The organism is Candidatus Colwellia aromaticivorans (assembly GCF_003333305.1).
GTDB lineage: Bacteria > Pseudomonadota > Gammaproteobacteria > Enterobacterales > Alteromonadaceae > Colwellia > Colwellia aromaticivorans.
Genome location: NZ_QOLD01000035.1, coordinates 1 through 55,839, shown reverse-complemented (window position 1 = coordinate 55,839; position 55,839 = coordinate 1). Strand labels below are relative to the sequence as shown.

41 protein-coding genes are annotated in these 55,839 nt (G+C 39.6%); 29 read left to right on the top strand and 12 right to left on the bottom strand.

What is annotated here, in order from left to right:
* Window positions 1-269: 269 nt before the first annotated feature.
* From DWA31_RS05705 to mmuM, 11 genes are all read left to right on the top strand, one after another.
* Window positions 270-1,259, top strand: a complete 990-nt coding sequence (locus DWA31_RS05705) for a Fic family protein (RefSeq protein WP_114325685.1) — start codon at window positions 270-272, stop codon at window positions 1,257-1,259.
* Window positions 1,260-1,966: 707 nt separating this feature from the next.
* Window positions 1,967-2,221 (top strand): FAD-binding protein, encoded by a 255-nt coding sequence (locus DWA31_RS05700; RefSeq protein ID WP_114325684.1) that lies wholly within the window; start codon window positions 1,967-1,969, stop codon window positions 2,219-2,221.
* Window positions 2,222-2,332: 111 nt separating this feature from the next.
* Entirely contained in the window at window positions 2,333-2,650 is a 318-nt protein-coding gene (locus DWA31_RS05695; RefSeq protein WP_114325683.1) for a hypothetical protein, read from the top strand.
* Between the two features lie 704 nt (window positions 2,651-3,354).
* Complete coding sequence (locus DWA31_RS05690) at window positions 3,355-5,751, top strand: TonB-dependent receptor (RefSeq protein ID WP_114325682.1); 2,397 nt, start codon at window positions 3,355-3,357, stop codon at window positions 5,749-5,751.
* A gap of 365 nt (window positions 5,752-6,116) precedes the next feature.
* A complete protein-coding gene (locus DWA31_RS17145; protein WP_168427291.1) occupies window positions 6,117-6,293 on the top strand; it encodes a hypothetical protein in 177 nt (58 codons plus the stop codon).
* Window positions 6,294-6,778: 485 nt separating this feature from the next.
* The gene (locus tag DWA31_RS05680) at window positions 6,779-7,438 is read left to right on the top strand and encodes a response regulator (RefSeq protein WP_114325681.1); all 660 of its coding nucleotides are present in this window, start codon (window positions 6,779-6,781) and stop codon (window positions 7,436-7,438) included.
* A 20-nt stretch (window positions 7,439-7,458) separates the two neighbouring features.
* Window positions 7,459-8,811, top strand: a complete 1,353-nt coding sequence (locus tag DWA31_RS05675; RefSeq protein ID WP_168427290.1) for an ATP-binding protein — start codon at window positions 7,459-7,461, stop codon at window positions 8,809-8,811.
* Window positions 8,812-8,905: 94 nt separating this feature from the next.
* Window positions 8,906-9,643 (top strand): SDR family oxidoreductase, encoded by a 738-nt coding sequence (locus DWA31_RS05670; protein ID WP_114325679.1) that lies wholly within the window; start codon window positions 8,906-8,908, stop codon window positions 9,641-9,643.
* A gap of 32 nt (window positions 9,644-9,675) precedes the next feature.
* Window positions 9,676-10,878, top strand: a complete 1,203-nt coding sequence (locus tag DWA31_RS05665) for a mandelate racemase/muconate lactonizing enzyme family protein (protein ID WP_114325678.1) — start codon at window positions 9,676-9,678, stop codon at window positions 10,876-10,878.
* 28 nt (window positions 10,879-10,906) lie between these two features.
* Window positions 10,907-11,755, top strand: a complete 849-nt coding sequence (locus DWA31_RS05660) for a fumarylacetoacetate hydrolase family protein (protein ID WP_114325677.1) — start codon at window positions 10,907-10,909, stop codon at window positions 11,753-11,755.
* A 558-nt stretch (window positions 11,756-12,313) separates the two neighbouring features.
* Complete coding sequence (gene mmuM / locus DWA31_RS05655; RefSeq protein ID WP_114325676.1) at window positions 12,314-13,264, top strand: homocysteine S-methyltransferase; 951 nt, start codon at window positions 12,314-12,316, stop codon at window positions 13,262-13,264.
* A gap of 291 nt (window positions 13,265-13,555) precedes the next feature.
* Here mmuM and DWA31_RS05650 read toward each other — a convergent pair whose 3' ends face one another.
* Window positions 13,556-13,936 carry a hypothetical protein gene (locus DWA31_RS05650; RefSeq protein WP_114325675.1) on the bottom strand — a complete coding sequence of 127 codons (381 nt, stop codon included), beginning with the start codon at window positions 13,934-13,936 and terminating at the stop codon, window positions 13,556-13,558.
* A 146-nt stretch (window positions 13,937-14,082) separates the two neighbouring features.
* Here DWA31_RS05650 and DWA31_RS05645 point away from each other — a divergent pair, with 146 nt between their 5' ends.
* Window positions 14,083-14,760, top strand: coding sequence for a DUF6998 domain-containing protein (locus tag DWA31_RS05645; protein ID WP_114325674.1), 678 nt, complete (start codon window positions 14,083-14,085; stop codon window positions 14,758-14,760).
* 213 nt (window positions 14,761-14,973) lie between these two features.
* On the opposite strand, the gene DWA31_RS05640 is transcribed toward DWA31_RS05645, so the two are convergent.
* Window positions 14,974-17,382 (bottom strand): thioredoxin domain-containing protein, encoded by a 2,409-nt coding sequence (locus tag DWA31_RS05640; RefSeq protein WP_168427289.1) that lies wholly within the window; start codon window positions 17,380-17,382, stop codon window positions 14,974-14,976.
* 359 nt (window positions 17,383-17,741) lie between these two features.
* Between DWA31_RS05640 and DWA31_RS05635 the strand changes: the two genes are divergently transcribed.
* The 9 genes from DWA31_RS05635 to DWA31_RS05595 all read left to right on the top strand — a co-directional run bounded on the left by DWA31_RS05635 (window position 17,742) and on the right by DWA31_RS05595 (window position 27,053).
* Window positions 17,742-18,392 (top strand): c-type cytochrome, encoded by a 651-nt coding sequence (locus DWA31_RS05635; protein ID WP_114325672.1) that lies wholly within the window; start codon window positions 17,742-17,744, stop codon window positions 18,390-18,392.
* A 10-nt stretch (window positions 18,393-18,402) separates the two neighbouring features.
* On the top strand, window positions 18,403-21,111 hold the full coding sequence (locus DWA31_RS05630; RefSeq protein WP_114325671.1) for a molybdopterin-dependent oxidoreductase: 2,709 nt from the start codon (window positions 18,403-18,405) through the stop codon (window positions 21,109-21,111).
* Between the two features lie 95 nt (window positions 21,112-21,206).
* Window positions 21,207-21,809 carry a 4Fe-4S dicluster domain-containing protein gene (locus DWA31_RS05625; RefSeq protein ID WP_114325670.1) on the top strand — a complete coding sequence of 201 codons (603 nt, stop codon included), beginning with the start codon at window positions 21,207-21,209 and terminating at the stop codon, window positions 21,807-21,809.
* Between the two features lie 2 nt (window positions 21,810-21,811).
* Window positions 21,812-22,864, top strand: coding sequence for a 4Fe-4S binding protein (locus DWA31_RS05620; protein ID WP_114325669.1), 1,053 nt, complete (start codon window positions 21,812-21,814; stop codon window positions 22,862-22,864).
* 12 nt (window positions 22,865-22,876) lie between these two features.
* On the top strand, window positions 22,877-23,479 hold the full coding sequence (locus tag DWA31_RS05615) for a hypothetical protein (protein ID WP_114325668.1): 603 nt from the start codon (window positions 22,877-22,879) through the stop codon (window positions 23,477-23,479).
* 2 nt (window positions 23,480-23,481) lie between these two features.
* Entirely contained in the window at window positions 23,482-25,020 is a 1,539-nt protein-coding gene (locus DWA31_RS05610) for a 4Fe-4S binding protein (protein ID WP_210725556.1), read from the top strand.
* 4 nt (window positions 25,021-25,024) lie between these two features.
* Complete coding sequence (locus DWA31_RS05605; protein ID WP_114325666.1) at window positions 25,025-25,747, top strand: 4Fe-4S dicluster domain-containing protein; 723 nt, start codon at window positions 25,025-25,027, stop codon at window positions 25,745-25,747.
* Between the two features lie 33 nt (window positions 25,748-25,780).
* Window positions 25,781-26,386 carry a bacteriohemerythrin gene (locus tag DWA31_RS05600; RefSeq protein ID WP_114325665.1) on the top strand — a complete coding sequence of 202 codons (606 nt, stop codon included), beginning with the start codon at window positions 25,781-25,783 and terminating at the stop codon, window positions 26,384-26,386.
* The gene (locus tag DWA31_RS05595) at window positions 26,379-27,053 is read left to right on the top strand and encodes a NapC/NirT family cytochrome c (protein ID WP_114325664.1); all 675 of its coding nucleotides are present in this window, start codon (window positions 26,379-26,381) and stop codon (window positions 27,051-27,053) included. Before DWA31_RS05600 ends, DWA31_RS05595 begins: the two co-directional genes overlap by 8 nt.
* 1,255 nt (window positions 27,054-28,308) lie before the next feature.
* Here the strand turns inward: DWA31_RS05595 and DWA31_RS05590 are convergent.
* The 10 genes from DWA31_RS05590 to DWA31_RS05545 form a co-directional block, all read right to left on the bottom strand.
* Entirely contained in the window at window positions 28,309-29,877 is a 1,569-nt protein-coding gene (locus DWA31_RS05590) for an aldehyde dehydrogenase (NADP(+)) (protein ID WP_168427288.1), read from the bottom strand.
* A gap of 34 nt (window positions 29,878-29,911) precedes the next feature.
* Window positions 29,912-31,135: a fumarylacetoacetate hydrolase family protein gene (locus DWA31_RS05585; protein WP_114325662.1), complete on the bottom strand. Its 1,224-nt coding sequence runs from the start codon at window positions 31,133-31,135 to the stop codon at window positions 29,912-29,914.
* 211 nt (window positions 31,136-31,346) lie between these two features.
* Window positions 31,347-32,081, bottom strand: a complete 735-nt coding sequence (locus DWA31_RS05580; RefSeq protein WP_114325661.1) for an SDR family oxidoreductase — start codon at window positions 32,079-32,081, stop codon at window positions 31,347-31,349.
* Window positions 32,078-33,055, bottom strand: a complete 978-nt coding sequence (locus tag DWA31_RS05575) for an SMP-30/gluconolactonase/LRE family protein (RefSeq protein WP_114325660.1) — start codon at window positions 33,053-33,055, stop codon at window positions 32,078-32,080. Before DWA31_RS05575 ends, DWA31_RS05580 begins: the two co-directional genes overlap by 4 nt.
* 47 nt (window positions 33,056-33,102) lie before the next feature.
* Window positions 33,103-34,899, bottom strand: a complete 1,797-nt coding sequence (locus tag DWA31_RS05570) for an IlvD/Edd family dehydratase (RefSeq protein ID WP_114325659.1) — start codon at window positions 34,897-34,899, stop codon at window positions 33,103-33,105.
* Between the two features lie 201 nt (window positions 34,900-35,100).
* The gene (locus tag DWA31_RS05565; RefSeq protein WP_114325658.1) at window positions 35,101-35,757 is read right to left on the bottom strand and encodes an RraA family protein; all 657 of its coding nucleotides are present in this window, start codon (window positions 35,755-35,757) and stop codon (window positions 35,101-35,103) included.
* Between the two features lie 88 nt (window positions 35,758-35,845).
* The gene (uxaC, locus tag DWA31_RS05560; RefSeq protein WP_114325657.1) at window positions 35,846-37,279 is read right to left on the bottom strand and encodes a glucuronate isomerase; all 1,434 of its coding nucleotides are present in this window, start codon (window positions 37,277-37,279) and stop codon (window positions 35,846-35,848) included.
* 7 nt (window positions 37,280-37,286) lie between these two features.
* The gene (locus tag DWA31_RS05555; protein ID WP_114325656.1) at window positions 37,287-38,384 is read right to left on the bottom strand and encodes a mannonate dehydratase; all 1,098 of its coding nucleotides are present in this window, start codon (window positions 38,382-38,384) and stop codon (window positions 37,287-37,289) included.
* 59 nt (window positions 38,385-38,443) lie between these two features.
* Window positions 38,444-39,769, bottom strand: coding sequence for an Nramp family divalent metal transporter (locus tag DWA31_RS05550; protein WP_114325655.1), 1,326 nt, complete (start codon window positions 39,767-39,769; stop codon window positions 38,444-38,446).
* Window positions 39,770-39,789: 20 nt separating this feature from the next.
* Complete coding sequence (locus DWA31_RS05545) at window positions 39,790-40,551, bottom strand: SDR family NAD(P)-dependent oxidoreductase (RefSeq protein ID WP_114325654.1); 762 nt, start codon at window positions 40,549-40,551, stop codon at window positions 39,790-39,792.
* 242 nt (window positions 40,552-40,793) lie between these two features.
* Between DWA31_RS05545 and DWA31_RS05540 the strand changes: the two genes are divergently transcribed.
* From DWA31_RS05540 to DWA31_RS05505, 8 genes are all read left to right on the top strand, one after another.
* On the top strand, window positions 40,794-41,612 hold the full coding sequence (locus DWA31_RS05540) for an SDR family NAD(P)-dependent oxidoreductase (RefSeq protein ID WP_114325653.1): 819 nt from the start codon (window positions 40,794-40,796) through the stop codon (window positions 41,610-41,612).
* A 99-nt stretch (window positions 41,613-41,711) separates the two neighbouring features.
* Window positions 41,712-42,827 carry an efflux RND transporter periplasmic adaptor subunit gene (locus DWA31_RS05535; RefSeq protein WP_114325652.1) on the top strand — a complete coding sequence of 372 codons (1,116 nt, stop codon included), beginning with the start codon at window positions 41,712-41,714 and terminating at the stop codon, window positions 42,825-42,827.
* A 28-nt stretch (window positions 42,828-42,855) separates the two neighbouring features.
* Complete coding sequence (locus DWA31_RS05530; protein WP_114325651.1) at window positions 42,856-45,939, top strand: efflux RND transporter permease subunit; 3,084 nt, start codon at window positions 42,856-42,858, stop codon at window positions 45,937-45,939.
* A gap of 56 nt (window positions 45,940-45,995) precedes the next feature.
* Window positions 45,996-46,847: an SDR family NAD(P)-dependent oxidoreductase gene (locus DWA31_RS05525; protein ID WP_114325650.1), complete on the top strand. Its 852-nt coding sequence runs from the start codon at window positions 45,996-45,998 to the stop codon at window positions 46,845-46,847.
* A 35-nt stretch (window positions 46,848-46,882) separates the two neighbouring features.
* Entirely contained in the window at window positions 46,883-47,821 is a 939-nt protein-coding gene (locus DWA31_RS05520) for a sugar kinase (RefSeq protein ID WP_114325649.1), read from the top strand.
* Window positions 47,822-48,028: 207 nt separating this feature from the next.
* Window positions 48,029-50,440: a glycoside hydrolase family 2 protein gene (locus DWA31_RS05515; protein WP_114325648.1), complete on the top strand. Its 2,412-nt coding sequence runs from the start codon at window positions 48,029-48,031 to the stop codon at window positions 50,438-50,440.
* 217 nt (window positions 50,441-50,657) lie between these two features.
* Entirely contained in the window at window positions 50,658-52,946 is a 2,289-nt protein-coding gene (locus DWA31_RS05510; protein ID WP_136037978.1) for a glycoside hydrolase family 3 C-terminal domain-containing protein, read from the top strand.
* 9 nt (window positions 52,947-52,955) lie between these two features.
* A complete protein-coding gene (locus DWA31_RS05505; protein WP_114325646.1) occupies window positions 52,956-55,235 on the top strand; it encodes a glycoside hydrolase family 3 C-terminal domain-containing protein in 2,280 nt (759 codons plus the stop codon).
* Window positions 55,236-55,839: the final 604 nt, after the last annotated feature.

Here is a 55,839-nt window from a genome sequence, read left to right as displayed (position 1 = left end):
AAACAGGCGTTCTCGCTTCTTATTACTGATCAAAGTGATGAGAAATAGTAAATTGCATGAGCCGTATACGAGGTCCGTACGTACGGTTCTGTGAGAGGGATGAGGCATGAGCCTCACCCTACTCGATCGTTTGGTTGCTAGTTAATTTCATGAACGATTAAAAGACAGTCATTTTTGTGAACCTGATGTCGTATAAAACAAAACTTGTCCAATAAAATTCTTTATGCGACAATGCCGTATAAATTGATAGTTGTCCGATAAAAGTTCTTATGCGACAAAATAATATTGAAAAAGAACTAGTGTTAAATTACATAAGTTCTGCCAAAAAATCTGTGACTATCAGTGATATTAAAACTGCAATAGACTTCCAAGTTGATAATCGTACAGTACAACGGTGGCTGAATAGTGCTGCTAAAAAGGGGTTAGTTTTAATAACGGGCGAACGAAAGGCTCGTAAATACGTAAATATACCCCAAAAGAGTAAACCGACCTTTAAATTCTTAGAGGACTTACCTAGCTCAAAACAGCAAGAGCTACTGAGCATGTTGCGTACTATGTGGACGCACAATTCAACAGCACTTGAGGGTAATACGCTAAATTTAGGTGAAACTCAGTTTATATTAAACGAAGGCTTAACCGTATCGGGTAAGCCTTTAAAAGATCATAAAGAAGTAATGGGACATGCGACAGCTATCGACTTGCTTTACGATATGATCAGTAGTGAGCTGACTGTAAATAAAATCAAGCAACTACATAAAGCCGTTCAGACTGATGTTATATTCGATATAGATAAACCTTATGGAAACTTCAAAGTCGTACCTAATGGAACCTACTTATTGCTTGAAAATAACTCAAGAGTATACCACGCGTACTCACGACCCTTTGATGTGCCAAAACTTATAGTTGCTTTAGTCGAGTACATTGAGTCATGTCATCCTCACGGCATTGATGAAGCGATCACTATGTATGCTACAGCTCATTTAATCTTTGGTCAGATACACCCTTTTTGGGATGGAAATGGGCGTATTGCACGTTTAATAGCGAACCTTATTTTACTGAGAGCAGGTTTTGCTCCTCTTGTGATACCTGCCACACGTAGGCTAGATTATATCGCCATCCTTTCTAGATACAGTGCTAAACATGAAGCACCTACTGTTGGAGTACCGTTATATCACGTTGGAAACGAGCTCAAAGCTTTTACTAGTTTTTGCAAAGAATGCTACCAAGATACGATAAACCTTATCGAGGGTATTAAGTAAGATAAGCTAAAGTTAACAAATAAAAATACTTTAATGATAAGCAAAGCTATTGAATATTTTGGTTGCTAATTCAGATGTAAGTTATTGATCTCAAATGATTGGTACTGCTTGCTTTTTTAAATGAGCAAGTTGTGGTTTGTGTGCTAAGTGTTTGTATTTGCGTGGTTTACCTTTTATTTGCAAACCCTCTTGAGGGGCTGGTGACTTAGGTTGTGGGGGGGGGCAAGTCCCCCCAAGCCACTAAACTTATATAAATAGATATTTAAAGGCCGATTCGTAATGAATCGGCCTTTTTGCGTTTTACATCTGCAACAATCGTTTATTGATTTTTAGTTTTAAGACGCAAAAGAAAATAATATAAAATCAATAACGCTGCATGCAAGCCTTTTAATTTTCGCTGCGGGGGAAGAAACATATTTGAATTGGTATAAATTAACAGCAAGTGTAAACAGAACAATGAAAATTAAGGTTTAGTTCATAAAACCAAGATAAAGTGCTTTGTATTTGTGCTACATATGAGTGATACATTGGTCAGGAATGTTTTTTCCATAGTATATCACTTGTTTTGGTAAACTAAATGGAAGCTCTACCATACTAACCAAACCCTACCTCAGCTTTGTCTCAGATATCAGCCAATCGTTACCTAAAGAGCGTATTATAACAAACTACGCAAAGCGGCTTATGGCGTAGATGCCAGTTTTTATCGTTTGATTCCCAAGGTTGTTTTATTAATTGATAATGAAGACGAACTCATTTCAATAATGATGTTGGCGCGAGTTGCTAATTTTGCCATTACCTTTAGGGCTGCAGGAACAAGTCTCTCTGGACAAGCACAATCTGGTTCTATCTTGGTTATGCTAACCAATAGCTGGCGTCATCATGAAATTCTGTATTTAGGACTTAAAATTAAATTAGGGCCTGCGGTTATCGGCGCCGATGCTAATAAATACTTGTTCCCTTAGGGACGTAAAATTGGTCCTGAACCCGCTTCTATAGATGCCTGTAAAATTGCGGGCATAGCAGCAAATAATGCCAGTGATATGTGTTGTGGCATGCCTTTTAAAAGTAAGGGCATGTTTATACAGGCGGATGAAAAACAACATGATTTGCTTACTGAGCTTAAGTCTTTAAGTAACCATGGTCAGTATCCGATTATATTTGATACTAGCCCTTGTAAATCTAGGCTATGTGAAGAAAATGAAAACATTTCGACCCTTAAAATGTATGAGCCAGTCGCTTTTATCAGCGATATTTTGAGTGACTATTTGTCATTTGAGCGACTTGATGAAACGGAAATGTTGCATGTTACCTGTAGTAGTCGCCGTATGGGTTTAAATGAAAAAATGATAGCCTTAGCTAAACGCTGCGTTAACGAGGTCATAGTACCTTAGCATATCTATTGCTGTGGTTTTGCCGGTGATAAAGGTTTTACCACTCCTGAACTTAATGCTAATGCGCTTTCGACATTAGCCTCGAAAGTCCCTAACAACAGTCAAAATGGTTATAGCAATAGCCGAACCTGTGAAATTGATTTGGCGCAGCATGCCGGTATTGATTATCGCTCTATTCTTTATTTGGTTGATAAGGCAAGTGTTGCCTTAGATATAGCGCGATACCAGCCATTGCTGCATCAACATGTCTTGAATTGCATTCGCTCACCTCGCTCTGAAACCTGCACCTTGAAGTGAGATGGCTATATAAGGGTTAAAAAAGTACCAATGTCGGCTAAATACAACTTAGCTTCAAGATTGTCTTCAACCTATGCTGAACGTGCTTGAAATGTATAACCAGCATAATTGAATATTTACTGGCAATAATAAATGAAGAATCTGTGCTCATTGCTCATTGCTTATGATTATTGGTGGACGTTAACGTAAATCTGTAACGATAAAGTAACCTAGCTACCATTCAGGTTTGTTTAATAAATAGCCTGTAGTGTTTGTGATTAGAACAGTTCTATTAAATAAAATGCCTCTTTCAAGAGATCGGAATACTTTACTAAATTATGATTTGAGCAATAAAACTCAAATTAACATTGTGCTAAATAGCAACAAAGCTAAATAGCATTATAATAGAATTCATAGGGGAAGTAGACATGAAACTTAACTCAATAACCAAGGCAGTTCTTTTAGCCTCACTAACTAGCATAACTTCACATGTTTTTGCTCAGCAAGACACGGCAAGCGAAGCAACAGTAAAAGATGAACTTAAAATCGAAAAAATTACTGTTACTGCACGTAAGTTTAAAGAAAGCTCGCAAGAAGTGCCTGTATCAATGAGCGTAATTACTTCAGAAGCGCTAGATAGTATTGCCGCTTTTGACTTTCAAGATTTATCAAAACTTGCACCGGGTTTAGAAATAACCGGTGATGATGCGATAAGTGGTACCATAAAAATGCGTGGTGTTGGCCGTGATGCGTTTGCCGGTAATATGGATGACTCGGTGGTTGTCTTTATCGATGGCGTTGCCCAAACCTCTGTTGGCGCGGCTTTTGGTTCTTTGTCTGATATCGCCAGGGTTGAAGTATTGCGAGGCCCACAAGGTACGCTTTATGGTAAAAATGCCCCCGCAGGTGCGATAAATATTACCACCAAAAGTATCGATATGTACGAGATAGGCGGTGGTTTCTCTAGCAGTCATTTTTATACAGATGAAACTTCCACTTATGGTACTTCAAATAAAGCACATGTGAATATTCCTTTAATTGAAGGTGAATTAGGCATGCGTATTTCTGCTTTTTATGACGATGATGATGGTTATATTCATAATGATTTTTTAGATAAACCCGCCAATGATAGTAAACGTGAAGGTGCGCGAGTAAAAATACAATACATTCCAAATGATAATTTAGATATTACCTTTATTGGAAATTACAGTGATAGTTATAATGGTCGTGTTTTTTCGTACATTCCAGGTTTTGGTCCTGATTATATCAATAAAAAAGACGGTGCAGCTCAAGGAACTATAGCTTCAGCTGATACTTTTGAATCAACTTTAGGTTCTGATATTCCACTGGGTAGCCCTGATGATTTCAGAATTTTTTCAGATATAGCAGATTTTAGTAAAACGCGTTTAAAAGATGCCCAATTGAACTTTAACTATGACACTGAAAGCCATTCATTAACCTCGATTACTTATTATCAAGAAGTTAAAACTCAATTTGTTAGTGATCAAAATGGTACGCCAATTACCGATGGCTTGTTGGAAATTGAATCAAATCAAAACTTATTTTCGCAAGAATTACGTTTAAGTAATATAGACAACGATACCTTTGATTACTTACTGGGCTTTTATTATTCAAAATTAGAAGGTGAAGGGCCAAAAGATGGTAGTGCTTCAAGCACCTTTTCACAATATGGAGCAACTCAATTTTTACCCGGTTTAGGTTTCACATCGGTAGATCGTACCTCTCTTATAAGTGCTGAAGCTGAAACAGAATCATTTGGTTATTTCGCCCATTTAAATTACCACTTAAATGATGAATGGACTGTTAGTGGTGGTTTACGCTATAACGATGAAACTAAAACTAATAAAGCTGATTTTTCTGTTTTGATGAATGCCGCTCTTTTCCCTGGATTTGAAATGGAATTTGATCCTGTCTCTCTTCCTGGTATTCCAAAGAGCAGTGAAACCTATACCAATGTATCAGGTAGCTTTAAGCTTCAATATAAGCAAAACGAAGATGTGATGTATTACTTGGCACTAGATACCGCATATCGCTCAGGTGGCTTTAATATGAGCACGGTTGCCCCTATGGAGTCTATTCGCACCTTTGAACCGGAAGATAGTCGCGCCATTGAAATAGGTATGAAAGGTCAATTTTTCGACCAACGTTTACAATGGAATATTGATGTTTATTACCAAGTATTTGAAGACTATCAATTTGGTGATTTACCTCGCCAAGATAATTACTTCCCTGGTACTTTTACTGATATAGGCTCTACCGACCCTGTAAACGCTATAACACTTGCACAAACTCATGTGCTAAATGCGGAAGAAGCCGTTAGCCAAGGTATTGAAACCGACTTTATTTACTTAATCTCTAGTAACTTTGTTCTTAGTGGTGCGTTAACTTATATTGATACTGAATATAAAGAGTTTATGGGTTTTTGTGATACGGGCGAAGGTCCTACTACACAAATGTTTTGTGATTTCAGTGGTCGAGGCATAGGTTCTAACTTTGGTGTAGAGCCGGCCTCTTGGTCTACAAATTTACATCCGCTTTATCATACCGATGTTAATGCTTGGGGGGTAAAACTGTCTAACTCTTTGCAAATAAACTATGACGATGTGAAAAAGTTTCGTGCTGATTATCACTTAGGTTTTGAGCCGCTTGATGGTGATTGGAGCGTGAAGTTTTTTGTTAAAAACTTATTTGATCGTGAATCAGGTAATGTTCGCAAAATGTTAGTCGGTGGCAGTACAGATACTTATTCTTATGATTCTGTTCGACCTCGTCAAATTGGTTTAACCTTTGGTTATAACTTCTAAACTAACTTGTTAACTACTTAAGGCCATTACTTATTATTAAGTAATGGCCTTTTTGTTTGCCCAGCGAAGCTGGCAAACCCGATAGGCTGAAAGAAGCCTTATCACCCTGACTAAGGGGAAGATGATCTGAATGGCAAGGGCGTCACTGGCTAACGGTGGGGTCTGAAGGAAGCCATAGGAAGTTAGAGGTACACAACTAACCGTAACCTGTTTCGGCGGTATTGGTGGGTAAGCGTCCAAAATAGCGCGAAGCCCTATACTTAGTCAGACTAATACTGTGTTTGAGGGTGGAATTTCTAACAGGGAGCTAGTGCAGTAACTGGGGAAGCCTGGCATTGTATCCAATCAAAATGACTTGATCAAAAATGGTTGGACGTATTATTCAAGAGGTGACTCAAGAGTATTGCGAGTGTGAGGTGGCAGATGAACCCGTAGTAGTGAGTAAGGCTAGGCCGATGAAAGCCAGTAATGGTGTGGAGGGGAAAACCAAGCCGACTATCAGCATTGTGTTTGATGGGGTTAATTTTAGTCAAAAGCTTTAATTGATTGCGAAGGGGGGAAGCATGCTTTAAGACTGTAATGAGTAATTTATTTATCTCATGGATACACAAGCTGTCTGATCAACAGGAGACGTAGATTTGGTGCGCTAGGAATAGTGTTAACTGATGAAAATGCTCGTATACGGGAAGTATTTGTAGATAACTTTGGTAGATTGCCTTTGAGCTAGAACGCCAAAACCTACATTGAATGTTACCACCATGTTAGATTTGAGTTATCCCCATATAGCGCACAATATTAGTTGTCATGATAATATTGGGTCACAAATACTAGTGATATGAAGTATGCAGGAGCCGTATACGAGGTCCGTACGTACGGTTCTGTGAGAGGGATGAGGCAGCAATGCCTCACCCTACTCGATATATTCAGGATTTAAATGTTTAAAATCGTCAGACAGTTGTGGAATTTTTGACTTTAGTTATACTTAAACATCAATGGCTTAGCTTATTTATATTTTAAGAGGTTTATCATGAGAGTTTTATTAGTTGAAGATGACTACCAATTAGGCGAATCTCTTAAGTCTGCCTTGAGTATTGAAAACTACGCCGTAGATTTAGAAACTGATGGCGCCAAAGTTATTCCCATGCTTAAAGCTGGTGAATATGACATGATGGTGTTAGATCTGGGTTTACCTAATATTTCTGGCGATGAAATTTTAAAAAAATTAAGATCTGCCGATGATCCTATACCAGTATTGGTCTTGACGGCGCGAAATACCACCGAAGATAAAATAGAGAGTCTTGATCTAGGTGCCGATGATTATTTAACTAAACCCTTTGATATAGATGAACTTTTTGCAAGGTTACGTTCATTATTAAGACGTAGCTCTGGACGTGCTAGGCCGGTGTTAATTTCTGGTGATGTAGAGTTAGAGCCAAAAGATAAAGTTGTCACTCACGCAGGTAAAACGGTGATTCTTACCGCAAAAGAGCTTTCAATACTTGAAGCACTCATGTCTAGAGCTGGACGTTTTGTTTCCAAATCACGTTTAGAAGAGGGCATGTATGCTTGGGGAGATGAAATTGAAAGCAATACTGTTGAAGTTTACATTTCTCGTTTACGAAAGTATTTTGGTCGTGATTTTATTGAAACACTAAGAAGTGTTGGTTATCGAGTTAAAAAAGGATGAGATATTCCTTAAAAACCAGAATGATATTTTTTGGTTTAATGCTGCATGGCGCTATATGGTTACTGGCCGCTTCGGCGTCTTCTTATACTGCTGCCAACGTTATATTTGAAACCTTAGATAACGACTTAAAAGAGCAAGCTCAGTTTATCCGTTTCTCATCTCGTCTATTTCAAAACTTTTATAGTCAATTTTCCGTAAATGAGGGTTATGACCCGTTAACAGATAGTTTAGCTATTACTGAGAGTATTGGTTGGGATAATGTTCATGTTGTTGTGTGGGATACAAAAGGACAATTAATTTATCGTTCTTCAAGTGCGCCTGGTTTTGATTTTCCCAATGTTAATGGTTTTGTTGATGATACCTACATGAAGAAAGGAAAAGAAAACCGCTGGCGCATATATAATGAAAATATTGATAGTATATTTTGGGTCTCGGTTGGCATGAATACCAAACATGCCCGTCAAAATGCAATAGATTTTGGCTTAAAAGCGTTATACCCAATGATTTTGATTATTCCTTTTACTATTTTTGGTGTTTACTTTGGTAGTAAAAAAGGGTTGAGCGCCATTAATAAAATTACCGCTGAGGTAGCAAACCGGCAACCAAATTCATTAGTGCCAATTTCTGAACAAAATATCCCTGAAGAAATATTCCCCTTGGTTAATTCTCTTAATGGTCTACTGATCCGTCTTAAAAATGCCATAGATAATGAGCATCGTTTTACTGCCAATGCGGCACATGAGTTACAAACGCCGTTAGCTGCTATTAAAACTGAATTACAACTGTGCCAACGCAGTTCAGATAACCCTGAAGTTATTGATGTTTTAGACAGAATGGCTTCCAGAGTAGACCGGGCTGTTTATACCGTACAACAAGTACTAACGTTAGCCAGAATTGAATCGCAAGACTCACAACTTAAAATGGGCACTGTTGATTTAAGAAGCGTTGTTATTGAAGATTTGGCTGATTTAGCTCATTTAGCCGTTGATAGAGGTTTGGCCATCGATTTTCCAGAAAGTGAACCGTGGCAAATAAAGGGTAATAAAGAAGTGCTCAGTATTTTGATCCGAAATCTACTCACCAATGCTTTTCGTTATGCTACCTCAGGAAGTCAAATAGAAGTATCAGCAAATATCTCTGACCAGCATATTGAGTTTTATGTCGCTAACGACAGTAAATTTATTACCGAACAAGAAAGAGAAAAAATGATTGATAGCTTTTATCGGTTACCGGGAAACGAAATGCCCGGCGCAGGTCTTGGTTTATCTATTGTGCAGCGTATAGTTACCGTTCATCAGGCCAAACTTGATATCGATTCATGGAAAAATGACCATGGCGTTAAGGTTACCGTAACGTTTTCTAGAGTGAGCTAATACCAATCCGTATAAGTTTACTTCTCCTTTCAGATCCATTTCAGTTCCATCTCATATCATTCCCTTACATTAGATAAATAGTAAGGGAAGCCTCATGTCAAAAATTGCCGTAATTACCGGTGGCGAATCAGGTATTGGACTGGCAACAGCCAAACTATTAACTGAACAGCATTATAACGTTATTGTCTTGGGCTTAAAAGAAAGCGCTGAGCTAAAAACTGCTGAGATAGCTTTTCTTAGTTGTGATGTCAGCAACGCAAAAATGATTGAACAGGCCATTAAGCAAGTAGTTGAAACTTATGGTGCTATTGATTGTTTAATTAACAATGCTGGCGTACTTTCTTATGGCACCGCCGTTGATTTGAGTGAAAGTGAATGGGATCACGTGATGGCGGTTAACGTCAAAGGTCCATTCTTATGCGCTAAATATACCATCCCTCATATGAATGATAATGCGCTAATAGTCAATGTTGCCAGTGTGCAATCATTTGTAGCCCAGCCTTATGTAGCCGCTTATGCAACCAGTAAAGCGGCAATATTAGGGTTAACCCGCTCTATTGCTATTGATTTCTCTCCTAAAGTTCGTTGCGTTGCTGTCTGTCCGGGTACTATTGATACGCCAATGCTACGTGGTGCTATGGAGCAAGCAACTGATCCCGAGGCGATGATGGATGAATTAAATGCCAGTCACCTCACTGGTCGTATTGGTCAACCTGAAGAAGTGGCAGAGCTTATCGCCTTTCTTTGCAGCAACAAATGTAGCTTTATTAATGGTCAAGCAATCCGCGTAGATGGTGGTCTTGGCGTTAATATTGGTGGCAGTAAAAACTAATTCATCCTGAGTATAAATTGACGAGTTTGACAATGAAAATTACTAAAATAGAAACAATACGGTTAACCGAATTTGGCAACTTATGTTGGGTGCAAATTTATACAGATGAAGGTTATATTGGTTTGGGTGAAACCTTTATGGGGCCAGCGGCGGTTGAAGCCTATATTCATGAAACTGTAGCGCCTTACTTATTAGGTAAAGATCCGCTGCAAATAGATAAACATTGGCGCGAGTTATATGGTTATTTGGGTTTTCGAAGCAGTGGCGTTGAAATGCGCGGTAATTCCGCCATCGATATCGCTTTATATGATTTGTGGGGCAAAAAAACTGAGCAACCTATATATCAACTACTTGGTGGAAAAACTCGAGAGACTATTCGTACTTATAATACCTGTGCAGGTTATTCCTATATCCGATCATCAGAAGGACAAACTTCAGATAATTGGGGTTTAACAACCGATGAGCCTGAAGGACCGTATGAAGATTTAGATGCCTTTTTGCATCGCGCTGATGAACTGGCGATTAGTTTGTTAGACCAAGGCATAACGGCAATGAAAATCTGGCCGTTTGATTCTGCAGCAGAAGCAAATGATGGTCAATACATTACCAATGAACAACTTGAACAAGCACTTGAGCCATTTAAAAAAATCCGTGCTGCAGTGGGTAATAAAATGGACATCATGGTGGAGTGCCATTCCCTTTGGAATTTACCTACCGCCATTAAAATATCTAAAGCGTTAGAGCCTTATGCGCCAATGTGGATTGAAGATCCGGTGAAAATGGACAGTTTATCGGTTATTAAAGAATTCAGAAACCGTACTACTATTCCAGTAACGGCTAGTGAAACTATTGCTACTCGCTGGGGCTTTAAGGATTTACTAGAAAATAATGCCACTGATTTTGTCATGCTTGATATTGGTTGGGTCGGCGGTATTTCAGAAGCAAAAAAAATAGCGACTATGGCTGAAGCTTATCAACTACCTGTTGCCCCTCATGACTGTACCGGCCCTGTGGTACTTGCTGCTTCATGTCATTTATCCCTTAATGCGCCTAATGCAGTCATACAAGAGTCTGTTCGAGCGCTATACACAGGATGGTACACCCAAGTAATGGATAATTTACCTGAAGTGAAAGATGGCTATATCACCCCGCCTAAAGGACACGGTTTAGGGATGACTTTTAAGAAAGAAATTTTTGATAGAGATGACTTAGTAATAAAAACTAGTCAGCTGTAAAATATCTAACCTAAGTAGAGGAAAATAAATGAAATTATTACGCGTTGGACCAGTAGGCGAAGAAAAACCAGCAGCAATTGATCAAAACGGCGATATCCGTGATTTATCGCACCTGATTGATGATATATCGGGTGAGCAATTATCAGAAGAAGCATTGAGTAAATTAGCTCTGCATGATTTAACAACCTTGCCTTTGATTGATGAAAACACTCGTATTGGCGCTTGTGTAAACAATGTTGGTAAGTTTGTTTGTATCGGCCTAAATTACGCAGATCACGCAGAAGAGTCAGGTATGCCAATTCCAGAGCAACCAGTGGTTTTTAATAAATGGACCAGTGCCATTTGTGGGCCAAATGACGATATTGTAAAGCCTGCAGAAAGTACCAAACTTGACTGGGAAGTAGAGCTAGGCATTGTTATAGGTAAAGAAACAAAAAATATTAGTGAAGCACAGGCCAGCGAACATATCGCCGGATTCTGCCTTATTAATGATGTTTCTGAACGCGCTTTTCAGCTTGATATTAGCGGTGGTCAATGGGACAAAGGCAAGGGTTGTGATACGTTCGGTCCAATAGGTCCTTGGCTCGCAACTAAAGATGAAATTGACGATGTTCATAACCTTGCCATGACCTTATCTGTTAATGGAAAAACTTTCCAAAATGGTAATACTAAAACCATGATCTTCAAGCCTGACTTTATTGTTAGTTATTTAAGTCAGTTTATGAGTTTACAAGCTGGTGATGTTATCTCTACTGGTACTCCTCCGGGTGTTGGTTTAGGTCAAAATCCGCCTGTGTATTTAAACGTTGGCGATAAAATTAAGTTATCAATTGAAGGGCTAGGAGAGCAAACACAAACAGTAATTGCAGAGGATTAGTTAAGTTTTGTGCATATTTAAAAGTAAGAAGCTAATCACTTAGTTTACTTACTTTTGAGTTCAAGCACTGAAAATATTCATTAACTCACACTGTTTAGATATAGCCAAGTATTTGTAGTAAAGCCATAACACGATCTATACCCATACCACCTCAAGATGCGAGTTTCAGGACTACAGAGAAACTATTGATCAAGGCGCATCTTTTATTAATGGTTGTTCCCTTAATAATAGATGCAACAATGAGCATTATTTTCTCTGTAGCCCCCGCAGGGCGAGTTTAAAAGGCGTATATGCCGCGTTATTGATTTTGACAATAGAATAACTATTCTCTTCAATAAATGCCTTGCCTATAAGCCTTTTAATTCTCGCTGAATCCTGCATCTTGAAGTGGCATGGGTATAAGTATTTATGCCGCCGATATAAATTTGATTACAGCTTAAGTTTTAAGTCTTGAAAGTGCGCAATATAGTTGACGTTATATAACGAAAAGCTTAATGTCAGCATAACACTACACAGTAGTCATCTCTGTTTTAAGCACGATACAAAGATTATATCATTATGAATAGCCCCTCCTTTAACAACCTGAGAATTTTTAACTTCCTCAACGAAGGTAAAACACTTTTGTTAGATGGAGGTATGTCTAATCAATTAGAAGATCAGGGATTTGATCTTAATAATGAGCTGTGGTCGGCTTATTTGTTATTATCTCAACCAAGAGCTATTGTTGATGCTCATTTACATTATTTGAACGCTGGCGCACAATGCTTGATCACAGCAAGTTATCAAGCAACGGTTTCAGGTCTTATTCAATCAGGATTAAACGAGCAACAAGCGGGTGAGTTAATCATCAGCTCGGTTTTATTAGCGCAACAAGCAATTGATGAATTTTTGTTGAAAACCCCAAATACTGAACGCCCTTTTGTGGCTGCGAGTATTGGTCCTTATGGTGCTAGTTTGGCCGACGGTTCAGAGTATCACGGTAATTATGGTGTTAATGATGAAGTATTGAGGAATCATCACCAAGCGCAAATAACATTGTTGGCTCAAACCAATGCCGATTTATTTGCATGTGAAACCATTCCAAGTTTGCAAGAAGCTCGTATATTGAAAGAGCTACTTGAAAAACAAATAAAACCAGCCTGGCTTAGCTTCTCTTGTAAAAATGGACAACAATTAAACGATGGCACACCAATTGAAGAGTGTGTCAAAGAGTTTAATTACAATGTTAACCCAATTGCGTTAGGTGTAAACTGTACAAACCCTAAATATATTGTTGAGTTAATTAAAAGAATTAAATCTGCATGTCCTGAAAAATTTATTGTTGTTTACCCTAACTCTGGTGAAGATTATGATCCAAATAGTAAAGCATGGTATGGAACAACTTCTCCTAGCGAATGTGGTCATGCATCAGTATCTTGGATAAATGCCGGAGCGAATATTATTGGGGGGTGCTGTCGCATGGGACCACAACATATCTCTTCAATAAAACAGGCGATGAACAGAAAATAGAAGAACTGTCTAACCGCCTCCTACCGTTTAAGCTTAACCGAAATAAGACAATGGTCGCTGATATAATAACCATAAATTCTCATTTTTCTTATTTGATCCTGCAAGAGCAACATAGCGTAGTAAACGTGATTATCCTTATCAAGTTGACCACATTGTAGAATTTGATTTATCTACTAGTGATTAGCCTTATGTAAATTACAGTTATCAAGCGGTTAAACAGGGCATTATCGATATAAAATTCTAATAAATATTTTCTGTTTAATAAGTATTCTTAATACACTGTTAGCTTGTTCACTCGCCAACATGAAATTCAGCAGCGGTAATATCTTGATCTTTCCAACCACGAAGAAAACCCGACCATATATTGCCTCTTAAATTAGAGCTGTCAGTGAATCTACTTGCTCTCCATGATTTATTGCATGAAGAGCCATCTTGATAATGAATGATTACTTTAGCTTCGCATCCATTAACCAAACTTAATCTAAATTCATCTTCGTTAGGGATAAATGACAAGACTGGCTTGGGCTTCTCACTTGGCTCTTTCTTCGGAGAGTTTGGTATACCTTCATATGCATTCAAGATCCGTTCTATAACTTGCGCTGGAGAGTCAAAACCTTTCGCATGTGCTTCTAACCGTTTGTACAGCTCAGGAGATATTCTTAAGACAGCCATATTATTCACCTTATGATTAATTTGGTATATGGTAACCATAGATCAAATAGATTCATAAAGCAAATTTTTAGCGATTAGTCACTTACATCTTAGTACTATTACATTAAACTTGGCGAGCAACTTATATGTAGTAATAAGGAAATTATATGGCACTAACACAAATGCAAATCATCCAGTCATTGGGTGAAGCTATGTCATGGCTAGAGCGCGAACTAGACTGGGGTGTACCTGCTACTGAATTACGTCATTTAAGCGGTCGTATTGGCGAGCTATACGCCGCAATGATCACCAATGGTCAAATGGTTACTGAGGTTAATCAGCGCGGCTATGACGTTGTAAGCGATCTAGGTGAGCGTATCTCAGTTAAAACTACAGCGCGAATGGGTAGTGTAGGTCATATTCGATTTAACAATAATACGCTAGAGCTTGTCGATAAGATCATTATCTTGCGGATCAATACCGAAGAAATGCAGGTAGAAATATTATTCAATGGTTGTGTTGAAAAAGCTAAAGAACTTATGATTAATAGCGATGGCAGTAAAAGTAATATTGCAATGTCAAAACTCATTAAAACAGCTAAAACCGATAGTGATATACCAGCAATAAAAACAGCTAAATATGGTGGTTATATTATTGAAGAGCTTGAGAGTGGTACGATCCAAATTAAGAAAAATGATAAATTAGTATCGCCAGTTAAACCAATACTACGGGGTATTGCTGAGGATAGAAATATCAGTATATTGAATGGTAACGGTAAACCTTTTAATACTAGGCAATTGGGTAGCATTGTTATTCGGGCTATTAATGAGCTTGATGGTAAATGACAAGTAGGTGCGCTTTATAGTCCTTTTAGTCTGAATAACACCATAATTAGGATGTTCAGATCATGTGCCTATTTCATACGAATATTGTGCGCTAATTATTTGATTTTATAATGTAAGCTCTTATATATGATGGTGTTACATTTTAAAAGTGGTACGCGGTCAGGTTTTGGTGACTTAATTAGCATAAACATAAGAAAATTACAAAAGTGTGCTTTAAGAGGCCTTTAGACTTCTTATGCTATTAAAATTGACCTTGATTAAAATTTCTTCAGGCAGTAGACACATTTTTTTATTACATACTTGCAGGTTAAGTTTCAATATTTCAAATGTTGCGGGCTTTTTATTTAAGTACTGTCCCTTGATCGCTATTTTTCCGGTATAAAGCGACAATTTGTTTTGACTAAAATCCAGTGATAGCATGCTTCCTTCTGGATAGTTAACTTTTAAATTTGCATTTCCATTTTCTGCCACTAGCTTGGTTGCAATTAACTGTTCTTGTAATGGCTTATAACTATTAACATGCCACCCCTCTTTGATATTAATCCTTATTTCAAATTTCCCTGTATTTTTAGACGTTTGATTATCAATGGTACGACCTTCAATTCGAACATTACCAAGTCCTGCATAATTAATGGGTTTTGCACTAACGTGACCAAATTCTACTACGGCATTTAACATCGCACTCATATCTTGCGGGCGTTCATTTAGTGTATTGGCAAAGTAATTAATCAGCTGTTTTATGCGTTTGTTGAGTATTGGGTTTCCTGCTCTTTGCTGCAACATGACCATTGCCTCCAGTGCTGAAGAATTGCCAGCGGGCATAATAGTATCGTCAACATACTGGCTTCTATAAGGCACAACAATATCTGAACGAGCAAGGTTATTAAAAAATGCACCGCTATTGGGGTCAAAATAATGCCTATTCATCACATCGTACAGTTGTTGTGCACGACTTAACCAGTGTGTTTTTTGGCTAACATCATAAAGGATCAGTGTGGCTTTTATCAGTTGCGCATAATCGACTAATAAAGCGGGGCTAGCCGTGCTTTTTTGATTAATAATACGCGCTAATTTACCGTCATTTTTATTTACCTTACGCCAGATCGAGGTGGCACATTTTTCGGCTGACGCGATGATGTCGGGCATATTAAATGCCCGCCCAGCGACAACGAGGGCTGAAATGGTCATCGCGTTCCATTGTGTTATCTGAGATCTATCCACAAAGGGCAGCGAGCGTAACTTGCGCTTTGAGAGTAATTTTTCTCGTATTTTATTTATATTTTTAGTTAATTCCGTATGATTTATCGCTAACTCAGTATGAGACGATTTGAGATAAATAGGCCCAGCGTCTTGGTCGAATGCCCGTGGTGCTATCGCATAAACTTTATTGAATAAATTTTGCTGCTGTCTATCGAGAATGTGATTGATTTCATTAGGCGACCACAGATAATAGTCATCATTGCCATTGATACTATCAGCATCAATTGCCGAATAAAAACAGCCGTTATTTGCTTGCATTTCTTTAAAAAGAAAGGCGATGGTTTCCGTGCTAATGCGCTGATAGTCAGGATTGCCAAAGTCGAGCCAGCCTTGGGTATAGAGTGAAATTAATTGGGCTTGATCGTAGAGCATTTTTTCAAAATGAGGTTTACGCCATGCCTTATCTGCTGTATATCGATGGAAACCACCCGCCAATTGGTCGTAAATCCCCCCCTGTAACATGCCGTTTAAACTGCGACTAATAAAATTTGTTAACTTATTATTTTTTTTATTGATCAGTATTGTTGATTGATTCATCAACAAAGTTAACAGCTGAGCCAATGGAAATTTTGGCTCTTGGTCAATTCCTCCCCAGCTTTTATCCTCGTATTGCAGTGTTCTAGTGATAACTTCATTGATAAGTGATGGTTTCACTGTAACCGGTAGGTAATTATTTTGCAGGGTTTCTTCAACGTAGCCTTGGAGTTCATCTGCAATGCTCTCAAGAGAGGATTGTTCTTGAAGCCATCGTTCTTGCACCAGCTTTAGTTGTGACATCAATGCCTTAGACGAGAAATAGGTACCAACAAAAAAAGGTTTAGATAGCGGGGTTAGAAAACTGGTGATTGGCCAACCACCTTGACCTGAAAATATCTGTAATGCGGTTAAGTAAAATTCGTCTAAATCAGGACGTTGTTCACGGTCAACTTTGATACTAATAAAGTGCTCGTTTAGATAGGAGGCGATGGCTTCATTGTCGAAACTTTCTCGCTCCATCACATGACACCAATGGCATGTGGCATAGCCTATAGATAAAAATATCGGTTTATTTTCTTTTTTAGCTTTGGCAAAAGCCTCTTTCCCCCAGGGATACCAATCCACAGGATTATGCGCATGTTGCAATAAATAGGCGGAATATTCACGAATCAGTTCATTGGTATAAAGTGGTTCCCTCTGGTTATTAAGATATTGAGTTTTTATCGGATACTGGCCTTGCCTCTTAAGTCGTATTTCAGCGAGCTTCTCTGTTGATAACGCGTAAGCATGTACTGTATTGAAGTGGGCTAGTGAGGAAATGTTTAAGCAGAAAAGCAAAAAACTTAAGTTGAAAAGTCGGGTGATTACAAAAGGTGAACTGTTCATGAAATAATAATTCGATGCCAATTCTGAATTGTCAATAAATAAACCACCAAACATTGATCTACATCAAGTAAATGTCATTTTAACCTAAATTACTCTCTGTATAAGCAGTAATTATTTTTATTAACGTAAATAACCTTCTATATAGTATTAGTGCATTGACTGCGTGCGTATAAAAAAACAAACAGCGAAGTGAAAATATTATCAATCGAGTAACAAAAAATACTGTCAATCTCACAAGTTGTCCTATTGCCGAAAGCTATTCGCTTGATTTTTAAATTGTCACTTTAATCGTTAGATAGATGACTAAGCGCCAAAACTAAAATTTAAACCATAACTAAAACTAAAATACGGGATAAAATATGATAAGAGTGAGAAAGGTATCTAGTTTATTTGCAATACTATTTCTCTATATTGCCAATGGCTCATTTGCTTATGCCAATGATCCACAGCAAATTGAGCAAGGGAAAACATTTTACGCACAAAATTGTGTGTTTTGTCACCAGGCAGACGCCATCGGTAAAACCGGTTTTGCCCCGTCACTTTCCAATCCTGAGTTACTTTCAATATCTACAGATAAATATTTAATGGCAACCATTCGCGATGGTCGTCAAGGTACCGCGATGGCGCCTTACGCACACCTTGGTAAAGATAAGATCGTCGCCATCGTCGCCTATTTGCGTAGTATGGAAACCTTGCCTAATCGCTCTGCTGAAGTTGAAAAACAACGAAGTGCGCAAGGTGATGCCCGTAAAGGTGAACTTTGGTATAAAGATATTTGTTCAACTTGTCATGGCCCACAAGGGGATGGTTATCTTGCCGGTTCTTCAGGTACTGCCATTGGAAAGCCGGGATTTTTGAATAAAGCCTCTGATGGCTTTATTCGTGAAACGATTAAATATGGTCGTTCAAATACCCGTATGTTGCCATTTTATGGCTCAACTGGCTTAGCCAATTTAGATGAGCAAGAAATTGAAGATATCATTAGTTATCTGCGCACATTAAATAAATAAGGAAAAGAATATGAAACGAAGTAAAGATAATAATGTATCTCGCCGTAATTTTCTTAAAGGCAGTACCTTTATTGCCAGTACTGCCGCTGGCGCTGGTTTATTTGTGGCGAGCAACCCTGAACTTGAAGCGGCCCCCAATACGGTAACGCCTAAGAAAATAACAACGGCATTAGCACAGTGCCCATATTGTGGTGTGGGTTGTGGCACCATCATTCAAGTGGAAGATGGTAAAATTGTTTCGATGCGCCCAGATAAAGACCATCCAACTAATTATGGCTTGCAGTGCATCAAAGGCTTAACGGCAGCAGAGCCTATGTATGTTGATCGCATGGAAGGCGACCCCTATGTACGTAAAGATGTTTGGGCTGAATGGCAAAAACCTAATCATGGTGATATGGAATATATCAGTAAGACCAAAGGATCATTTGATGAAGAGCACTTTATTCGTGTGCCTTATCATGATGCTTCAGATATGGTTGCCCGTAAAGTGGCTCATTTTGCCAAAAAATATTCGGGTAACTCAATCTCATTGTATGGTTCAGGCCAGTTAACAATGGAAGGACAGTACCTAGAAAACTTATTTATGAAAGGGGTCTTAGGCTCTAATACCATTGAAGCCAATGCTCGTATGTGTATGACCTCTGCGGTAACGGGTTACTTTGCGACTTTAGGATCAGATACTCCACCATTGGCTTATGACGATATTGAAATTGCTGATATGGTGATGCATTTTGGTCATAATGCTCGTGAATCGCATCCTATTATTTATTGGCGTATCGCCGATCATAAAAAGAAAAATGATATTCCAACCGTTGTGGTTGATCCTCGTGATACAGGTACCAGTAAAGGTTACGAAGATATTAATCCGAAAAATCATGTTCATGTGCCTATTCTGAACGGTGATATCAGTTTCTTAAACTCTATTGCCCATGTACTTTTAAAAGATCATCCTGATGTTATTGACTGGGATTTCCTTAAAGCGCATGTCAGTGGTTGGCAAGAATATGTTGAAGGGGTGCAAAATGACTACAGCCCTGAACAAATTCAAGATCGCATGGGCGGTGTTAACCACGATGTAAATCCAGATAAAATTCGTCGGGTTGCACAAATGTTTGCTGACGCCACTCGTAAACGTTTAGCGCGTGGTAAAGGTAAACAAGACGGTAAAGGTATTGGTGGCGTTATTATTATGTGGGGTATTGGTTATAACCAGCATATTCACGGTCAATATAACGTTATTTCAATTATTAACCTATTAACGCTTACGGGTAATTTAGCAAAACCTGGTTGTGGTCCATTCTCGATGACAGGTCAACCTAATGCCATGGGTGAACGTTTCACTGGTGGTTTAACGGGTCGTTTACCCTTTAACGAAGGGCTAGGTAACTTAAAACACCGTAAACATATGGCCAAAATGTGGCGTATCCCATTGAAAAACCTAGACAACGCGGCAAGCTCTCCAAACCCAGGTTACGCTGTAGGTATGATGGAACGTGCACTCAAAGATGACTTAAAAGCGATGTTTTTGGTTTATGCCACTCATATTGATTTACCCGATCAGTTCAATTTGGTTCGTCCTGCGTTGTTGAAAACGTTTAATGTTGTGCAAGAAATTTACCGTCATGCGCCTAATAACTTATATGCCGATGTTATTTTCCCTGCTTGTACTTGGGGTGAAGTGAACGGTGTTTATATTAGTTCAGAACGTCGTATCAATATTACTGAAAAAGCGGCACAAGGTCCTAAAGGCTGTCGTCCAGATATGGATATGGTTATAGATAAAGGCAAGGAAATTGCCGATTTATTAGGCATGGATGGTGATAAAATCTTCCCATACAAAAAAGGACCGGATGGCGAATATGATGCAGAAGAAGTTTTCCGTGATGTTTGTCGTGCTTCAGTGGGTACAGATGCTGATTTAACCGGTATTTTAGAGCGTGAAAAACTTGATGGCATTAGCCCATACGAGCAACTTAAAGCTATACGTGGTATTCAGTGGCCGGCACCTAACTATGATTCAGCCAAAAATGGCGGCACTAAGCGTCGTTATATGATGCAAGAAGGCCAATGGGAAAACCGGCCTTATGGTTACTTCCGCACCAAAGACGGTAAAGTAAACATGAAACTGTGTAAGCAGGATTATAGCCAGCGTAAAGAGATCACCGCAAAGCTGATGGAATTTGGTGTTAAGAAAGATCACTACGTGATTGATAATATGGATTTGATTATCAAAGCGCGTGATATGGCGTTAACGCCTGATTTACCTGATGAAGAGTTTAGAGGTATGCCTTGGAAAGAAGTGCCTAAAGATAAATTCCCCTACTGGATGGGCTTAGGAGTGGTGTATGAGCATTTTCATACCGCTAAATCTAACCGTAGTCCAACAACACGTCGCTTAGTGCCTGAAATGTATATTGAAATGCATTCAGATGATGCAAAAGACTTAGGCATTAAAGATGGTGAATGGGTTCGCGTGGTAACCCGCCGAGGTTCACTTGAAGCGCGTGCACAAGTGGGTGGCACCGACAGCATTGTTAAACCTGCCCGTAACAATGTGCCACGGGGTTATATGTTCGGACCTTGGAATTTATCTGTTGCTGACAGCGCAGATCCGAAGAAAAATAAATGGCTTGCTAACGGTATTACTAACCGAGTTTTTGACCCTGTGTCAGGTCAGGTTGACTTTAAGAAACAAGCCGCTCGTATTGAAAAAATCTAATACGCTGGTGTGAGTGAGGAAAAGATTAGCACTGCGGTGCTGATCTTTTTGTGTTTCAAATATATAAATTAATTCAGTTATAAGGGGGTAGTAACTTGACTAGAAGACGATTTTTAAAACAATTGAGTGTTTTGGCATCCGCAGGTGTTTTCTTTAAAACATCATTTGCCAAGGCGGCTTATAAAGTAAAACAATTTACCCAACGTTATCTTCGCCCACCTGGAGCACTAAAAGAAGATGACTTTATTAGTCGTTGTATTCGTTGCAATCAGTGTGCGGAAATTTGCCCTAATAACTGTATCAAATTTTTTGGTAGTGAAAATGGCATCGCATCCCAAGGCACCCCCTATATCAGCCCGAGAGAAAAAGCCTGCATTTTGTGCATGAAATGTGGCGATGTCTGTCCTACTGGCGCAATTAAACCGGTAAAGCGGGAATTAAAACCTATAGTACAAGAAGTGAATATGGGCATTGCTCGTGTAGATAGGCAGCTTTGTTTGTCGTGGCAGGGTAAATCTTGTGGTGTTTGTTATCGTGCGTGTCCATTGGCCGATACGGCATTAAAAGTTGGTTTTATGGAGCAACCCGAAGTACTTGATGCCTGTGTTGGTTGTGGTTTATGTGAAAATAGTTGTATTCAAATTCCGCAAGCAATAAAAATTATTCCTCGCCATACCATAGCCGCGCTTGGGAAATAGTAATGAATGAGCCCTTAAATTCGATAAACGCTAAACCCTTTTTTTTATGGAAGCATTTAAATAAACTACGTTGGCTAACGCTGTCTGTTGTTTTTTTAATGTTGATATTAATACCATTACTGAGTATCTATCAGCATTATGTGGCGGCACAAGGCTATAATCATTTATCACCATCAGAAACACTGCTTTATGACTCGATGGAGTTTATTAGTGCACCGTTTGTTGATGATGCGGAACATGATCTTGATGCAATAAAAGGCACTACATGGTCAGGGCAATTATTTGGAGTAAAACTTACCGATCCGCTTGCTGTTATTGGACAAGTTTCAGCCGGTTTTGAGGTTTATTGGCCCTTTGCTTTGACGGCATTACTGCCAGTTATTGCCACTGTTATTTTTGGACGATTTTTTTGTGGCTGGATTTGTCCGGCGACTTTTTTATATGAACTTAACTCTAATGCCTCGGTTTGGTTAAATAAATTTGGACTTAAAAGTGGTAGTCGCCGCTTTAATCGAAAATTTAAATATTTGGTACTTGCTGTTGGTATTGGCTTGTCGGCATTTACCGGCACGGTGTTATTCGCTAGTGTCTATCCTCCTGCGGTATTAGGACGAGAGTTATACTTTTCTATTGCCTTGTCGGGTTTTGGCTCAGGGACATTATTTTTTGTTTTAACATTACTATTCGATTCTTTAGTGAGTAAACGTGGATTTTGTCGTTATCTTTGTCCTGGCGGAGCGCTTTATTCATTGTTAGGTCGTTATCGAGTTTTTAGGATAAAACGACTTGTTGAGCAATGTAATGACTGTTCAAAATGTAATGCGGTGTGTGAGTTTGGCTTAAATCCAATGCAAGATGATTTTGGCGGTGAATGCAATAGCTGCTCTGCCTGTATCGCAGTTTGCCCGAAAGATGCAATGACTTTCACCTTAGCGATTGCTGATAGTAAAAATCAAGGGCCTGGTCATCAAAGTAGAACCTATCGTAAAAATGAAAAGCACCCAAAAAGTCCAACCGCAAAAGACCCTTGCATTAACATACAGAATATAGATTAAAGTTGAGTTTTGATGATGAAAAATACCGCCCTTGCATTCATATTTGTCTATATTGCACTAGTTAGTACATTAAGTAATGCGCACCATGTTTTAGGACGTCCTTCTTATAGTTTAAATGAAGACTCTAATACGCCACCGAGTATGGCGATTGAAACTCAAATTGGTGAGTATTTCATCACTTATATGGTTTTTCCTGCGTTCCCAAAGCCGAATGAGCCCGGCCGGGTAAATTTATATGCAACCCGAATTGATAACGGTGAAGTGTTAGCCCAACCGATTACCTTTTCCGTTCGTGATGATAGTTTTTTCACCGAAACACTAGGGTTTGGTCAGGCAGAATCAAGTGAACAAATTGGCGTGCAAACTATTGATGATGGGGTTTATCGTCAGGGGTTTTTATTTAGAAAAAAAGGCAATTATATTGTCAGGGCTTACTTTGAAGATGGCGGCGAACCTTATGAAATAGACTTTCCACTGCAAGTTGGCGAAAGTAGCCCCATTGGGCCAATTGGTGCGACCATAGGTTTTATCTTTTTTCTTTTACTGAGCATTAATATTGCCCAACGCAAACGCATTGCCCGTTCAAAAGTGCAACAGGGACAGTCAGTAAGATGATTATGACTCACTCAGGCTTACCTTTGGGGTGGGCTATTGTTATTGGTATTAGCATGTTGCTCTTAAGTGTTTGGGCAATCGCTGCACAAAGCCCTAATGCCGGTATTAACAGCAAAAAAATATCGTTAACCTCAACCCCCTTAGTGGGAGGGATATTTCGTTACTTAAGTGGTACGACTTGGCTGTTGTTATTGCTTAAAATTGTTTTTGCTAGTATTTTCATATTAATTATCACTGCCGGTTTGTGGGGCACCGCCATTGTTGAACGTAATCTGGCGACGACACTCACTTGGAATTTATGGTGGACAGGGCTCATTATCGCCGTTTTATTCAGTGGCTCAGCTTGGTGCGCAGTATGCCCTTGGGATAACATTGCCACTTGGTTAGTTAATCATAAACTTTGGCAGCGCTCTAACTCTAACAGTCGATTACAGCTTAAAGTGCCTCACAGTTTACGTAACGTGTGGCCAGCAAGTTTGTTATTTATTGGTTTTACCTGGTTAGAGCTGGGGATCGGTATTGTATCGAGCCCCTATGCAACCGCCTTATTAGCATTGGTAATGGTTATTTTAGCCACCACGGCACTCGCGTTATTTGAAGGGAAAGCCTTTTGTCGTTATATGTGCCCTGTTGGACGAACGGTGGGGGCCTATTCACAATTGTCTCCAATAGCTTTACGACCCATTGATAATGACATTTGTAAAAACTGCAAAACGTTAGAATGTTTTCATGGCTCTGAAAAAATAGCGCCGTGCCCAACGAAATTAATTATGGGCCGCCTTCAAGAAAACACCTATTGTACCTCATGTGGTAATTGCACGCTGAGCTGTCCAAGTAAGAATATTAGTTGGCAATTACGCTCACCCAGTAGTGAGGCTATTAAAGACGCACGTCCTCATTTGGATGAAGCCTTTTTTATGCTGATTTTATTAGCGCTGACTATGTTTCATGGCTTAACCATGCTCGATGGTTGGCAAAGTTATATGACCTTAATGGCACAACTCGTGAACGATAATAGCCAGCTTATTATTAGTTTTTCAGTTGGTTTAGTGGCAAGCTTATTAATACCTAGCTTATTCTATTTATTGTCTATTGGTATGACGCTGAAGTTATGTGTGAATAAAAAAGGCATCAGCCGCGATAAAGTTGATTTTAACAAGCTCTTCTCGGGATTTGCTTTTACCGCCTTACCCTTAGCCTTTGCTTATCATATTGCCCATAACCTTACCCACTTTGTTCGTGAAAGCAGTGACTGGTTAGCCTTATTGAGCAACCCTTTAGGCAAGGGCACTGAGCCGTTAAGTATGATGGAAAAGCACATGCGTCATATGGATATCATGATTTCAGAGAATGTTTTATTTACGCTACAAGGCTTAATAATGCTAGCGGGGTTTGCTATTTCGGTGTTAGTTATTCGCCATCGCGGTTATCGACTATTTGCGGCGAAAGGCATACAACTACTGCCGATTCTGATATTTGCAATGATAATTACCAGCTTTAATCTTTTCATGCTAGTACAGCCTATGACGATGAGAATGTAGAAATATGAGTAAAGATAATGTTATGAATCGTCGAGGTTTTTTTAAACACAGTTTTAGCAAAGTGGCCAATGTCAGTTCTGAATATATTGAGCATAAAATTGAAGAGAAAGCAAAAGGTTGGATACGACCGCCATTTGCTCAAGCGGAGTTAGATTTTTTACTGAATTGCAGTCGGTGTGGCGATTGTATTGAAGCTTGTCCTCATCAGGTTATTTTTTCATTGCCTATTCAGCGAGGAGCTAGCGTTGCGGGGACACCAGCAATGGATATTCCTAATAATGCTTGTCAATTATGTACGGATTGGCCCTGTGTTACCAGCTGCAAAGATAAAGCTTTATCTTTTAGTGTCAATCAAATAATGGCACAAGACAATGCTGAAGAAAAAATAGTAGATGAAACAAAGGTGACTATTGAGCAGACGGAAGAAAATATTGTAGAAACAGACCAGACTGAACCAGTCGAAATGCCTCAAGCAAAAGACTGTCCACCTATGGCGAGTGCGCACATTAATGAAAGCCTGTGCATGCCTTATTCAGGGCCTGAATGTGGTGCTTGCATGGGCAGTTGTCCCATCCCCAACACCCTTGTTTGGCATAACGAAAAGCCCAGTATAATACTTGAAAACTGTATTGGCTGTGGGCTATGCGTGCAAACATGTATTACCAGTCCTAAGGCCATTAATATAACTCATTATCAATTGCCGATTGAGCAAGCTAAAACAACATGATGATTATTTGACAATAATTAAAAGGTTTCATTTATGAGTGCATTAACAAAAACTATCAATATGTTTTTATTATCTGTGGTGATCATGGCATTACTTGTGGTGGTGATCTTAGGTTTCATGCTGGGTATAGGTCATCCATTACCATGGGTTATCATTGTGGTACTGATCATCATTCCTGTTATTCATGACAAATTGATTAAAAAGAGATGCTTAGTTTGGCACTCATCTATGGCAACAGGTATTGAGTTAGTTGATAACGATCATAAACAATTAATTAATTTAATTAATAAATTTCAAGAAGCAACCGAGTTTAATATTAGCGAGCAAAAAATACACCAAGCATTAGATGAAGTGGTCAATTACACCAAATATCATTTTCACCGTGAAGAAGCGTTAATGCGGATTAACCATTACCCTGCGTTTGAAGCTCATCAACAACAACATCAACAAATGATAGATAAAATCAGCCATTATATTGGAGAATATAAAACAGATAAGTCGCTAGCTATTGACCATGTACTGCACTTTTTACAAACATGGTTGATCAAGCACATTAAGGGCAGCGATCAAGAGTATGTCCCTTATTTAACAATAACTAGTCTGCCAGCTGAAATGATGCAAGGTGAAGAAGATGTTTGATCTTTATAAAAGAATCTTACGCCGTAAAATTACTTTTGGTAGTACAGTTGGCGTGGCAATATTTTTTATGTTCATTGGTGTTATTTATTGGGGGGCATTTAATACCGTAATGGAGCAGACAAACGATATGGGATTTTGTATTGGCTGTCATGAGATGGAAAGTACCGTCTATCAGGAATACCAAGAAACCGTTCATTATAAAAATCGCTCGGGTGTTAGAGCAACGTGTCCCGATTGTCATGTGCCTAAAGAATGGGAGCATATGATGGTAAGAAAAATAAATGCCTCACAAGAGTTATTTCATAAACTTATTGGCTCGATTAATACCCGAGAAAAATTTGAAGCAAAACGTCACCAATTGGCAAAGTATGTCTGGCAAAGTATGTCGGAAACTGATTCAAGAGAGTGCCGTAATTGTCATAAATTCGAAGCAATGGACATTGACATACAAAAAAGTCGCAGTGGATTAGTTCATCAACATGCACTACTTAGAGACAAAACCTGCATTGACTGCCACAAAGGAATTGCTCATCAACTGCCTGAGGGAGTAACACCATACATCGGCGGTAGTGATGAGGATCATGTTTATTATGAGCAACAACAATTACAATGCTATAAATGTCATACCGATATGCCAAAGAAAGTTGAAGAAGATTGGGGCTTTTAACGCATATTTATGCACCCTTTAGATTTGTTTATACAATTAAAGCTTTCAACAATTTACATCGTATGTCTATGGCGCTGAGAGCGGTTACTAGTGCAATCTAAAATAACAGGCGTTAAATCAAATGATTAACGGATTATTTGGAGTTAACTTATCGGTCAGCTCATTAATTTTAGTAATCACTTGTTTCGTCGAGCGGTTTTCTAAAATCCCTTCATACCAAATCAATTCAATCAAAAAAATGGTACACGGAGCTATTCAATGCTCAACTAAACTATATATGATTGACAATATAAGTCATTTTAATTAGCGATTTAATGTATTCATTGTTAAATTGCATCAAGATTTGATCCAGCAATTGCATTGATACCTGCTCCGTCAGTACCTTGAATCTTTCTAAATATCAGAAAATTAGACTTAATTACAAGGGTCAAGTTTCAATGCGAATTATCACTTAAAGTGGATTACTTTTAAGTACAAATCAACACGTGTTATCTTTAAGTAAATAAGCACATGATCTGAACACCCTAATTATGGTGTTATTCAGATTAAAAGGACTATATTGCACGGGAAAGTCTTAGCGGCAATCTGTTTTTCATTGAAAATTTATTACGATCTAAGGCTCACAGTTGCCACAGGCTGTGAAAACTCTCAGCGTCAGTTTTATTTGCGACGCTATGTAAATAAGTACAAAACTCACTCTAGAATTTAATCTCCGGCCGACTTTTTAGTTGATATTAGCCATTGATTCCAATTCAAAATAGTTTTCACACAGCCTAGCCACTTTGCGGACGTTTTTTATGAACCAAAATCATCCAATATAACGATCACTTTGTGATACAAAAGCTGACCTTAATAAAAATTCTATTTTAATACTTAATTTGTTCTGGAGGCATAAATAATTAGATGCAACGAGGGTCAACTTTCCGGTCATATAGCGGACATAAATTTAATAGTTCTATGGCGCTAAGTGCCCCATAGTGAGATAGAGCTATTAAATATTTAATGCACAAAAAATCATGTAAATCGATATTCATCGAATGTACGCTTTCGGTATTTTCAATCAAATTTGAGTTTTGATTCTTTAAGTTTCAAGATAAAATTTGGAACAACTTCATTATCTAATGAAGGGCATTTGTGGCAATAGTGACAATTTAACCCTTAATAAAAAAGCAGCTATTTCTAGCTGCTTTTTTAATAAAAGAATATAAATCTAATGGCTGATCATAGTGCCTTGTTTATGCGTATTCGTTTTTAATTAGGCAGCATCATGATGATAGTTATTATTTACCTGACGCAATATTTGTAAACTATTGTTGTCTTGAAGTTCTACCGGTAATAATGTTTGTGGCATATCTTGATAAGCAATAAATCGCGTAAAGCGGCTAATAGCATCACTGCCAACACTCGTTGTTGCCGCTGATGAACAAGCAGGGTACGGGCCACTATGTTGCTGTGAAGCACAAACTTCTACGCCAGTTGGGTAGCCATTTACGATGAGTCGACCAACATGATCTTCAAGTGATAGAGCGAGTGGTATCGCTAATTCATCATCGCTTTGGCAATGAATAGTTGCGGTTAAATTGCCATGAATCGCATCAGCTACAGCAACTAACTCTGTTTCATTTTGACAATTTACTAATAAGCTTATAGGACCAAAGGCTTCAGCATGTAAAGTATCATCGGTTAAAAAAGCTTGAGCACTGGTTGCCACTAAACTATTTGGCGTTTTCAAGCTATCAGCTGCTAAAGTGGTGCCAGCAAGAACTTCTACATTGTCATTATTTACTAAACTATCAACACTCGCCTTTAAACCCGCAGCAATACTTGGATGTAACAAATACCCTTGATTAGCGCTGTTAACTGCGTCGATTAACTGAGCTTGGAATTGCTCATTTTTAAGTGTGACAATAACACCGGGCGAGGTACAAAACTGACCCGTTCCCATTGCTATTGAAGCAGCTAAGCCGTTAGCAATGTCATTACCACGTGCTGCTAATGCTGCTGGAGTGATAAATACCGGGTTAGTGCTACCCATTTCAGCATAAACAGGAATTGGCTTAGCACGGGTTGCCGCAAGATCCATTATAGAGCGTCCAGTTTTTAGTGAACCGGTAAAACCAATCGCCTGTATGTCTTCATTAACCACTAAGCTTTGTGCTAATTCAAGCGTGTTACCTTGTACCATCGCAATGGTATTAGTGGCGATACCACATTTATCTAATGCACGCTCTGCTGCAATCATGCATAGTTCAGAGGTTGCCGGGTGGGCAGGGTGTGCTTTAATCACCACTGGGTTTCCTGCTGCTAGCGCTGAGGCGGTATCTCCACCTAAAACACCAAAAGCTAATGGAAAGTTAGAGGCTGGAAAGACTAACACCGGGCCAATAGGTCGTAACATGCGTCGAAGATCAGGTTTTGGCGGCGTTCTTTGCGCATCAGCGGTATCAATACTGGCTTTAACCCATGAGCCTTCTTTGAGCATAGTGGCAAAAGCACGAATTTGATTACAAGTGCGACCTCGCTCACCGGTTAAACGTACTAAGCCTAAACCTGTTTCGTCGTTGGCGGTATTAAGTAAATCATCACCTAAGGCTTCAATTTCAATCGCTATCTGTTCTAAAAATACAGCACGTTGTATTCCTGATAGTTTTTTTAAAGCGGCAAAACTGGTCTTAGCGCCTGATACCGCACTGGCACCATCTGCTACTGTGGCAGATGGATATTGCTCAATAGTTTGGTTTGTTACCGGGTTGTGGCTATTAAAATTTTCGCCTTGTGTTGCTTGCCACTGGCCATTAATAAAGCTTTTTTTCGTTAAATTCATAATATTTCCAAGTAAATTGTTAAGGGGCATGGTATTAGCGACATTGACGCAAATACTGAATAAATTTATTTACGCCATAGTTCCACGGAGGAATAGCATCACAATAATTTACCCAGTTCACTAATGTTCCCAACTTCGGCGTTGAAATTTCAACACGATCGCCCGGCAAATGAGTAAAACCGTTACCGTCATTGTGACGATCTTCAGTAGGTGCAAACATGGTGCCCATATAAAGCATCATGCCGTCAGGATATTGATGTTGGTCGTTTAAGGTTTGATCAACTAAATCTTGCGGTGAACGGCTAATTTCCGCCATCAAGTTTTTGCCTGTGGTAACAAAGCCATCAGTGCCAGAAATAGTTAAACTGACTTCGCATTGCTCTACATCAGTTAGAGTAAAAGTATCATCAAATAAACGAATTAATGGCCCAATAGATGACGCGGCATTATTGTCTTTTGCTTTGCCTAGTAACAAGGCACTACGACCTTCATAATCGCGTAAGTTAACATCGTTTCCTAAGGTTGCGCCAATAATTACACCTTCGCTTGATACCGCTAAAACAATTTCAGGCTCGGGATTATTCCAAATAGACTGACGACGTACGCCAATTTGAGCACCACTAGTTACCGATGCTAAAGGTTGAGCTTTTGAGAAAACTTCAGCGTCTGGTCCTATACCTACTTCTAAGTATTGTGACCAAATCCCTTGGGCAATTAACTTTTGTTTTAACTCTTGTGCTTCTTCGCTACCCGGCGTTAAATCGCCTAAGTTGGAGCCGATAACCTGTAAAATATTTTCACGAATGGTTGATGCTTTTTGCGCATCACCACGGGCTTGTTCTTCAATTACTCGCTCTAAAAGACTTTGAGCAAAGGTGACACCACAGGCTTTAGTTGCTTGAATATCATTAGGCGCTAGAAATACTATTTCAGTGTTTTCTTCCAAGCTTACTGTTTGCTTGGTGAATAAACTATTAGCTAAAATGTCATTTAATGAGCCTAAGGTATTTGTTTTACTGGTGCTAATGGTAGACAGTTTATCTTTATCCGCAAATAAATCAGACATAGTCAGGTAGATTTCAGACAGATCATAAACCTTGCCTTGACTAACACTGACCACACGAGGGCCTGCTATATTGTTACAGGCATGTTGACTAGGTAACCAAACACGACCTACCCAAGTTCCTTCATTACATTGATCTGGCAAGGTATTCGTTATATTAAATCCGTTAACGGTATTCGCTGTCGTTATATTCATAATTTTTCCTATTAAACTTTTCTCTAAAATCATACTTATTAATTTAATTGCCTATGTACTTGGCTCAGGAGTTTACTGATAGTCGTCATCCTCGAAGTATCTTGTCGAGGATCCAGTTGTTTTTGGTTTGGATTCCACCCTAAAACACCACTGGAATGACGTTTTCGATCAATTTTGACTGGCTCCTGATTGATCTACATAGGCATGTAAGTTAAAGACTCATGCCGCCATCAATGATAATGTTTTCGCCACTCATAAAACTGGCATCATCGCTAGCCAATAAGCTAGCAATGGCGGCTATTTCACTTGGTTGGCCTAATCTGCCCATAGGTTGACGGTCAATAAAAGCAGCTAGTGCAGCTTTATAATCACCCGTATCGCTAAGCCTTTGATCTAGTGAAGGTGAGTGGATAGTGCCAGGACTAATTGAATTGCAACGAATACCTTGAGCAATAAAGTCTGCGGCAACGGCTTTTGTTAAACCAATAATTGCCGCTTTACTGGTGCCATAAGCAAAGCGGTTAGCAACGCCTTTAACACTTGAAACTACAGAAGCTATATTAATTATGGCGCCACTTTTTTGTGCCAGCATCCCCGGTAACACTGCTTTAATTAACTGATAGGCAGAGGTAACATTAACCGCAAGTGTGGTTTGCCACTGTTCGTCAGTACAAGTTAGCGCAGAGCCGCTAAAGACCACACCAGCACAGTTCATCAATACATTAATGTTTGGGTTTTCATTAATACATGAGCTGATTTGATTTTGATTAGTAATATCTAAAACACAGGTTTTTATATTAGCTATACCTTCGAAAGTTTTTAAGGCTTGCTCGTTTACATCGGTAGCGATGACTTGCGCGCCTTGTTTGGCAAAGAGTAAGGCGGTTTCTTTACCGATACCTTGGCCAGCACCTGTAATTAAGGCAATTTTGTTGATAAGTTTCATTGTTGTATTTCCTTACTTTCTTTACCTTGCTTAGCTTGTTTTGCTTCGCTAGTTTTCATGGAAACATCGGGATAGACAAAGCCTTGCTGTTCTAGCTCAATCGCAAATAAGCCACCTGCGAGTGGTGTTTCTTGTAACTGTGCTTCGCTTAAACCTGTAGCTGCTGTGGTGATATAAAGTGTATTGAGGTTGGGGCCGCCAAAGCAGCATTTAGTGACATTTGGCACCGGTAATTTAATTGCACTCACTAAGTTACCTTTGCTATCAAAACGGCTAACTCGCGCGCCGCCCCAGTGACATACCCAAAGGTGGCCTTGGGTATCGCAACACATACCATCAGGATGACCCTGATCTTGTGTGAAATGAATGTGTAGTTCTTTTTTGCCAATAGCGCCATCATCACCTAGCCGTGCTCTAAAAATTTTTCCTGCCATGGTATCGGTGAAATACAACCAATGGCCATCTTGGCTAAAAGTTGGTCCGTTGGTGATACAAATTTCACCTAATTGTGTGAGTTTTTCTACTTGTTTATTGGTATCAGTATCGTTATCGGCATTGTCATTGGAGTGGGCATTAAAACGATAGAAAGCACCACTCGCATCAGTTTGCTTGTCGTCCATACTGCCAAACCAATAGTTACCACGGGTATCGGCACAACCATCATTAAAGCGATTATCTACTAACTCTTTTTCCAGTTCGCACAGTGGTATTACTTGGCTATTTTTAAGATTAATATGAGCGACACCGTCTCTGAAGGTGGCTAGTAAGCCGCCTTCAGCGCAGGGCACTACGCTACTAATATTGTTGCTAAACGCCCAAGTTTTATGAACCTCGATTCTTTGTTTATCAACTTTATAGCGATGTAGTTTAGAGTTGATAATATCAACCCAAAAAAGCGCTTGTTCGCCTTCATGCCAAACAGCCCCTTCGCCTAATTGTGCTTTAGCATCCCAAATGCAAGTTACTTTATTCATAACATGTCCTCAAAATTTTCTATATTTTCTTAACTATTTAAAAACGGCTAATGTGAGTTACGTGGAATACCGTGCGTTTTAGCTATACGAGTAAATTTACCTTCGGTTTCTAAGGTACCACCTTCACTTAATTGATTAACACGGCTGCGATAAATCTCTTGCCAAGGGGTTTGATTAACCACCGTAATAAGCTGAACATTTTCTTTACGGCGAGCAAATTCAGCCTCATCAATTAATAAATTCACTTGGTTAGTGTTTAAATCAATGCAGATTAAATCGTCATCTTTTATATGCGCTAAACCACCACCAACGGCTGCTTCTGGTGAAATGTTAAGTATTGAAGGGCTAGCGGAGGTACCGCTTTGACGTCCATCCCCCATGGTGGGTAAACAAGTAATTCCTTGTTTCACTAGACGGTCTGGTGGCAACATATTGACGACTTCTGCTGAGCCGGGGTAGCCAACAGGTCCACAATTTCTAATAATTAAAATACAATCTTTATCTATGTCTAAGCTCGGATCGTTGATGCGGTGATGATAATCTTCAGGGCCATCAAATACTTTAGCGCGTACGGTAAAACAGTTTGGCGATTCAGGGTTGCTTAAATATTCTTTTCTAAAGTTTTCATCAATAACAGATTTTTTCATTAATGCAGAATCAAATAGATTACCACTCATGATGGCAAAACCAGCATTTTCCATTAACGGTTCATCACAGGTTTTAATCACTTTATGATCTTTACTGGTGCTGCTAGTGTATATTTCACCAACGCTTTTGCCTGTTACCGTTAAGACGTCGGTATCAATAACACCCGCTTTGATTAACTCACCCATAACGGCTGGCACACCACCAGCTCGATGGAATTCTTCACCTAAGTACTCACCAGCAGGTTGACAGTTAACAATAAGCGGTGTTTTTTCACCGTGAGTTTGCCAATCAAAAATATTGATTTCTACCTCATGCAAATGATTAGCAATCGCTTGAATATGTGGTGGCGCATTTGTTGAGCCGCCAATGGCAGTACAAACACGCATGGCATTATAGAAAGACGCTTTGGTCATAATGTCAGATGGTTTTAAGTCTTCCCACACCATTTCAACAATACGACGGCCAGTGTAATATCCCATTTGTGCGCGCTCTCTGTATGGTCCAGGAATTGCTGCGCAGCCAGGTAATGACATGCCTAACGCTTCTGCCAACGAGTTCATGGTTAAAGCGGTACCCATGGTATTACAGTGACCAGCGCTCGGTGCAGAGGAGGAGACTTGATCCATGAAATTTTCATAATCAATTTCACCGGCGGCATATTTTTCACGACATTCCCAAATAATACTGCCAGAGCCAACACGTTTGTCACCTGACCAGCCATTTAGCATAGGGCCACCAGAATAAACTATGGTCGGAATATCTACTGCTGCCGCTGCCATTAACGTTGCTGGTGTGGTTTTATCACAACCAGTAGTTAAAATAACACCATCAAGCGGGTAGCCATAAAGCACTTCAATTAAACCAAGGGTGGCTAAATTTCTATCAAGGGCGGCGGTCGGACGCTTACCCATTTCATGAATGGGGTGTACGGGAAACTCTAACGGGATACCGCCAGCATCACGAATACCTTCTTTAAGACGTTGCGCTAACGCTAAATGATGGCGGTTACAAGGCGCTAAATCACTGCCGGTTTGCGCGATACCAATAATCGGTCTACCAGATTGTAGCTCTTCACGGGTTAAACCATAATTTAAGTAACGCTCAAGGTAGATAGCGGTTTGGTCAGGACTACCTGGCTCATTCATCCAAGCTTCACTTCTTAATGGCTTTCTGCTGGGCTTATTATTGCTGCTCATAGGGTTCTCTCTACTAATTTACATATTAGTTCGAGTATAGATCTAGGGGGTAGAGAAGCACTACGCTTGCTCGATAGTAGTGATAATACTTTTTTAACCATTTATAGCGATTGAAATTGAAAGGCTGATGTCGAAGCAAGGCTTAGCCTTGCTTCGAGTTGAATTTAGCAGTAACGGTAAACAAGATAATAATTGGAGACTTTATAGTACTCCGTATTTTTTTAGTGCATCAGTAGAAGACATACCAGCTTCGATGGCTTTTCGCACTACATTTTCTTTCGCTGCTTTTTCTAACGCTTTCTCAATGACTTGCTTCTCTAGTTTTTTTGGAACAATTAATACGCCGTCTTGGTCACCAAACACTAAATCTCCAGGCTCAATCCAAACCCCTTCAATTTCAATAGGGCAACGAAAATTTTGTACGGAAGTTCGCACCCTTGAGTCTTGAGCGTAACCCCCCGTGCTGAACACTGGCCAGTTTTGTGCCAAAACCTGTGGGGTATCACGGTGAGGACCGTTGACTACGGCACCGACGCCACCGCGAGTACGAGCTGTTGCGGTAAGCAGCTCGCCCCATAATGCTGAGCTATTACTGCCAGCAGAAATGTAAACTTCGCCAGGTTCTATTTGATCTAATGCTTCGGTCAGTAAACCAAAGGGTTTTTCTTGTTCGCCGTAAACATCGCAGGTTAATACAGGCATGGCGCGGCCAGCAACTATCATATTTGTGGTCATGGCCTGCACATCACGGGGTAGAAACTGGTGATAATGACCCAGTTCATCAAGGATATCACCAACTACTGGGGTATATAATTTTTCGCGCATTAAGGCGAATAGTTCACTGTCATTTTTCCACATAATTTGGTTTCCTAATCTTTTAGATAAAAATAAATTGAATTAATAGTTATTGTTTAAACCAAAGCCTTAAAATAAAGAGCTGAAAGCTTTAAAAGTTAAAATAGTTTTTTGCGTTGTGGTAACTGATGTTACCGACAATTTCTCCTAACAAAGGCAGATCTTTGGGTAATAAGCCCTGTTCAACGTCATGGGCTAGGTAGTTACATAAGATGCGACGGAAGTATTCATGACGTGAAAAAGATAAGAAGCTGCGCGAGTCGGTTAACATACCAACAAAACAACTTAACAATCCTAATGAACTGATCGAACGAAAGTGACTTTCAATACCTTCTTTTTGATCAAGAAACCACCAAGCTGCGCCATGTTGAACTTTGCCTCGAATATCGCCTTCATTAAAAGTACCAGCCATGGTTGAAAATATTTCGTTATCAGCAGGATTCAAATTATATAAAATCGTTTTTGCCAATTGCTGATTACCCGCTAAGTGATCAAGATAATTGCGCAACGCTAAAGTATTGTTATAACCACCAATGGTATCAAAGCCTTTACCATGCCCTAGAGCAGCAACTTTTTTACTATTAGCATCACGTAGTGCGCCAATATGGAGTTGTTGCACCCAACCTTTTTTAGCATTAAGTTGAGAAACAAAGATTAAGATATCTGACGAAAGTGCGATTGCTTGTTCTGCTGTTAATGCTAGCCCTGAGCGAATTAAGGCAAAGGCGTCATCAACCTTCTTTGGTTTAGCAAGCGAAAATTGAAATTGACTCAGTCCGATATCTGATAATCGACAACCAAGATCATGAAAATGTTGATGCCTACTCTCGATCACACAAAGGAAGTCTTGGTAGGTACTGATAACTTGATCGGATGACTGCATCAATCTATCGAGACTTTTATTAAACTGAGCAACATTGTCTGTTGCCAATAAACTGTCTAATCTGAAGGTCGGCAACATGGTTAAGCTATTATCTTTTATATAAGTATTTTGGCAACCATGAGCTTGCTGCTGAGCAAAGGCTTGATGATGCTGCAATGAATCGGCTGGGTCATCGGTAGTACAAATCACTTCCACTTTGCGCTGCTTAAGTAAACCTTGGCTTGAAAATTTATCCTGAGCTAATAGTTCATTAGTTTGTTGATATATGGCATCCGCAGATTGTGCGTTCAGCATTTCCTTTATGCCAAAAGGTTGTTGCAATTCCATGTGGGTCCAATGATACAAAGGATTTCCAATGGTATAGGGCACTATTTTTGCCCACTGCATGAATTTTTCTTTTGCGCTAGCATTACCCGTACAATATTTTTCATTGATACCCATGGCGCGCATGGCACGCCATTTGTAATGATCATCTTCTAACCAAGCTTCAGAGATATTGGCAAACTGTCGATTATTAGCAACGTCTTGTGCAGGTAAATGATTATGGTAATCAATAATAGGCAGGTCAGCAGCATAATTAAAATAAAGCTGCTTGGCCGTATCTGATTGTAATAAAAAATCTTCACCAATGAACGTTTTCATAATTTACCTACTTCCCCATCACTTGTTGAAATGCCGCTTTCATAAATCCCATGGCAAATGCCATACCTGCATGCCAAGGGGCATCACAAGTCATCAGTGGCGTATGATCAGGGATAAGAATGCCGTCATAGTTATTTGCTTTAAGTATTTCTAATACTTTCACCATGTCGATATCGCCATCGTCGATAAAGGTCTCATCGTAGTGTGGAACCTTGCCACGAACATTACGAAAATGAATATAACTAATCGCTTCACGTTGGCTAAAAGTATCCACGGCTTCATAGACATTACCTTCAGTCATTTCAGCAATGGTACCTAAACAGAACTCTAGGCTGTTGCTGCGACTAGGCTGCATATCAAGTAACTTATGATACATATCAGATTGATAAACTAGGCGAGGAGATTTACGCACAATGGGCATAGGTGGATCATCAGGATGTGCAGCTAAACGCACACCCGCTTCTTCGGCTACTGGTACTAAGTTCTTTAAGAACCATTGCAGACGTTGCCAAAGTACGTCATGAGGAATAAAGTCTTGATCACCTGTTGGCGTAATACCTTTATTATCCGTTGGTAATTGCATGTTCCAAACCATGCCATTTGGAATGGGGGTTTCATCTACTTCGCGCATGTAAACACTGTTAGCATTACCTCGGGCAACAGGACCTACTTGGCGGCTACAAACACCGGCTAAAGAGAAGTTATAGCCAAAAACAGGAATACCAACTTCGCCAACATTACGAATAATGTCTTGTAAGCCTTGCATTTGTTGCTCTTTTTTAGGACCGTCTAATAAAATATCACTCCACATGGCGGGATCGAAATTTTCAATAGCCCAAATTTTTAAGCCGTGTGACTCTACTTCGGCTTTTAGTTTTGTTAAACCTTCAAGCGTCCAAATAGGATCAGCTGCGCCTTTAGCAACACCCCAGCCGCCACTTCCACCAACGGGTTGGTTAGAATCTTGCTGTTCTTTCTCTGTTGAGTTTTCTTTATTAAAATAATCACATAAATGTACTACCAAGTGCGTTGCACCACACTGTTTAGCAAAGTCATAATGTTCGGCATTTAATTGATGCCTATATAGGCCAAATCCTAATTTCATAATATACACCTTAAATAAAAGTTAACGATTGTTTGTCGTGTTTGTTGGCAAAGCCCGGCTTATAGCTTACTTAAATCTGCAATTAACCCTTGTACTGCTAGGCTGCTCATGTAGAGCGAAAACATTAAAATGCCAGTAAGAATGATATAGTCTTTTTTTGTGTTGATATGTTGGCCCATAATTTTCTTTTTACTGGTTAGATAAATCAGACCACCAAGTACAATAGGTAATACCATGGCAATACAGGCTTGCGACATTAGCATTAAAAAGATTGGTTTCACGCCAACGATGACACCAAATAAGCTGGTTAATGAAAGCACTAGCAATAATATGCGGTTACGTTTGGTTTTTACGTTGCGATCAAGGCCTTGGTAATCACTGATGATCCAAGGTATAACCAGTAGGTTGGGTAGATGAGAAGAAATGCCAGCAGCAATAACCCCTATAACAAAAATGCTTAAAGCAAATTTTCCAAATAAAGGCTCTAGCATGGGGATCATTTCTGAAATACGGTTAAGATGCAGACCTTGTTTATGCAATGTCGTAGCGGCTGTGATCATCACAGCTGCACTGACAATAAACATTAAACTTGCGCTGACGCGGGCATCACGCTTTTCAATGGCAGTATCTTCTATTTTCCAGCCTAATTCTTTTACTAAGCCAGTACGGATCACCAATACAAAAACCGATACGGTAGTACCCACCATACCGGCCATCACAACAAAAGAGTTATTATCACTGCCGTCAGCCTTTTCCGGAATTTTAGGGATTAGCCCTTGGCCTATCTCCGCTAAACTAGGTAACTCTATAAACATGGTGGTGATAAAGGCTAGTGCCATGATGGCAACGAGCACAGCAAGAATTTTCTCAAAGCTTTTAGTGTCGCCTGAAAAGACTAAACCGTAAACAATGGTTGCGGTAATAAGTGCACACCATGTGGTTGAAATTCCCTCGCTAATCCAAGTTGCTGTCCATACATTCAGCACATCGGCAACAATACCCAATACACCCATTAGTGCGCTGACAATGATTGTAGATAAGATCACAAGCGTAAATAAGGCAAAAGGCTTATTTATCTGACGACGAAAACCTTCAAGCAACGTCATGCCGGTAACCATGGTATAACGGCTTGCCAACGACATTAGGTAATAGGTCATAAAACAACTAAGCAATAAGGCCCAAAGTAAATCTAAGCCAAAAATTGCCCCTGCTTTTGACATGGAGGTAATACTTCCGGTACCAACGTTATAGCCGATTAAAAATATACCCGGTAATAACGATGCCAATAATTGTTTGAAGGCACTAGGTTTAGTCTCATTAGCTTTAGCGCTTGATTGAGCCGTATTTTCCAAATTGCTTTCTACATTGTTTGCTGAATCATTCATCTTAAGCCCTCGTTTTAATTTTAAAATCCGACTGAATTGCCACCATCTACAGGTAAACAGATACCTGTTATAAAAGATGCGGCTTCTGAGGCTAAAAAGGTAGCCGCGTGGCCAATGTCAGTAGGGGATCCAAAACGTTTCATTGGTGTTCGTTGCAATATACGCTCTTCTCTTTGCGGATCTTTTGCCATGATGTCTAAAAACATTTTTGACTCGATAAAGCCTGGCGCGATAGCATTGATACGTACACCTGTCCCAGAGTATTCAGAAGCTAGCGTTCGGGTTAATCCTAATAAACCACTTTTTGAACTGCTGTAGGCGGCAACTTGCGGTAAACCAAAAAGGGCGGACATAGAGCTGATATTGATAATTGAACCAATGCCCCGAGGGATCATATATTCTAAACAGAGCTTACTTAAGGAAAACACCCCAATTAAGTTGGTTTCTAATACCGCAGCAAATTCGGCGTCACTGGTTTCTAATGCTGGCTTTTTACAATGTTGTCCGGCGTTATTAACTAGAATATCTATATGATTAAAAGTCGCTTCTAATTCATCAACGAGTTGTTGGCGTTGTGAAGAGTCGTCAATGTCATTAACGCGATAATGAGCATTATCACCCAATTGCTGACAGGCTACTTTTAAAGTACTTTCATTACGACCTGTGATAATAACGGTTGCTCCAGCTAATATAAATTGCTCAGCAATACCATAGCCAATACCACGACTACCACCGGTAATTAGCGCTACTTTCGAGTTTAATGATTGTGGAGGGTAAGACATGAATGTGCTCTTGTTGTTAATTGTTAATTGTTACTTAAGCATAAGCCCATTGAGTAAAAATTCCCCATGCTTGATAAACCAGTACCAATACTTTTTTAACTGATATTTTTTGCTGCGTTTGGATCTAACTAAAAGAAGCGACGTTAAAAAAGTACTGGTATTGCTACATGGGCGGCTTGGTTTTTTGGTTAGCATTAACGATATAGTGATTAGTAAATTTACACTCATCAAAGCTATTTATTATGACTAACTCTAACCATTCTCAATCAAACGACCTTGATACAAAACTTGCTATTGTTACTGGCGGTAGTTCTGGTATTGGAGCTGAATTGGCGGTTTCACTTGCTAAAGCTGGTTGGGATGTTGCCATTACTTATGCGGGTAATGAACAGGGAGCCATCGAGGTTACTCAAGCAATAAATGAAACAGGCCAGCGTAGTTTTTATCAACGTTGTGATGTTGGTTATAGTGAGCAAGTTAATGACTTTGTTGCCCAAGTTGTGCAACATTTTTCTATAGCACCCACTTTGTTAGTGAATAATGCAGGTTGTCAAACGTGGGCGCCTTTTCTTGAATTAAAAGAAGAAGACTGGGACAAAGTTATTCGTACCAACCTTAAAGGCTGTTTTCTTTTTTCCCAAGCCGTTGCGCGTGTCATGGTTGAACATAAAAGCGGTGGTGCTATCGTTAATATCGGCTCTGGATGTAATAAAGCACCGTTTCCAAATTTAGTTGATTACACTGCATCAAAAGGTGGCATGGAAATGTTAACCCGCTCAGCAGCAATAGAGTTGGGAAAATATGGCATTCGGGTCAATTGTGTAGCTCCTGGTGGCATTGAAATTGCGCGTACTCGTGAAGAAGCGCCTGATTATGCACAAACGTGGGGAAAAGTTGCGCCGTTGGGTCGAGTAGGTTTTCCTGATGATATCTTTAATGCGGTAGAGTTTTTAGCCACACCAGCATCAAGCTTTGTTACCGGACAAACCATATGGGTTGATGGTGGCGTGTTTACCGCACCTAACTGGCCTTACGAGCAAAGTTATGTTGTTGAAAATTAAATTGTCGAAGACAAACATTTATTCATTTTAAATTCAGATTGTTTTAAGCCTTGGGCGGTAATATCAATGAGTTAACTCTTAAACTTATTGGAAGGTTTTATGTTCACTCAAAAAGCACGCTCTTGTTATAAATTTCCGCTAACGCTATTTTTTTCGCTGATATTGGTTTCAGGTTGTAGTGAGGTTGTTGAAATAAAAAGCTTACCTGAACCAATAAAAGCGATCAAATACATTCAAATCAACCCTGAAATATCTTTTCTTGAACGTAAACTTTCCGGTTACATCAAAGCGGTAAAACGCTCTGATCTTTCGTTTCAAATTTCTGGCCAATTACTCACCTTAAATGTTGAAGAGGGTGATCATGTTGAACTAAATCAACCGCTCGCAGCGCTAGACCCAACACCTTATAAATTCCGCGTTCAACAAGCGCAAGCAGAACTGGCCAGTGCCAATGCGCAACTTAAAAAGAGTAAAGAAAACTATTCTCGTCAAAAATCAGTTTATGAAAAAAAAATAATTAATAAAAATACTATGGCTAGTGCTTTAGCTGAATATGAACAGGCTGAGAGTGCGGTTTTATTATCAGAATCAAAGCTGTCAATGGCACAGCGAGATTTAACCAATACCGTTTTAAAAGCGCCGTTTTCCGGCATGATCACCAGACGTGATTATCAATCGTTTGAAGAAATATCAGCGCGCCAACCTGTGCTAGAAATTCAAGGGCAACAAGATTTTGAAGTTGCCTTTTTGGTGCCTAGTAACTTAATCGGAAGAATTACTCAGGGTAGTAATATCAATGTTCGTATTCCAGTACTAGGTGAGTCTAAACAGCAAGCATTGGTTACCAAACTTGGCTTTAAAGCTGATGTTAGAGGCGCTTTTCCGGTTAGTGCCACTATTGTTTCACCAGATAAAAACATAAAACCAGGCATGGTCGCCGATGTTTTTATTGATGTTAGCCATAAAAACAAAGTTATTTTAGTGCCCGAGTCAGCGGTGATTATTGCGGCCAATAATGAAGAACAGATATTTGTTTTTGATAGTAACAGTAAACAGGTTCATGCCAAAACAGTTAAAACTGAGGTTGTTGATATCAATACCTTGAAAGTGATTGCAGGCTTATCAGCGGGCGACATTATATGTGTTGCGGGCGCTGAGTTTTTACGTAATGGCCAAGTGGTGAGTTTATATCTATCACCTCAGGACCGTCACTAAGTTTAGTGCCTAGCAGAAGGAAGTTTTTATGAATATTACAAAAATCGCACTAGATAATAGCCGTATGACTTGGGTATTGCTTGCGCTCGTTATTTTTCTCGGCTTGTCTGTTTATAGTGATTTTCCCAGCAGGGAAGATCCGTCCATACGTATTAATCGTTCACTAATAATCACCCAATTTCCGGGCTTGCCACCAGAGCAAGTGGAAAACTTGATATCTAAAAAAATAGAAGAACGTTTACGTGAAATAGGTGAAATTGAGTTTATTAACTCTACCTCAACCACGGGTCAATCTATTGTTACTATTTCAGCTTATGAACACTTGCCCGATTTTGACAAAATTTGGGATAAAGTGCGTCGAAAGTTAGCCGATACTAAAGGGGCTTTACCACAAGGCGTGCAAGGTCCGTTTATGAATGATGACTTTGGTGATGTTGCTATAGTTACCGCAGCTTTAACAGGCGACGGTTGGGCAATGGACGAATTACGTGAACATGCCCGTGATATTAGAGATAAACTTTACACCGTTGACGGTATTCGTCGCGTGTCATTATATGGCGTGCAAGAAGAGAAGGTATATTTAGAGGCCTTGCCAAGCTTAGCCGAAACACAAAGCATTGATATTGCGTCTGCCATGCGAGCAATACAAGATCAAAATACCATCATTCCTGCCGGTAAAATATATACCCCGTACCGAGAAATTACCGTAGAAACGAGTGGCAAATTATCCTCTATTAACGATTTACGTGATGTTGAAGTTAATGCCAATCAAAATGGTGGCATTCTTGCCTTAAAAGATTATGTGTCAATTAGGCAAAGTTTTAGCGAGCCGCCGAGTGATTTAGCTTTTTATAATGGTAAGCCAGCGATAGTTATTGCTGCCTCGATGCAACAAGGTCGTAATATTTTAGAAGTAGGGCCGCGCCTTAAAAAACTATTAGTGGCAGCTGACGCTAATCTACCCATTGGCATGAAATTATCGTTAGCCACTTTTCAGCCTGATGTTGTTGGTAAATCGATTAATGATGTTAAAACTAGCTTATATCAAACGCTAGCGATTGTACTTTTAGTTGTGGTTATTTCCTTAGGGTTGATCGAGGGATTAATTGTTGGCGTAACTGTGCCAATAACAATATTAGCGACGTTATTAGTGATGTTTTTTATGAAAATTGACTTGCAGTTTATTTCATTGGCGAGTTTAATTATTGGCTTAGGTATGTTGGTTGATAATGGTATTGTTATTACCGAAAATATTCATTTACGTTTACACCAAGGGGCTAAACGCTATGATGCCGCTATTGATGCCTGTAGAGAATTAGCCTTACCGCTGTTAACTTCAACGTTAACTACCGTGTTAGCTTTTGCGCCAATATTAATAGCCGATGGCACTACCGGTGAATATACCCGTTCACTGGCACAAGTTGTCTCAATATCATTACTGATTTCTTGGGCTTTATCGTTAACGATAGTACCGCTATTAGCGGTTCGTTTTATCTCGAATAAACGAAAAGAAAAACCTTTTATTTTATTACCTTACTATCAAAAATTTGTTACTAGGGTATTGGGATTTCCTAAAATATTTTTAGCGATGATTTCAGGTGTTTTTGTTTTTTCACTTGTTATTGTCTCACTAGTACCAGTAGAAATGTTTGCGACTTCTTCACGCTCTGAGGTCTTGGTCTATTTAGACGTTCCAGCCAGTTATAACGTGCATCAAACCAAAAATGCTAGCCAAAAGTTAACCCACTGGTTAATGGATGAAGCGCAAAACCCAGAAGTTGACTATGTATCTTCTTACATTGGCTCAGGTGGGCCAAGGTTTTTCTTGTCTATTTCACCGTCAAATCCTGCCCCTAATCGTAGTTTTATTATTGTTAATACTGGCTCTGCTAAAGAGGCTAAAAACATGCTCAGTAAAATTAAACAATTTAGTGCGCAAAATATTCCTACTGCTAGAGTAAAACCGCAACTTATCGCACGAGGAACAGTGCCGCCAGGTGTTGTGCAGTTACGTTTTAGTGGCCCGGATGCAAACGTGCTGTATGACTTAGCGTTACAAGCAGAAAATGCTTTAGCCTCTATTCCTGGTGCGGTAGATGTCTCTAATAATTGGCAAAATAAAACTAAGCGTTTTCGCGTTGAAATTGACCAAGCTAAGGTACGCCGAGCGGGTATCAGCTATCAGTCAATTTCAAATTCGTTAAATGGCGTATTTAGTGGTGCTAAAGTCACAGAAATTAGACGAGGAGATACCTTAGTTCCGGTGATTGTTAAACTTAAAAATGAAGCTGTAAATGCTAAAGAGGCAAGTAACTTGCTCGATAACGTTAAAATTTTCACCTCAAGTACCAAGAGTGAATATGTATTACTATCCCAAGTTGCCACTATCAAAATGGTGCCTCAATTTGGCAGTATTGCTAGGCGAAATATGGAAAAAAACATTACCGTGGGTGGTCGGCATAATGTTATGAAAGCGCCAGAGTTACAGGCAGCATGGGATGATAAAATTCAACAACTCTATAATGATTTACCCCAAGGATACCGTATAGAGTTAGGTGGCGAATTAGAAGGTTTTGAAGACAGTGCCGGGACGCTATTCTTAACTCTGCCGTTATTTTTTGGTCTGATTTTCTGTCTTTTAGTAGCCCAATTTTCATCATTTCGTAAAACAGGCATTGTTGTATTGACTATTCCTCTCGCTTTTTCTGGTGGTTTTTTGGGGCTTTATATCACGGGTGCCAATTTTGATTTTATCGGTGCTCTCGGCTTTTTATCATTAGCCGGTATTATTATTAATAATGCGATTGTTTTAATTGATAAAATAACTGCCGAGCAAAATGCTGGTTTACGTAAAGTTGAGGCCATATCATCAGCCAGTTTAAATCGTTTAAGACCTATACTCATCACCACAGTAACCACTATTTTGGCGTTAATCCCCTTGATGTTAATGGAAGAAACTCTCTTTTATTCAATGGCGAGTGTTATTATCTTTGGTCTAGCCATAGGTACCATGATGACTTTAGGGGCAGTGCCTGCTTTATGTTTATTGTTGTTAAAAGAAACAGAAAGTACTGAGGTTATTGAGCAAACCGCAGTGAGTATTTCAGGTTGATTTCATCAAGACAAATTATTCTTTTCTCAAGATGAATATTAAACGTAGGAATACAGATGAAGCTTACTGATAAGGTTATCGTAGTTACAGGGGCAGGATCAGGCATTGGTCGTGAGTTAGCATTACAATTAATCGCCAAAGGCGCCATTGTTGCAGGCGCTGATTATAACGAACAAGCCTTGCTTGAAACTCAGCAGTTACTTGTCCAACAAAGTAGTGACAATAACGCTCGCTTTAGTTGCCATGTAGTTGATATCTCCAACAATGAACAAGTAATAGCAACGGCGAAAGACGTTGTTGACCAGCATGGACAAGTTGACGGTGTTATTAACAATGCAGGGATTATTCAGCCCTTTAGCCATGTAGAAAACTTAGCCGTTGAACATATGCAGCGCATTTTTAATGTTAATTGGTGGGGCGTTGTTTATATGACGCAAGCGTTTTTACCGGCGTTGAAACAAAGTACACAAGCTCGTATCGTTAACATTTCCAGTATGGGCGGTTACATGCCTTTTCCTGGGCAAGTGATCTATGGTGCTAGTAAAGCTGCGGTTAAGTTGATGACCGAAGGTTTAATGGTTGAGTTAGCTGATACTAATGTCGGTGTTAGTGTGGTTTATCCGGGAGCCGTGCAAACCAATATTACCAATAATGCGCCAGATATGAGTGCAAAGGCCAAACAAGCAGCCACTGAGCAAGAAGATAAAAAAGTTGGGGTAACGGCACAGGCGGCAGCTCAGGCTATTATTAAAGGTATTGAAAAAGATAAGTCACGTATTCTTGTTGGCTCAGATTGCAAAGTTATTGATAAGTTATATCGCTTAATGCCTGTTAAAACAGCCCATTTAATGAGTTGGTTAATGAAAAAATTTGCAGGTATAGATATGACCGAAGCCGTAGAAAAATAAAACCCTTATAAGAAATAAATAGAGATAGAAAGGATATGATGACAACTAAACACCCCTTACGTTGCGCTTCTATTGGCGAGTGCATGTTAGAACTTTCAAGTGAACAAGGCAGCGTTTTTGGCGCACAAACCCTGCGTTTTGGTGGTGATACCTTAAACACCGCCATTTATATGGCAAGACAGGGGGGTAATGTGGATTATATTACCGCTTTAGGAGATGACAAGTGGAGCGATGAAATGCTTGCATCTTGGCAATCTGAGCAGCTTGGTACGCAATTAATTGCTCAAGTTCCTGGTCGTGTTCCTGGTTTATATGCTATTCAAACCTTTGCTGATGGTGAGCGAGAGTTTTCTTATTGGCGCAAAGAGTCACCAGCCCGTGAATTATTTGAACTTAAGCAAAACGATGACTTATTAGCTCAATTAATGACCTTCGATTATATTTACTTAAGCGGCATTACCTTGTCTTTATATTCACAAGAGGTACTTGAGCGTTTATGGCTGTTTTTTGCCGAATATAAAGCGCAAGGAGGTAAGTTAGTTTTTGACAGTAACTACCGACCGCGCAATTGGCCAAATGCAAAAATAGCTCGTCAATGTTTCGATAAAATAGCGAGCTATTGCGAAATAGTGCTACCGACCCTTGATGATGAGCAGCTTTTTGATGCAAGCTTAACGCTTGAGCAATGCCAATCTTATTATCAACGCTTAGGCGTTAAAGAACTTGTCATTAAAATGGGGCCAGAAGGTTGTTTAGTTTGTACTGAAGATAAAGCGGTACTAGTACCCACTACGCCAGTGGAAGCTGTAGATACCACTGCAGCGGGAGATTCATTTAATGGCACTTATTTGGCTGCTCGGATGAAAGGCCATTGTGCACAAGTAGCCGCTCAGTATGCCCATCAGGTGGCTGGTGCTGTGGTGCAATATCCTGGCGCCATTATCGATAAAGCTGCTCAACCTATTTTTAAGTAATCGTTTTATATCTCCTACGCTTTAAGTAAGTGTCTTAGATACCGTATCTATGGCACTTAATACCTGTTCAAGCTTCCCATTTAACCAAATCACATAGTGTTATCAAAAAGTACTCGTGATTCAGATCTAATTCAGAAAACTTTTTTACACTACTTCCTGTACAAATCAAATTATAAGTTAGAGTTTCGGTTTTTGTAGGAGTATTCAATGCGGATTTTGTTGAAGTGTGTTAAATGGTTTTTTATCACGATATTTTCTTTGCTGTTATTAATTATTATATCATGGCCATTATGGTCACCATTAATGGTAGATGGCAAGTACGATAATTTCGCTAAATCTCATGTACCTGCGAATAAAGAAAACACGTTAGCTGAAATACTAGGCGCGCAGCCTAAAATCGCTTGTGGGGGAACAGCGGGGCAATATAATTGGGGTGAAAAAGCACGTCAATATGTTTCCCTTAATGGCAGATGGCAAGTAGAGCAGGGCGCTTTAACTAACGAGCAGCCAACAGAATTTACTCACACCGCCGCTGTTCCGGGGCTACTAGCAGATGCCCAGCCAGCATTTAATGGTTTAGGGCAACCGAGTAAAAAGCGTGATGCTTTTTGGTATAAACGTAGTTTTGACGCGCCAGAATCAGTCAAAGACACGGCTTTACTGTGTATTGCCAAAGTTAAATATGGCGCAAAAGTTTGGCTTAACGGTGAAGAAATAGGCAATCATTATGGCGCTTTTACCCAAGCAGAGTTTGATCTTAAAGGGGCGATAAAGTGGGGCGAAAGTAACGAATTAGTTATTAGAGTCGGCGCTGAGCGTAGTCAAGTTCCAGCCTTTATTCCTACGGGGCAAGATAATGAAAAAGAGTATTGGATGCCCGGTATTTGGGATGACGTCAATTTATTATTCACTGGTGCTCAAACACTGGTTCGTACTAAGGTTGAAACGGATATTACTACGGGTATTGCCACCATTAAAAATACCATTAAAAACAACAGTAACAGCAAGATAACTCTTGAAGTTGTTAACAGCTTACGAGAGTGGCATGCCAACACCAGCGCATCAACCCAAAGTTCTACAAGCTTAAATTTGGCTGCCGGTGAAACTAAAACGATAGAGCAAAAAGTTGCTGTAATTGATATGCAATTATGGACACTAGACGTGCCGTTTCTTTATGTTGCTGATACAACGATAAAACTAGCTGACGCTGTGATTGATGATCAAGCAACACGTTTTGGCTTTCGCAGTGTTAAGTGGCGAGGTGGTGATAAACGTGGTTTCTATTTAAATGGTGAAAAGACTTACCTTCGCGGCTCTAACTTTTCGTTAGGACGTTTTTTTGAAGATCCAAAAGCAGGTTCGCTTGCTTGGAATGAAGCTTGGGTACGTAAGCTATATACTTCTTACCCTAAAGAATATCATTGGAATTTATTTAGAACCAGCATAGGTCGTTTGCCTAATTTTTGGTATGACATTGCTGATGAAGAAGGCTTTTTAATAGACGATGAATTTGCCTATTGGAGCTTAATGAACAAAATGAAAGATACCGCCGCCCATAAATTCGATCAACCGAATTCTGAATGGTCAATGGTTGAATTAGAAAAAGAGTTTACCAGTTGGATTCAAGAAAATTGGAATCATCCATCCATTGCATGGTGGAGTGCCTCCAATGAAACAACGGATCTGAAATCTTTCGATACTATTACAAACGTTCGTCATTTAGACCCAACCCGTCAGTGGGAGAATGGCGGCTGGCAAAAACCACACCACAAGGATGATCCAATTGAAGATCACCCTTACATTTTTTCAGCAAATTTTAATGCTATGCTCGCTTTCTTTGGGGGCAATCAAGGCGAAGGCATTGAATCTTTAGATGGAAATCCGGGTCAACATAAAGGGCCGTTAAATCCTGCTAGCCTTGTTCAAGTAACCTACCCGTCTGATCACAACCCTTATATTATTAATGAATTTGGTTGGTTATGGCTAAACCGTGATGGCAGTGCCACAAGATTGACGGATGAAATATATCCACGTTTATTAGGTGATGACAATACCACCGATACTCGCAGAGAAGCTTGGGCCTATTTACAAGCAGGGTTAACAGGTTTTTGGCGGGCAAAGCGCGGTTATCAAGGCGTACAACACTTTACCTATTTAGGTCATTCTAAACCGGGACGTTCCTTTACCAGCGACAACTTCATTGATCTAGAAAACCTAGTGATGGAGCCGCGTTGGCATGAATACAGTAAAAATGTTTGGTCACCCGCTATCGTTTATATCAATAAATGGACTGATGATTATCAACGTGGCGATCTAGCTGAAATCCCACTTATTGTGATTAATGATAATCATCAAATGGTTAACGGTGAAGTACAACTATTTGCCACAGATGAAGCAGGAAATATTCTTGAAAAATCAGCACGTGTTAAAGTAAGTATTGATAAAAATGGTGAGCAGTCGTTTGAATTGGAACTTACTATTCCTGCCCGGAAAAAGTTCGTGTTATTTGCGCAACTAACTTATCAAAATGGCGAAAGTTTTGATGTAGTAGATAAACGAAAAGTTGGTTTTAAACATCATGGTGTAGAGGTTGCACCGAGACCTAAATTTACACAGTAGCAAATGATATAGTTTTCCAACAGTCTATTTGGCTGCTTTTTTTGCCGAACTTCGCAATTTGCAGGTTCGGTTTTTTTTGCTCAAGTTTAAAGAAATTTTTGTTATTTATTTAGTAATTAACTCAGTCATTCATATTGTTTTCAGGTTAGTTTTTTATAGTTTCTTTAAAGAAAGTCAATTTTTGCGGCTTGGGTTTATTTATTTGCAAGGAAATAACATGAAAATAAGAAAGGTTATCAAATGGTTAGGTTATTCATTACTAACGTTATTTGCTGTAATAAGCTTTTTGATATATCGGGCATATGACTATACTGTTTACCCTGTTGCGTTTGATAAAGAAAAGTTTCCTCAAATTAATACCAAGCAAGACTTAGATAAGTTAACTCATGATCTGATCAGCCAAATGAGCCTAGATGAAAAAATTGACCAAATGTATGGGCAAACAATGGGCGAGGGCATAGCTACGCTTGGTATTAATCATATGTTATTTGATCGCCTACCTCATTTTTATGTTGCTGGTAACGAGCGCCTTAATATTCCTCGTTTTGCCTTTTCTGATGGTCCTCGTGGCGTTAAATCAAATAAAGAACGAACCATGGGCGATAAAAAAGGCGTGACCTCATTTCCTATCTCTATGTCGCGTGGTGCCAGTTGGGACTTAGCAATGGAAAGCCGCATATATGAAGTTATCGCTAAAGAAATGCGTGCTAGCGGAGTTAATTATACTGGTACGCCTACGGTTAACTTATTGCGTCATCCTGCTTGGGGTCGTGCGCAAGAAGTTTACTCTGAAGATCCCTGGTTAATGGGTGAAATGGGTCTACAAGCGACTCTATCTCTGCAAAAGCACAATGTGATGTCGTGTGTTAAACATTTTGCTTTAAATAGTATTGAAAACTCTCGCTTTGTTGTTGATGTTGAAGTTGACGAAAGAACTCTACGAGAAGTATATTTACCCCATTTCAAGAAGGTTATACAGCAAGGAAATGTTGCTTCAGTGATGTCTTCATATAATAAAGTGAATGGTATTTATGCGGGTAATCACAAATATTTACTAACCGATATTCTTCGAGATGAATGGGGCTTTGAAGGCTTTGTTATCAATGACTTTATGTATGGTACTCATGACGCTGTTGCTAGCATTAATGCTGGCCTTAATGTTGAAATGCCATTTCAACAACATTATCAACACGACACCATAAAACAAGCAATAGCGGATGGTGAATTTACCGAAGCTAGAATTGATGAGTTAGTTTTTGATACCCTAAGAACGCAGCTTAAATATGGTTTTGCACAAGATCCAATGGAATATCCGGATTCTATCATCGCCACAGCTGCATCAATTGCCTTAACCAAAGAAGCAGCGGAAAAGGGGATGGTGTTACTTAAGAATAGTTATGTTAAAAATGGCCATACAGCAAAGAATAAAGTCCTACCATTTTCTAAACAATCAAACCAAACCGTTGCTGTTATTGGTCGTTTGGCCGATGTAGAAAATACCGGCGATAAAGGCAGTAGCGGTACGTTTGAACCGTATGTTATTACGCCTTATCAAGGTATAGCGGCTTATAATGAAAAACTGGGTAATAAGGTTGTGCTAGATAACGCATCTGATCTTAATGCTAGTAAAGCGTTAGCGAAAAAAGCTGATCAAGTCATTGTTGTAGTAGGTTATACCTATGTTGATGAAGGTGAATTTTTACTGGCCTCAGATGACGCTAACGAAGCCGCACGACTTGGTAAAAGAATTGGGGCTAAGTCAGAGGGGGGCGATCGAGAAAGTTTAAAGCTGTTACCAGAAGATGAGGCGTTAATTCAAGCGTTAGCCAATACCAATGACAACTTAGTGGTGGTTTATGTTGGCGGCAGTGGCATTGATATGTCGGCTTGGGATGACAAAGTACCGGCAATTTTATTTTCATGGTATAGCGGCATGGAAGGCGGTAATGCTTTAGCTAATATTCTGTATGGTGAGGTAAATCCCAGCGGAAAATTACCTTTTAGTATTGCCAAGCAAGCCAGCGATTATCCTTATTTTACCCCGTACACCGATAAAATCACTTATGGTTATTATCACGGTTATACCCTGTTTGATAAAAAAGACATTGAGCCTGCTTACCCGTTTGGTTTTGGCTTAAGTTACACCGATTATAATTACAGTGACTTAGAAGTTATTACGCCTGAATTGACTGATAATGGCACGCTGAAAGTCCAAGTAACGGTAACTAATAGTGGCAAAGTAGCCGGTGATGAAATTGTGCAACTCTATATCGGTTTTGCCAAATCGCACGTTGATCGCCCAGTTAAGTTATTAAGAGACTTTGATCGACTCTCCCTGCAAGCTGGTGAAAGCAAAGTGGTTGAATTGGAAGTAGCGGCTAAAGACATGGCTTGGTACAACCCCGAAGCGAAAGCATGGCAGGTAGAACACATGGACTATGAAGTTTATGTCGGTAGTTCTTCAGCCAAGCAAGATCTACTTAAATCATACTTTAGCGTGCAATAGGGCTTGTTTGTGAAAAAAGCAATTAAAACAATCGGTTGTGTGCTTACCGTATTGCTTTTCTTCGTTGGAGTGATGGTCTATAAAATATACGATTATCCGGTGCATTCTGTTAAGTTTGATAAAAGTAAATTTCCAAAAATCACATCAGAACAACAATTGGATCAGTTAACTCGAGGGTTAATTGAACAAATGGAGCTTGATGAAAAGATCGACCAATTATATGGTCGAAAAATGTCTACGGCTCTAACACTTGTTGGCAATGGTATATTATTTGGCCGTACTCCTAATATATATGCCGGTGGTAATGAACGGCTAAATTTACCCCCTTATTCCTTTTCTGACGGCCCTCGTGGTGTTAGAGCAAACAAAATGCGTACTTCAGGCGATAAACTCGGTGTAACTTCTTTCCCTGTTTCGATGGCGCGTGGCGCTAGTTGGGATGTTGAGTTAGAAAGTAAGATCTATGATGTCATCGCTAAAGAAATGCGCGCTAGTGGCGTTAATTATACGGGCACGCCAACCATTAATTTGTTACGACATCCTGCTTGGGGCCGTGCACAAGAAACCTATTCTGAAGATCCTTGGTTAATGGGCGAATTGGGTTTAGCTGCAGTTAACGCATTGCAGCATCATAATGTCATGTCATGTGCGAAACATTTTGCTTTAAATAGTATTGAAAACTCACGTTTCGTCGTTGATGTTGAAGTTGATGAGCGTACCTTGCGTGAAGTCTATTTACCGCATTTTAAAAAGGTGGTGCAAGAAGGGAATGTCGCTTCACTGATGTCTTCCTATAATAAAGTCTTAGGGGAGTATGCCGGTAATAACAAATATTTGCTGACCGACATTCTAAGAGATGAATGGGGATTTAAAGGCTTTGTTAGCTCAGACTGGTTTTATGGAACTCACGACGGCATTGCTAGTATCAAAGCAGGTCTAAATGTTGAAATGCCTTATCAGAAGGTTTATCAGCTTGATACTATTAAACAAGGCATTAAAAATGGGGAGATTAGTGAGCAAGATATTGATGAATTAATATTCTATACCTTAAGAACCCAGTTAAAATACGGGCTGTCTGAAGATCCTATGGAATACCCAGATGCCATTATTGCCACGCCTGAATCTATTGCATTAACGCGACTAACGGCTGAAAAAAGCATGGTGCTTTTGAAAAACAGTAAAGTGACAAATAGCAAAGTGAACAATAAGCCTGTATTGCCATTTAGCAAGTCAGCTAATCAAACCGTTGCGGTTATTGGCCGCTTAGCTGACATGGAGAATTTAGGCGATACGGGTAGCAGTAAAACCACTGAACCTTATGTTATTACCCCCTACGAAGGCATTGTTGCATATAATAAAAAACTGGGTAATAAAGTCATATTAGATAACGCAGTAGATATTAATGCCAGCATGGCATTGGCGAAAAAAGCCGATCAAATCATCGTTGTGGTTGGCTACACCCATGTTGATGAAGGTGAGTTTTTATTAGCATCAGAAAAAGCTAATAAATCAGCAAAGGCGGGCAAAAGAATTGGTGAAAAAACCAATGGTGGCGACCGTGAAAGCTTAAAATTATTACCTGAAGATGAAGCGCTTATTCAAGCATTAGCCAAAACTAATAACAACTTAGTGGTGGTTTATGTTGGCGGCAGCGCTATTGATTTATCCGCTTGGGATAGACAAGTGCCGGCCATTTTATTTTCTTGGTACAGCGGCATGGAAGGCGGTAATGCTTTAGCTAACATTCTTTATGGTGAGGCTAATCCCAGCGGGAAATTACCTTTTAGCATTGCCAAGCAAGAAAGCGATTATCCTTATTTTACCCCTTACACTGAAAAAATCACTTACGGTTATTATCACGGTTACACCTTGTTTGATAAAAAAGGCATTGAACCAGCGTACCCGTTTGGTTTTGGCTTAAGTTACACCGATTATACCTACAGTGCCTTAACGGTTATTACGCCAGAATTAACTGAAGATGGCACACTGAAAATACAAGTCACAGTGACCAATACAGGCAAAGTTGCCGGTGAAGAAATTGTGCAACTTTATATCGGTTTTGATAATTCAAGCGTGGACCGTCCGGTAAAATTACTCAGAGACTTTGATAAAATCATGCTACAACCAGGGGAAAGTAGAGTGGTGGCATTGGCAGTAGCAGCGAAAGACATGGCTTGGTACAACCCCGATGCTAAAGCATGGCAAATCGAAAAAATGACTTATCAAGTTTATGTCGGTAGTTCTTCAGCTAAAACTGATCTACTAACGGGAAATTTTACTATTCACTAGTTAACCTTAACTGTGATTTTGTCATTCCCGAGGGGGTGTCGGGAATCTAGTCACGTAAACTATGGGTTAATTCTAAAGGCCATTTGCTGTGTTAATTCGTTAGCAATGGCCTTTTTTGTTTGCCCAGCGAAGCTGGCAAACCCGATAGGCTGAAAGAAGCCTTATCACCCCGACTAAGGGGAAGATAATCTGAATGGCAAGGGCGTCACTGGCTAACGGTGGGGTCTGAAGGAAGCCATAAGAAGTTAGAGGTACACAACTAACCGTAACCTGCTTCGGCGGTATTGGTGGGTAAGCGTCCAAAATAGCGCGAAGCCCAATACTTAGTCAGACCAATGCTGTGTTTGAGGGTGGAATTTCTAACAGGGAACTAGTGCAGTAACTGGGGAAGCCTGGCATTGTATCCAATCAAAATGATTTGATCAAAAATGGTTGGACGTATTATTCAAGAGGTGACTCAAGAGTATTACGAGTGTGAGGTGGCAGATGAACCCGTAGTAGTGAGTAAGGCTAGGCCGATGAAAGCCAGTAATGGTGTGGAGGATAAAACCAAGCCGACTGTCAACACTGTGTTTGACAGAGTCAATTTAAGCCACAAGCTTTC

Excerpts from the sequence above, each read along its gene's own strand:
- DWA31_RS05705 (WP_114325685.1), top strand. The coding sequence starts at position 270 with ATGCGACAAAATAATATTGAAAAAGAACTAGTGTTAAATTACATAAGT.
- DWA31_RS05695 (WP_114325683.1), top strand. The coding sequence starts at position 2,333 with ATGTTTATACAGGCGGATGAAAAACAACATGATTTGCTTACTGAGCTT.
- DWA31_RS05690 (WP_114325682.1), top strand. The coding sequence starts at position 3,355 with ATGAAACTTAACTCAATAACCAAGGCAGTTCTTTTAGCCTCACTAACT.
- DWA31_RS17145 (WP_168427291.1), top strand. The coding sequence starts at position 6,117 with ATGGTTGGACGTATTATTCAAGAGGTGACTCAAGAGTATTGCGAGTGT.
- DWA31_RS05680 (WP_114325681.1), top strand. The coding sequence starts at position 6,779 with ATGAGAGTTTTATTAGTTGAAGATGACTACCAATTAGGCGAATCTCTT.
- DWA31_RS05675 (WP_168427290.1), top strand. The coding sequence starts at position 7,459 with ATGATATTTTTTGGTTTAATGCTGCATGGCGCTATATGGTTACTGGCC.
- DWA31_RS05670 (WP_114325679.1), top strand. The coding sequence starts at position 8,906 with ATGTCAAAAATTGCCGTAATTACCGGTGGCGAATCAGGTATTGGACTG.
- DWA31_RS05665 (WP_114325678.1), top strand. The coding sequence starts at position 9,676 with ATGAAAATTACTAAAATAGAAACAATACGGTTAACCGAATTTGGCAAC.
- DWA31_RS05660 (WP_114325677.1), top strand. The coding sequence starts at position 10,907 with ATGAAATTATTACGCGTTGGACCAGTAGGCGAAGAAAAACCAGCAGCA.
- mmuM (WP_114325676.1), top strand. The coding sequence starts at position 12,314 with ATGAATAGCCCCTCCTTTAACAACCTGAGAATTTTTAACTTCCTCAAC.
- DWA31_RS05650 (WP_114325675.1), bottom strand. The coding sequence starts at position 13,936 with ATGGCTGTCTTAAGAATATCTCCTGAGCTGTACAAACGGTTAGAAGCA.
- DWA31_RS05645 (WP_114325674.1), top strand. The coding sequence starts at position 14,083 with ATGGCACTAACACAAATGCAAATCATCCAGTCATTGGGTGAAGCTATG.
- DWA31_RS05640 (WP_168427289.1), bottom strand. The coding sequence starts at position 17,382 with ATGAACAGTTCACCTTTTGTAATCACCCGACTTTTCAACTTAAGTTTT.
- DWA31_RS05635 (WP_114325672.1), top strand. The coding sequence starts at position 17,742 with ATGATAAGAGTGAGAAAGGTATCTAGTTTATTTGCAATACTATTTCTC.
- DWA31_RS05630 (WP_114325671.1), top strand. The coding sequence starts at position 18,403 with ATGAAACGAAGTAAAGATAATAATGTATCTCGCCGTAATTTTCTTAAA.
- DWA31_RS05620 (WP_114325669.1), top strand. The coding sequence starts at position 21,812 with ATGAATGAGCCCTTAAATTCGATAAACGCTAAACCCTTTTTTTTATGG.
- DWA31_RS05615 (WP_114325668.1), top strand. The coding sequence starts at position 22,877 with ATGATGAAAAATACCGCCCTTGCATTCATATTTGTCTATATTGCACTA.
- DWA31_RS05610 (WP_210725556.1), top strand. The coding sequence starts at position 23,482 with ATGACTCACTCAGGCTTACCTTTGGGGTGGGCTATTGTTATTGGTATT.
- DWA31_RS05605 (WP_114325666.1), top strand. The coding sequence starts at position 25,025 with ATGAGTAAAGATAATGTTATGAATCGTCGAGGTTTTTTTAAACACAGT.
- DWA31_RS05600 (WP_114325665.1), top strand. The coding sequence starts at position 25,781 with ATGAGTGCATTAACAAAAACTATCAATATGTTTTTATTATCTGTGGTG.
- DWA31_RS05595 (WP_114325664.1), top strand. The coding sequence starts at position 26,379 with ATGTTTGATCTTTATAAAAGAATCTTACGCCGTAAAATTACTTTTGGT.
- DWA31_RS05590 (WP_168427288.1), bottom strand. The coding sequence starts at position 29,877 with ATGAATTTAACGAAAAAAAGCTTTATTAATGGCCAGTGGCAAGCAACA.
- DWA31_RS05585 (WP_114325662.1), bottom strand. The coding sequence starts at position 31,135 with ATGAATATAACGACAGCGAATACCGTTAACGGATTTAATATAACGAAT.
- DWA31_RS05580 (WP_114325661.1), bottom strand. The coding sequence starts at position 32,081 with ATGAAACTTATCAACAAAATTGCCTTAATTACAGGTGCTGGCCAAGGT.
- DWA31_RS05575 (WP_114325660.1), bottom strand. The coding sequence starts at position 33,055 with ATGAATAAAGTAACTTGCATTTGGGATGCTAAAGCACAATTAGGCGAA.
- DWA31_RS05570 (WP_114325659.1), bottom strand. The coding sequence starts at position 34,899 with ATGAGCAGCAATAATAAGCCCAGCAGAAAGCCATTAAGAAGTGAAGCT.
- DWA31_RS05565 (WP_114325658.1), bottom strand. The coding sequence starts at position 35,757 with ATGTGGAAAAATGACAGTGAACTATTCGCCTTAATGCGCGAAAAATTA.
- uxaC (WP_114325657.1), bottom strand. The coding sequence starts at position 37,279 with ATGAAAACGTTCATTGGTGAAGATTTTTTATTACAATCAGATACGGCC.
- DWA31_RS05555 (WP_114325656.1), bottom strand. The coding sequence starts at position 38,384 with ATGAAATTAGGATTTGGCCTATATAGGCATCAATTAAATGCCGAACAT.
- DWA31_RS05550 (WP_114325655.1), bottom strand. The coding sequence starts at position 39,769 with ATGAATGATTCAGCAAACAATGTAGAAAGCAATTTGGAAAATACGGCT.
- DWA31_RS05545 (WP_114325654.1), bottom strand. The coding sequence starts at position 40,551 with ATGTCTTACCCTCCACAATCATTAAACTCGAAAGTAGCGCTAATTACC.
- DWA31_RS05540 (WP_114325653.1), top strand. The coding sequence starts at position 40,794 with ATGACTAACTCTAACCATTCTCAATCAAACGACCTTGATACAAAACTT.
- DWA31_RS05535 (WP_114325652.1), top strand. The coding sequence starts at position 41,712 with ATGTTCACTCAAAAAGCACGCTCTTGTTATAAATTTCCGCTAACGCTA.
- DWA31_RS05530 (WP_114325651.1), top strand. The coding sequence starts at position 42,856 with ATGAATATTACAAAAATCGCACTAGATAATAGCCGTATGACTTGGGTA.
- DWA31_RS05525 (WP_114325650.1), top strand. The coding sequence starts at position 45,996 with ATGAAGCTTACTGATAAGGTTATCGTAGTTACAGGGGCAGGATCAGGC.
- DWA31_RS05520 (WP_114325649.1), top strand. The coding sequence starts at position 46,883 with ATGATGACAACTAAACACCCCTTACGTTGCGCTTCTATTGGCGAGTGC.
- DWA31_RS05515 (WP_114325648.1), top strand. The coding sequence starts at position 48,029 with ATGCGGATTTTGTTGAAGTGTGTTAAATGGTTTTTTATCACGATATTT.
- DWA31_RS05510 (WP_136037978.1), top strand. The coding sequence starts at position 50,658 with ATGAAAATAAGAAAGGTTATCAAATGGTTAGGTTATTCATTACTAACG.